At 71.8% G+C, this 55,893-nt stretch carries 55 protein-coding genes (2 of these 55 cut by a window edge); 22 read left to right on the forward strand and 33 right to left on the reverse strand.

Annotated elements, in window-relative coordinates; all coding sequences use genetic code 11:
* Positions 1-301 carry the end of a KamA family radical SAM protein gene (locus tag Acy02nite_RS12955; RefSeq protein ID WP_425548190.1) on the forward strand. The gene continues 1,076 nt to the left of window position 1, outside the view, so only the last 301 of its 1,377 coding nucleotides appear in the window; its start codon lies off the left edge, out of view; its stop codon occupies positions 299-301.
* A gap of 37 nt (positions 302-338) precedes the next feature.
* On the opposite strand, the gene Acy02nite_RS12960 is transcribed toward Acy02nite_RS12955, so the two are convergent.
* Positions 339-530: a CsbD family protein gene (locus tag Acy02nite_RS12960; protein WP_203740250.1), complete on the reverse strand. Its 192-nt coding sequence runs from the start codon at positions 528-530 to the stop codon at positions 339-341.
* A gap of 146 nt (positions 531-676) precedes the next feature.
* On the opposite strand from Acy02nite_RS12960, the gene Acy02nite_RS12965 reads away from it, so the two are divergent.
* Positions 677-1,411: a class I SAM-dependent methyltransferase gene (locus Acy02nite_RS12965; RefSeq protein WP_239174689.1), complete on the forward strand. Its 735-nt coding sequence runs from the start codon at positions 677-679 to the stop codon at positions 1,409-1,411.
* A 40-nt stretch (positions 1,412-1,451) separates the two neighbouring features.
* Here Acy02nite_RS12965 and Acy02nite_RS12970 read toward each other — a convergent pair whose 3' ends face one another.
* Entirely contained in the window at positions 1,452-1,736 is a 285-nt protein-coding gene (locus Acy02nite_RS12970) for a putative quinol monooxygenase (protein WP_203740252.1), read from the reverse strand.
* Between the two features lie 28 nt (positions 1,737-1,764).
* Here Acy02nite_RS12970 and Acy02nite_RS12975 point away from each other — a divergent pair, with 28 nt between their 5' ends.
* Together Acy02nite_RS12975 and Acy02nite_RS12980 are read left to right on the forward strand one after the other, a co-directional pair.
* Positions 1,765-2,622, forward strand: a complete 858-nt coding sequence (locus tag Acy02nite_RS12975) for an arylamine N-acetyltransferase family protein (protein WP_203740254.1) — start codon at positions 1,765-1,767, stop codon at positions 2,620-2,622.
* 266 nt (positions 2,623-2,888) lie between these two features.
* A complete protein-coding gene (locus Acy02nite_RS12980; RefSeq protein WP_203740256.1) occupies positions 2,889-3,584 on the forward strand; it encodes a hemerythrin domain-containing protein in 696 nt (231 codons plus the stop codon).
* A gap of 125 nt (positions 3,585-3,709) precedes the next feature.
* On the opposite strand, the gene Acy02nite_RS12985 is transcribed toward Acy02nite_RS12980, so the two are convergent.
* On the reverse strand, positions 3,710-4,162 hold the full coding sequence (locus tag Acy02nite_RS12985) for a hypothetical protein (protein ID WP_203740258.1): 453 nt from the start codon (positions 4,160-4,162) through the stop codon (positions 3,710-3,712).
* Between the two features lie 130 nt (positions 4,163-4,292).
* Positions 4,293-5,258, reverse strand: a complete 966-nt coding sequence (locus tag Acy02nite_RS12990; RefSeq protein WP_203740260.1) for a quinone oxidoreductase family protein — start codon at positions 5,256-5,258, stop codon at positions 4,293-4,295.
* 84 nt (positions 5,259-5,342) lie between these two features.
* Here Acy02nite_RS12990 and Acy02nite_RS12995 point away from each other — a divergent pair, with 84 nt between their 5' ends.
* Positions 5,343-5,969, forward strand: coding sequence for a TetR/AcrR family transcriptional regulator (locus Acy02nite_RS12995; protein WP_203740262.1), 627 nt, complete (start codon positions 5,343-5,345; stop codon positions 5,967-5,969).
* Positions 5,970-6,062: 93 nt separating this feature from the next.
* Here the strand turns inward: Acy02nite_RS12995 and Acy02nite_RS13000 are convergent, their stop codons facing one another.
* The 5 genes from Acy02nite_RS13000 to Acy02nite_RS13020 all read right to left on the reverse strand — a co-directional run bounded on the left by Acy02nite_RS13000 (position 6,063) and on the right by Acy02nite_RS13020 (position 10,362).
* Positions 6,063-6,848, reverse strand: coding sequence for an alpha/beta hydrolase-fold protein (locus Acy02nite_RS13000; RefSeq protein ID WP_203740264.1), 786 nt, complete (start codon positions 6,846-6,848; stop codon positions 6,063-6,065).
* Positions 6,849-7,074: 226 nt separating this feature from the next.
* Positions 7,075-7,536 carry an Lrp/AsnC family transcriptional regulator gene (locus tag Acy02nite_RS13005; RefSeq protein WP_203740266.1) on the reverse strand — a complete coding sequence of 154 codons (462 nt, stop codon included), beginning with the start codon at positions 7,534-7,536 and terminating at the stop codon, positions 7,075-7,077.
* A gap of 35 nt (positions 7,537-7,571) precedes the next feature.
* Positions 7,572-8,711, reverse strand: a complete 1,140-nt coding sequence (locus tag Acy02nite_RS13010) for an acyl-CoA dehydrogenase family protein (protein ID WP_203740268.1) — start codon at positions 8,709-8,711, stop codon at positions 7,572-7,574.
* 188 nt (positions 8,712-8,899) lie between these two features.
* On the reverse strand, positions 8,900-9,550 hold the full coding sequence (locus Acy02nite_RS13015) for a response regulator (protein ID WP_203740270.1): 651 nt from the start codon (positions 9,548-9,550) through the stop codon (positions 8,900-8,902).
* Positions 9,547-10,362, reverse strand: coding sequence for a sensor histidine kinase (locus tag Acy02nite_RS13020; RefSeq protein ID WP_203740272.1), 816 nt, complete (start codon positions 10,360-10,362; stop codon positions 9,547-9,549). The genes Acy02nite_RS13015 and Acy02nite_RS13020 overlap by 4 nt, the downstream gene beginning before the upstream one ends.
* Positions 10,363-10,500: 138 nt before the next feature.
* On the opposite strand from Acy02nite_RS13020, the gene Acy02nite_RS13025 reads away from it, so the two are divergent.
* From Acy02nite_RS13025 to Acy02nite_RS13045, 5 genes are all read left to right on the forward strand, one after another.
* Positions 10,501-11,190 carry an ABC transporter ATP-binding protein gene (locus Acy02nite_RS13025; RefSeq protein WP_203740274.1) on the forward strand — a complete coding sequence of 230 codons (690 nt, stop codon included), beginning with the start codon at positions 10,501-10,503 and terminating at the stop codon, positions 11,188-11,190.
* Positions 11,187-13,514, forward strand: coding sequence for an ABC transporter permease (locus tag Acy02nite_RS13030; protein WP_203740276.1), 2,328 nt, complete (start codon positions 11,187-11,189; stop codon positions 13,512-13,514). The genes Acy02nite_RS13025 and Acy02nite_RS13030 overlap by 4 nt, the downstream gene beginning before the upstream one ends.
* A gap of 63 nt (positions 13,515-13,577) precedes the next feature.
* Positions 13,578-14,615 (forward strand): aldo/keto reductase family protein, encoded by a 1,038-nt coding sequence (locus Acy02nite_RS13035; RefSeq protein WP_203740278.1) that lies wholly within the window; start codon positions 13,578-13,580, stop codon positions 14,613-14,615.
* A 32-nt stretch (positions 14,616-14,647) separates the two neighbouring features.
* The gene (locus tag Acy02nite_RS13040) at positions 14,648-15,556 is read left to right on the forward strand and encodes a 5'-3' exonuclease (RefSeq protein ID WP_203740280.1); all 909 of its coding nucleotides are present in this window, start codon (positions 14,648-14,650) and stop codon (positions 15,554-15,556) included.
* 165 nt (positions 15,557-15,721) lie between these two features.
* Positions 15,722-16,585 (forward strand): DUF2382 domain-containing protein, encoded by an 864-nt coding sequence (locus Acy02nite_RS13045; RefSeq protein ID WP_203740282.1) that lies wholly within the window; start codon positions 15,722-15,724, stop codon positions 16,583-16,585.
* A 176-nt stretch (positions 16,586-16,761) separates the two neighbouring features.
* On the opposite strand, the gene Acy02nite_RS13050 is transcribed toward Acy02nite_RS13045, so the two are convergent.
* From Acy02nite_RS13050 to Acy02nite_RS13065, 4 genes are all read right to left on the reverse strand, one after another.
* Positions 16,762-17,076: a DUF6401 family natural product biosynthesis protein gene (locus Acy02nite_RS13050; RefSeq protein WP_203740284.1), complete on the reverse strand. Its 315-nt coding sequence runs from the start codon at positions 17,074-17,076 to the stop codon at positions 16,762-16,764.
* 502 nt (positions 17,077-17,578) lie between these two features.
* Positions 17,579-18,520: a TolB-like translocation protein gene (locus tag Acy02nite_RS13055; RefSeq protein ID WP_239174691.1), complete on the reverse strand. Its 942-nt coding sequence runs from the start codon at positions 18,518-18,520 to the stop codon at positions 17,579-17,581.
* Between the two features lie 73 nt (positions 18,521-18,593).
* Positions 18,594-19,823 carry an MFS transporter gene (locus tag Acy02nite_RS13060; protein ID WP_203740288.1) on the reverse strand — a complete coding sequence of 410 codons (1,230 nt, stop codon included), beginning with the start codon at positions 19,821-19,823 and terminating at the stop codon, positions 18,594-18,596.
* A gap of 3 nt (positions 19,824-19,826) precedes the next feature.
* On the reverse strand, positions 19,827-20,669 hold the full coding sequence (locus Acy02nite_RS13065; RefSeq protein WP_239174693.1) for an alkaline phosphatase family protein: 843 nt from the start codon (positions 20,667-20,669) through the stop codon (positions 19,827-19,829).
* A gap of 178 nt (positions 20,670-20,847) precedes the next feature.
* Between Acy02nite_RS13065 and Acy02nite_RS13070 the strand changes: the two genes are divergently transcribed.
* Positions 20,848-23,901, forward strand: coding sequence for a putative bifunctional diguanylate cyclase/phosphodiesterase (locus Acy02nite_RS13070; protein WP_203740290.1), 3,054 nt, complete (start codon positions 20,848-20,850; stop codon positions 23,899-23,901).
* 147 nt (positions 23,902-24,048) lie between these two features.
* Positions 24,049-24,714: a GNAT family N-acetyltransferase gene (locus tag Acy02nite_RS13075; RefSeq protein WP_203740292.1), complete on the forward strand. Its 666-nt coding sequence runs from the start codon at positions 24,049-24,051 to the stop codon at positions 24,712-24,714.
* Between the two features lie 25 nt (positions 24,715-24,739).
* Here the strand turns inward: Acy02nite_RS13075 and Acy02nite_RS13080 are convergent, their stop codons facing one another.
* Together Acy02nite_RS13080 and Acy02nite_RS13085 are read right to left on the reverse strand one after the other, a co-directional pair.
* Positions 24,740-25,117, reverse strand: a complete 378-nt coding sequence (locus tag Acy02nite_RS13080) for a hypothetical protein (protein WP_203740294.1) — start codon at positions 25,115-25,117, stop codon at positions 24,740-24,742.
* A gap of 62 nt (positions 25,118-25,179) precedes the next feature.
* Complete coding sequence (locus Acy02nite_RS13085; RefSeq protein WP_203740296.1) at positions 25,180-26,361, reverse strand: acyl-CoA dehydrogenase family protein; 1,182 nt, start codon at positions 26,359-26,361, stop codon at positions 25,180-25,182.
* Between the two features lie 84 nt (positions 26,362-26,445).
* On the opposite strand from Acy02nite_RS13085, the gene Acy02nite_RS13090 reads away from it, so the two are divergent.
* Complete coding sequence (locus Acy02nite_RS13090) at positions 26,446-27,942, forward strand: GGDEF domain-containing protein (protein WP_203740298.1); 1,497 nt, start codon at positions 26,446-26,448, stop codon at positions 27,940-27,942.
* Between the two features lie 213 nt (positions 27,943-28,155).
* Here the strand turns inward: Acy02nite_RS13090 and Acy02nite_RS13095 are convergent, their stop codons facing one another.
* From Acy02nite_RS13095 to Acy02nite_RS13105, 3 genes are all read right to left on the reverse strand, one after another.
* Positions 28,156-28,890 carry a copper homeostasis protein CutC gene (locus Acy02nite_RS13095; protein WP_203740300.1) on the reverse strand — a complete coding sequence of 245 codons (735 nt, stop codon included), beginning with the start codon at positions 28,888-28,890 and terminating at the stop codon, positions 28,156-28,158.
* A 437-nt stretch (positions 28,891-29,327) separates the two neighbouring features.
* The gene (locus Acy02nite_RS13100) at positions 29,328-30,626 is read right to left on the reverse strand and encodes an MFS transporter (protein ID WP_239174695.1); all 1,299 of its coding nucleotides are present in this window, start codon (positions 30,624-30,626) and stop codon (positions 29,328-29,330) included.
* A gap of 14 nt (positions 30,627-30,640) precedes the next feature.
* On the reverse strand, positions 30,641-31,192 hold the full coding sequence (locus tag Acy02nite_RS13105) for a TetR/AcrR family transcriptional regulator (protein WP_203740302.1): 552 nt from the start codon (positions 31,190-31,192) through the stop codon (positions 30,641-30,643).
* 221 nt (positions 31,193-31,413) lie between these two features.
* On the opposite strand from Acy02nite_RS13105, the gene Acy02nite_RS13110 reads away from it, so the two are divergent.
* On the forward strand, positions 31,414-33,099 hold the full coding sequence (locus Acy02nite_RS13110) for a discoidin domain-containing protein (RefSeq protein WP_239174697.1): 1,686 nt from the start codon (positions 31,414-31,416) through the stop codon (positions 33,097-33,099).
* A gap of 76 nt (positions 33,100-33,175) precedes the next feature.
* On the opposite strand, the gene Acy02nite_RS13115 is transcribed toward Acy02nite_RS13110, so the two are convergent.
* The 4 genes from Acy02nite_RS13115 to Acy02nite_RS13130 are packed head-to-tail and all read right to left on the reverse strand — an operon-like array spanning position 33,176 to position 36,264.
* Positions 33,176-33,475, reverse strand: coding sequence for a hypothetical protein (locus Acy02nite_RS13115; protein ID WP_203740304.1), 300 nt, complete (start codon positions 33,473-33,475; stop codon positions 33,176-33,178).
* 54 nt (positions 33,476-33,529) lie between these two features.
* On the reverse strand, positions 33,530-33,892 hold the full coding sequence (locus Acy02nite_RS13120) for an MmcQ/YjbR family DNA-binding protein (RefSeq protein WP_203740306.1): 363 nt from the start codon (positions 33,890-33,892) through the stop codon (positions 33,530-33,532).
* A 9-nt stretch (positions 33,893-33,901) separates the two neighbouring features.
* Entirely contained in the window at positions 33,902-34,732 is an 831-nt protein-coding gene (locus Acy02nite_RS13125; RefSeq protein WP_203740308.1) for a galactose-binding domain-containing protein, read from the reverse strand.
* Positions 34,729-36,264 (reverse strand): alkaline phosphatase D family protein, encoded by a 1,536-nt coding sequence (locus Acy02nite_RS13130; protein ID WP_203740310.1) that lies wholly within the window; start codon positions 36,262-36,264, stop codon positions 34,729-34,731. The genes Acy02nite_RS13125 and Acy02nite_RS13130 overlap by 4 nt, the downstream gene beginning before the upstream one ends.
* Before the next feature lie 172 nt (positions 36,265-36,436).
* On the opposite strand from Acy02nite_RS13130, the gene Acy02nite_RS13135 reads away from it, so the two are divergent.
* A complete protein-coding gene (locus tag Acy02nite_RS13135) occupies positions 36,437-37,312 on the forward strand; it encodes a CPBP family glutamic-type intramembrane protease (protein WP_264653265.1) in 876 nt (291 codons plus the stop codon).
* 108 nt (positions 37,313-37,420) lie between these two features.
* Here the strand turns inward: Acy02nite_RS13135 and hemC are convergent, their stop codons facing one another.
* From hemC to Acy02nite_RS13175, 8 genes are all read right to left on the reverse strand, one after another.
* On the reverse strand, positions 37,421-38,365 hold the full coding sequence (gene hemC / locus Acy02nite_RS13140) for a hydroxymethylbilane synthase (RefSeq protein ID WP_203740312.1): 945 nt from the start codon (positions 38,363-38,365) through the stop codon (positions 37,421-37,423).
* A gap of 266 nt (positions 38,366-38,631) precedes the next feature.
* Positions 38,632-39,351: an HAD family hydrolase gene (locus tag Acy02nite_RS13145; protein WP_203740314.1), complete on the reverse strand. Its 720-nt coding sequence runs from the start codon at positions 39,349-39,351 to the stop codon at positions 38,632-38,634.
* Positions 39,352-39,628: 277 nt separating this feature from the next.
* A complete protein-coding gene (locus Acy02nite_RS47190; protein ID WP_203740316.1) occupies positions 39,629-42,067 on the reverse strand; it encodes an FtsX-like permease family protein in 2,439 nt (812 codons plus the stop codon).
* Entirely contained in the window at positions 42,067-42,807 is a 741-nt protein-coding gene (locus tag Acy02nite_RS13155) for an ABC transporter ATP-binding protein (protein WP_203740318.1), read from the reverse strand. Before Acy02nite_RS13155 ends, Acy02nite_RS47190 begins: the two co-directional genes overlap by 1 nt.
* 71 nt (positions 42,808-42,878) lie before the next feature.
* Positions 42,879-43,304, reverse strand: a complete 426-nt coding sequence (locus tag Acy02nite_RS13160) for a DUF1810 domain-containing protein (protein WP_203740319.1) — start codon at positions 43,302-43,304, stop codon at positions 42,879-42,881.
* Entirely contained in the window at positions 43,301-44,308 is a 1,008-nt protein-coding gene (locus tag Acy02nite_RS13165) for a glycoside hydrolase family 32 protein (RefSeq protein ID WP_203740321.1), read from the reverse strand. The genes Acy02nite_RS13160 and Acy02nite_RS13165 overlap by 4 nt, the downstream gene beginning before the upstream one ends.
* A gap of 86 nt (positions 44,309-44,394) precedes the next feature.
* Positions 44,395-44,616, reverse strand: coding sequence for a DUF397 domain-containing protein (locus Acy02nite_RS13170; protein WP_203740323.1), 222 nt, complete (start codon positions 44,614-44,616; stop codon positions 44,395-44,397).
* Between the two features lie 145 nt (positions 44,617-44,761).
* Positions 44,762-45,589 carry a DUF72 domain-containing protein gene (locus Acy02nite_RS13175; protein ID WP_498063714.1) on the reverse strand — a complete coding sequence of 276 codons (828 nt, stop codon included), beginning with the start codon at positions 45,587-45,589 and terminating at the stop codon, positions 44,762-44,764.
* Between the two features lie 66 nt (positions 45,590-45,655).
* On the opposite strand from Acy02nite_RS13175, the gene Acy02nite_RS13180 reads away from it, so the two are divergent.
* The 5 genes from Acy02nite_RS13180 (at position 45,656) to Acy02nite_RS13200 (ending at position 50,916) form a co-directional block, all read left to right on the forward strand.
* Positions 45,656-46,042 (forward strand): MerR family transcriptional regulator, encoded by a 387-nt coding sequence (locus Acy02nite_RS13180; RefSeq protein WP_203740325.1) that lies wholly within the window; start codon positions 45,656-45,658, stop codon positions 46,040-46,042.
* On the forward strand, positions 46,039-46,701 hold the full coding sequence (locus Acy02nite_RS13185) for an aggregation-promoting factor C-terminal-like domain-containing protein (RefSeq protein ID WP_203740327.1): 663 nt from the start codon (positions 46,039-46,041) through the stop codon (positions 46,699-46,701). Before Acy02nite_RS13180 ends, Acy02nite_RS13185 begins: the two co-directional genes overlap by 4 nt.
* Before the next feature lie 188 nt (positions 46,702-46,889).
* The gene (locus tag Acy02nite_RS13190; protein WP_203740329.1) at positions 46,890-47,819 is read left to right on the forward strand and encodes a hypothetical protein; all 930 of its coding nucleotides are present in this window, start codon (positions 46,890-46,892) and stop codon (positions 47,817-47,819) included.
* Positions 47,816-50,020, forward strand: coding sequence for a ThiF family adenylyltransferase (locus tag Acy02nite_RS13195; protein ID WP_203740331.1), 2,205 nt, complete (start codon positions 47,816-47,818; stop codon positions 50,018-50,020). Before Acy02nite_RS13190 ends, Acy02nite_RS13195 begins: the two co-directional genes overlap by 4 nt.
* An 11-nt stretch (positions 50,021-50,031) precedes the next feature.
* Positions 50,032-50,916 carry a nucleotidyltransferase domain-containing protein gene (locus Acy02nite_RS13200; RefSeq protein ID WP_203740333.1) on the forward strand — a complete coding sequence of 295 codons (885 nt, stop codon included), beginning with the start codon at positions 50,032-50,034 and terminating at the stop codon, positions 50,914-50,916.
* On the opposite strand, the gene Acy02nite_RS13205 is transcribed toward Acy02nite_RS13200, so the two are convergent.
* A complete protein-coding gene (locus tag Acy02nite_RS13205; RefSeq protein WP_203740335.1) occupies positions 50,906-51,526 on the reverse strand; it encodes a Cap15 family cyclic dinucleotide receptor domain-containing protein in 621 nt (206 codons plus the stop codon). The two genes, Acy02nite_RS13200 and Acy02nite_RS13205, sit on opposite strands and share 11 nt — an antisense overlap.
* A gap of 199 nt (positions 51,527-51,725) precedes the next feature.
* Positions 51,726-53,834 carry a glycogen debranching protein GlgX gene (glgX, locus tag Acy02nite_RS13210; protein WP_203740336.1) on the reverse strand — a complete coding sequence of 703 codons (2,109 nt, stop codon included), beginning with the start codon at positions 53,832-53,834 and terminating at the stop codon, positions 51,726-51,728.
* Between the two features lie 99 nt (positions 53,835-53,933).
* Here glgX and Acy02nite_RS13215 point away from each other — a divergent pair, with 99 nt between their 5' ends.
* Positions 53,934-55,298 carry an MFS transporter gene (locus Acy02nite_RS13215; RefSeq protein ID WP_203740337.1) on the forward strand — a complete coding sequence of 455 codons (1,365 nt, stop codon included), beginning with the start codon at positions 53,934-53,936 and terminating at the stop codon, positions 55,296-55,298.
* Positions 55,295-55,795: a MarR family winged helix-turn-helix transcriptional regulator gene (locus Acy02nite_RS13220; protein ID WP_203740338.1), complete on the forward strand. Its 501-nt coding sequence runs from the start codon at positions 55,295-55,297 to the stop codon at positions 55,793-55,795. The genes Acy02nite_RS13215 and Acy02nite_RS13220 overlap by 4 nt, the downstream gene beginning before the upstream one ends.
* A 3-nt stretch (positions 55,796-55,798) precedes the next feature.
* Here the strand turns inward: Acy02nite_RS13220 and Acy02nite_RS13225 are convergent, their stop codons facing one another.
* On the reverse strand, positions 55,799-55,893 hold the 3' end of the coding sequence (locus Acy02nite_RS13225) for an alpha/beta fold hydrolase (protein ID WP_203740339.1). 1,009 nt of this gene lie beyond the right edge of the window; only the last 95 of its 1,104 coding nucleotides appear in the window; the start codon falls outside the window, past its right edge; its stop codon occupies positions 55,799-55,801.

Here is a 55,893-nt window from a genome sequence, read left to right on the forward strand (position 1 = left end):
GCGGGTGCCGGTGTGGCACGCCCAGCAACTGCAGCACGACCTGATGGGCTACCTGCCGGGCTACGCGACGCCGCGGATCGTGTGCGACGTCCCGTTCGTCGGCAAGCGCTGGGTGCACATGGTCGCCGAGTACGACCGGGAACACGGCATCTCGTACTGGACGAAGAACTACCGCACGTCGATCGAGAAGGACGACAGCGAGGCGTTGTCGAAGCTCTACGCCTACTACGACCCGATCGACACGCTGCCGGACGCCGGCCAGCAGTGGTGGCGCAAACAGCAGGACCTGGTCAGCGCATGAGAAAGGGCCCCCGAACCGGGGGCCCTTTTCACATCGATCAGCTGAAGGCGTCGCGGACGTCGCGGCCCGCGTCCTTCACGTGCTCACCGGCCTGCTTGGTGTGCGCGGCGGCCTCCTGGGCCTCGCCCTCGGCGTACAGCCGCGGGTTGTCGGTCGCCTCGCCGATGCCCTGCTTGGCCTTGCCGGTCAGTTCCTCGGCCTTGTTCTTGGCCTTGTCGGTGAAGCTCATAAGTCAACCCTCCGTGCATCGTGTCCGTAGTGGGGTGCCTCGATCACAGAGGTGCCCGATCGGCGCGAATCCGAAACAGCGCCGCCGGCCTCCCCGCCCCGGCACGCTCCCACCCGAGGTCGGGGCTCCGGAATAGGATCGCGGTCGTGGATGCCTTCGCCGAGCGGGCGTCGTCCTTCGGGACGGCCGCTGATGCCTATGAGCGCGGTCGTCCGCCGTACCCGGAAAGCGCCGTTGACTTCCTGCTCCCGACCGGCTCGCCGCAGGTGCTCGATCTCGGCGCCGGGACCGGCAAACTGACCCGGCAGATCCGGGCGCGCGGGCTCGATGTCGTCGCCGTCGACCCGTCCGAAGGGATGCTCGGCGAGCTGCGCCGGGCGGTGCCCGGGGTCGGCACGCACGTCGGCACCGCGGAAAACATCCCGCTGCCCGACGCGTCCGTCGACGTGGTCCTCGTCGCGCAGGCCTGGCACTGGGTCGACCCGGCCCGGGCCGTGCCGGAGATCGCCCGGGTGCTGACCCCCGGCGGCCGGCTCGGCCTGATCTGGAACCTGCGCGACGAACGCGCCGACTGGGTCCGGCGACTGGGAACGATCATCGGCCGCGAGGAGCGCCGCGAGACGACGATCGGGCCGCCGTTCGGGCCGATCGAGACGGCGACGTTCGGATGGACCCACGACGTGCGGCCGGCCGGACTGCTCGACCTCGTCGCCTCGCGCAGCGGGGTGATCCTGCTGCCCAAGGACGAGCGGGCGGCCCTGCTGGCCCAGGTCCGCCAGCTGATCTCGACCCACCCGGCGCTGCTCGGCCACGACTCCTACGCCCTGCCGTACCTGACACAGTGCGCCTACGCGGACCTGCCCCAGCGCTTCCGTTCGTAAGCCCGTCGAGGACGCCGGGCGCCGGCATCCCTCGCCGATGTCACGGTGCTTCGACACTCGAGACGCGATATCTGCTGACATCGGCTGACAGCAGCGGGGGCAGATCGAGGCCGGGGCCGCCGGCGGCGCGGAAGGCGAGCAGGTCGTCGTCGGACTCCCAGCGCTCATAGACCAGGATCCGGCCCGGCACGATCGGGTCGGCCGACTGGGTGAAGTCGTGGCAGCCTCGTGCCTCCCGGGCGGCCCGGGCCACGCCGGCGACCCCGGCAAGGTAGGGATCGCGATCGTCCGGGGACACCCGGAGCTCGCCAGCGATGATGATCATGTGGCTTCCGATCGATAGGGTTCGCGGTATGGACGTCGACGGATACCTGCGCCGCCTCGGGCTGGCATCACTGGCCGGTCAGGCACCCAGCGTCGCCGGGTTGCACGCGCTGCACACGGCCCACGCCGAGCGGGTGCCCTACGAGTGCCTGGAGATCTGGCTCGGGCGGCCGACCACCATCGAACCACGCGATTCCGTACGCCGGATCGTGGCCGGCCGGGGCGGCTACTGCTACCACCTCAACGGGGCGTTCTCCGCGCTGCTGCGGGCCCTCGGCTATCAGGTCACCCGGCACGTCGGCGGGGTGCAGGGCAACGCCTCGCAGCCGGCCGAGGTCAACGCCAACCACCTCGTGCTCACCGTCTCCGGGCTGCCCTCGGACGACGCCCCCGGCGGGACCTGGCTGGTGGACCTCGGGATGGGTGACGGGTTGCACGCGCCGCTGCCGCTGGTGGCCGGCGAGTACCGGCAGGGCCCGTTCCGGTATGCGCTGCGGCCGTCGGAGGTGGAGCCCGGCGGGTGGCGCTTCGACCACGACCCGGCCGGCTCCTTCCTGGGCATGGACTTCCGCGGCACGGCCACGGAGATGACCGCCTTCCAGGCCCAGCATCAGCACCTGTCGACGTCACCGGAGTCCGGATTCGTGCGGGTCGCGACGGCCGTCCGGCGGGACGCCACCGGCGTGGACCTCGTCCGGACACTGGTCCTGACCCGGATCGGCGCCGACCCGCGACGGGTCGAGCTCACCACCCGCAACGACTACTTCACCGCGATGGCGGACGTCTTCGGCCTGACGTTCACGGACGTCACCGCGGCCGAGCGCGACGCCCTCTGGTCTCGTCTCGCCGCAGCCCACGAGCAGTGGCTGGCCGGGCAGCCCGCCTGAGCCGCCGCCGTGGCCGCTCGCGCCTCATGCCACAACCCAGGAACAGTGGCCGACCCGACAGCCGCCGCCATGGCCGTTCCCGGCCCACGCCACAACCCACGAACAGTGGCCGACCTGACAGCCCGCCCGAGCCGACGCCGAGGCCGTTCGCCTCATGACATCTGGCTTGCCGGCCTTGCGGGCGATGTGGTCGGATTGGCGGAGCATCGCGTGTCGGCGGCGGACTGCGCCGGGCATGGAGGTGCGGAACCGAAGGGACCGCCCACGTGGCCTCCCCTGCCGGCGACCGGGTCGCCGCGCTCAGCAAGCAACTCGCCGAAACCCACCACGAACTGCGCCGCCGCCTCGCCGGCCTGCGCGCCCGAACCACCTCCCCGCCCGCCGCCGCGCCCATCCCGCAGGCCTCATCGGCCCGCGCCGCCGACCCGCAGGGCGCATCGGGCCGCCCAGCGGACCCGCAAGCACCATCGGCCCGCGTCGCCGACCCGCAGGCTCCACCGGCCCGCATGGTCGACCCACAGGCGCCACCGGCTCGGTCGACCGACCCGAACGCACCGGCCGCTCCTGGGACCGGCCCGCACGTGCCGACGGCGCCACCCGACCCGGCCGACGACCTGCGCGCGCACTGCCTTGCCTTTTGCGGCGCGCTGACCACCCACCACCAGGGCGAGGACACCGGCCTGTTCGCCGCGCTGCTGCGCGAACGCCCGGACCTCGAGCCGACGATCGACAAGCTGGTCGAGGACCACGGCCTGATCACCGGAATCCTCCACCGCATCGCCGAGCTCAGCACCGCCGACCCGGCCAAGGTCGGCCCGGAGCTGGACGGCTTGGCCGCGATCATGGAGTCGCACTTCCGCTACGAGGAGCGGGCCCTCGCCGAAGCCCTCGACGCCGGCGTTCCCGACGACGGCTGGTCCACCCCCGTTCTCCGGTTGATATCTCCACGGAACCACCGATAGCGCACCCGGCAGCGGCGGCCCGACGCCAACGTGTCGCCGCTGCCCGACCCGGCCGCCATCCACGCACGGCGAACAGAGCCCCACCCCGCTGCGCCGCGCCGAGCAACAGGATCACGGACCGCGCACTATCCGGGCGTGGACGCCAAGTTGCCGACCGCGTCCGCGTAGTAGGTGTCCGCCAGGTGCTCGACGATCTCGCGAATCGTCCACGCTCCCAGCGTGGCCTGATCCCATTGCTGCTCGGTCAGCGACTCCAGGCGCACGGTCCAGATCTGCGCCAGCCTGGTCAACCGGCTCGTCGCCTCCGCCAGGTCCTCCTTCGTGAACGGTGCCAGGTCGCCCGGCGTGGTGATCGCCGACGCGTGCCAGTGGTCCGGGATTGTCGGCACCCCGGCCAGCCGTGCCTCCACCTCGGCCAGGTGGTCGATCAGGTGGTCCGTGATCCGCCGGATCGCCTTGTGCGGCGTATACACCCGGTCGTCGGCCGGGATCGGCGTCCCGTCCCACCCGGTCCAGCTCTGCGCGAGGCGCAGGGCATGAGAAACAGACTCCTCGATCATGCGGCTCGGTTCTGGCATCGATCATCCCTTCCGCGTACGGCATCAGCCCCGTCACGCTAGAGCCGCAACTGTTCGCCACCCGCCGAACCATCGCGCCCCCTGCTCACACAGAGCGTGCGGTCTGCGCAGTGCTCGGCTCGGACGGCTTTCATGGGCGAAGAAGCAGACGGCCCGTGTGACTGCGCTCCTCCATCAGCTTGTGGGCGGTCGCAGCCTCCTCCAGCGGCAGCTCGGCCGAGACCGCCGTGCGTATCCGCCCCCGCGCGAACAGGGCTGCCACCTCGGACATCTCCTCGCGGGCCGCCTCGGGTGCGAACAGGCGCCACGCCGTCAGGTTGAAGCCGGTGACCGTGCGCAGCGCGAACAACGATGCCACCGGCACCTCATCCGCTCCCCCGGCCGCGGCGCCGTAGACCACCGCCCGCCCGAACGGCGCCAGCAACCCCAGCGCCTGCCGCAGCACGTCGCCGCCGACCGCGTCCAGCACCACGTCGACCCCGGCCGGAGCCGCCTCGCGCACCCGCTGCGGCCAGTCGGGCAACCCATAATCCACGGCCAGGTCGGCGCCGAGCGACCGGACGAACTCCAGCTTGCCGCCCGAGGCCGCACCGGCCACCACTCCCGCTCCCAGCTCCCTGGCGAGCTGGACGATCAGATGTCCGATCCCACCGGCCGCCGCGTGCACCAGCACACTCTCGCCGGGCCGCACCCCGGCTGACCGCAACACCCGCAGCGCCACCGGAGCCGCCATCGGCAGCATCACCGCATCAGCCACGGTCAGCCCGGCCGGCACCTCGGCCAGCCAGCCCGCATCCGCGAGCACGAACTCCGCATAGGCATCCTCCGCCAGCGCTGCCACCCGACGGCCGACGAGCTCCGGGCCCACGCCGGGGCCTACCTCGGTGATGACGCCGACCACGTCACCGGTCGGGCGCCCGGGCAGCGGACGACGGAAGATCCCCTCGCCGCCGCGGCGGAACCAGGTGTCGACGAAGTTGACCCCGACCGCCTCGACCCGGATCAGCACCTGGCCGTCGCCCGGCACCGGGACCGCCGCCTCTTCGACGGTCAGCACCTCCGGGCCGCCAAACTCGTGATACCGCACTCGCCGCACCGACCCCACCCCCCATTAAACTGACCAGCAGTCCAGTTGCTGCGACCTTACTGGACCGACGGTCAACTTGTCGATGGGAATGCCATGCCTCGTTCCGGACGCCTGCGCGCCGACGCCGCCCGCAACCGCACGGCCCTGCTGCGCGCGGTCGAGGAACTGCTCGCCCATCACCACCCGGCACAGATCTCGATGGACCTGGTGGCGACCACCGCCGGCGTCGGCAAGGGCACCGTGTTCCACCGCTTCGGCAGCCGTGACGGGCTGATGCTCGCCCTCGTCCAGGAGCGCGCTCACGACCTCGGCGTTGCGATCGCCGACGGGCCGCCCCCGCTCGGGCCCGGCGCACCCCCGCGAGCCCGGCTGCTCGCCTTCCTCAGCGCGGTGGTCGACCTCGTCTCGCGCAACAAGGGCCTGCTCGCCGCCCTCGGGCCGGCCATCGCCGCGCCGTCCGATCAGGGGCCGCGGGAGGCCCACCCCGTCTACCGCACCTGGCACGGCCACATCGCCGGGCTGGCCGGGCAGGAACGCCCCGACCTGGACACCGACATGCTCGCCCACGTGCTGCTCGCCTCCGTGCACAGCGAACCCATCCTGGAAGCGCTCGCCCGCGGTGAGGGCGAACGCCTCGACCGGACCCTGCGCGACCTGGTCACCGCCCTCCTCCCGGACGGCGCAGCCAGCCACACGAAAGCAGAATCCCGGCACCCGTGACGCTGAGCGTCACCGCGGGCAGGCTTCCGCGACATCCGGCGGTCAACGGCCGCGCCGGCATGAAGACCGGGTATCGGCGCCGGTAGTGGACGATCACGCCGGGCCGCTCAGCCGGGCGGCGACGAAGGCGAAAGCCGGCGGAATGACCGTGCTCCAATACGTGAAGTTGTGCTTTCCCGGCCCGAAAGTGCCGGCCACCGGCTCGGCCGGCAACTCCCGGCGCAGCGCGTGGACATTCGCGAACAACGGATCGCCGCGTCCGCACCACAGGCCGACCGGGGTGCCCGCCAGCCGCTGCACGCCGCGGAACACCGCGTCGCCGGGCACGACCGCCGGGGAGAACGCGGCGACCGCCCGAACGAACAGCGGGAACGTCTCGGCCAGGAGCAACGACCCATACCCGCCCATCGACCAGCCCCACGCCGCCAGCCGCCTGGTGTCGTAGCCGCGCGCGGCGCACCACCCCGGCAGTTCCTCGTGCAGCATGCGCTGCGGGTCGTCGCCCTCCCCCGGCTGCCACGCCAGCCGGTCACCGGTCGCGCCGGCCAGCACGAACGGCGGCGCGCCGCGGTTCACGGCGTCGGTCAGGAATCGGCCGATGCCCAGCGACTTGAAGTCCGCCGGACGTTTGGAGCCGCCGTGCAGGATGAGGCAGACCGGCAGGCCCGAGCCGTCCCCGTGCCCGGCCGGCACCGCCGTGTAGAAGTCGACGGTCGTCCGGCGCGCCTTCGAATACCGCAGCTCACAGCGCTCGGGGCCGGGCGGGACCGAGGGTACGGCCAGTGGGGCGACGGCGGCGCGGCCGGATTCGTACGCCCACGCGCCGACCGCCGTCGACGCCGCCACCAGGGAGGCGGCCAGCAGGGTGCGTCGTCGCATGGTCCTCCGCCCTTCGCTCGTGTCGTGGGGACAACGCGCGCCCGGCGGACCCCGTCACGGGTCGCTGATCAGTCCACGAGGTGCGGTCAGGCGTGCCGCTCGTACACCGGAGAGAGCTTCAGCTTGCCAGCGCCGTGGGCTCCCACACGTGCCATAGTGCGTCCTAGGAGGCTAGGTCAAAGGCAAGGCACTTCGACGCCCGTACGGGCAAAGCTTCTTGAAGGTCTTATTCTTCGCCGGCGGGCGGTGCGATCCGGGGCGGACGATTCTCGTACGGCGTGGACAGCACCACCGTCGTCCGCGTCGTCACGTTCGCCGCCGTGCGGATGTCCTGCAGCAGTCGCTCCAGGTCAGCGGGGCTCTTCACCCGCACGAGGAGCATGTAGAAGTCCTCCCCCGCCACCGAGTAGCAGGAGTCGATCTCGGTGAGATGCGCCAGCCGCTCGGGCGCGTCGTCCGGCTGGGACGGGTCGAACGGGCGGATCGCGACGAACGCGGTCAGCGGCAGATTCAGCGCCTCGTAGGAAACCTTCGCCGTGTAACCGGAGATCACGCCGCGCTGCTCGAGCCGGCGGACACGCTGGTGCACGGCGGAGACACTGAGGCCCACCCGCTCGGCCAGGTCGGTGTAGGACAACCGCCCGTCCGCGGTCAGGGCCGACACGATCGCCCGGTCGATCTCTTCCACGCGGGTAAGAGTAACGACCGGGCGAACCAAGGGCGTCAGCCGGTCAGCGAGCGGGCGATCACCATGCGTTGGATCTGGTTGGTGCCCTCGACGATCTGCAGCACCTTGGCCTCGCGGAACCAGCGCTCGACCGGATGATCGGCGACATAGCCATACCCCCCGAGCACCTGCACGGCGTCGGTCGTCACGCGCATCGCGGCGTCGGTGGCGAAGAGTTTCGCCTTCGCCGCCTCGGTCGAGAAGGGGCGGCCGGCATCCTTGAGGCGGGCGGCGGAGAGCAGCAGCGCACGCGCCGCGGAGACCTGGGTGGCCATGTCGGCGAGCATGAAGCCGACCCCTTGGAAACGACCGATCGGCTGGCCGAACTGTTCGCGTTCCCGCGCGTAGGACACCGCGTAGCTCAACGCCGCCTGCGCCAGGCCGACCGCGCACGCGGCGATCCCGAGACGGCCCGCGTCCAGGGCTTTCATCGCGATGGCGAAGCCCTGGCCCTCCTCGCCGACGATCCGGTCGTGCGGGATCCGCGCGTTGTCCAGGACGATCTGCGCCGGCGCCGACGACCGCAGGCCCATCAGCCGCTCGCGTGCCTGCGGGAGCAGCCCGGGGGTGTTCGCGTCCGCCAGAAGGCAGGAGATTCCCTTCGCGCCCGGACCGCCCGTACGGCAGAAGATGTTGTAGAAATCGGCGGAGCCGCCGTGCGTGATCCACGCTTTCGTGCCGTTGACCAGCCAATCCTCGCCGTCGGGCACGGCTCGGGTGGTGAGGTTCGCCGCGTCCGAACCACCCTGCGGCTCGGAGAGACAGTAGGCGCCGAGCAGCTCGCCGCCGAGCATCTCCGGCAGCGCCTTGCGTTGCCGCTCACTGCCGAACGCGGCCACCGGGAAACACGACAGCGTGTGGACGCTGACGGCTTCGGCGATGCCGAGCCAGGTCCCGGCGAGGATCTCCAGAACCTGAAGATAGATCTCGTACGGCTGACCGGCGCCGCCGACACTTTCGTCATACGGCAAGCCGAGCAGGCCGGAGCGGCCTATCGTTCGCAGGACCTCCCGCGGGAACTCGCCGCGCGCCTCGTAGTCGTCGACCTTGCCGGCCAGCTCACGGGTGGCGAGCTCACGGGTGAGGTCGAGCAGGTCGTGTGCCTCAGGGGTGGGAAGCAGTCGATCCACGGTCACCCGCTCAGCTTAACGTTCGTTCAACTCCCGGAACAGGCGGTACGGCCGCCGGCTGCTTTGTGGCACGGCGGAGGATCAGCGGGCAGCGGCGGGCGGGCGGCGGCGAGCGGGGGGCGGGCGGCGAACGATCGGCGGGCAGCGAACCCACACGGCCGCGGAGGTGGCGGCCCCGGCTGCGCCACCGAGTCTCAGGCGCCCGGGGTGACCAGGCCCGTCTCGTACGCGAGGACGACCGCCTGAGCACGGTCACGCAGCTCCAACTTGGCGAAGATGCGGGCCACGTGGGTCTTGACGGTCGCCTCGCTGAGGGTCAGCGTCGCGGCGAGCTCGGTGTTCGACAGGCCCCGGCCGAGCAGCGTGAGCACCTCCATCTCGCGCGGGGTGAGCGGGGACAGGTCGCGGTGCACGGCCGGCCGGGCGCCGGCGAAGCGCTGCACCAGGCGGCGGGTGATCGTCGGCGAGAGCAGCGCGTCACCCGTGCCGACCAGGCGGACCGCTGCCGCGAGGTGGTCGGCGGTGACGTCCTTGAGCAGGAAGCCGCTGGCACCGAGGGCGAGCGCCGAGTAGACGTACCTGTCCAGATCGAAGGTGGTGAGCATCAGCACCCGGCAGTGCGGGCTGTGCGCGAGGATCCGCCGGGTGGCCTCCAGCCCGTCCATGACCGGCATGCGGATGTCCATCAGCACGACGTCGGGCCGCAGGCGGCGTTCCGCCTCGACGGCCTCGGCACCGTCGCCCGCCTCGCCGGCCACGTCGATGCCCCGGGCGGTCAGGATGAGCCGGAACCCGGCACGGATCAACTCCTGGTCGTCGGCGATCAGGACCCGCGGTGAGGTCATGGCCCCTCCACCGGGATGCGCGCCCGGACCCGGAAGCCCCCGCCGAGCCGGCGACGGGCGTCGAGGTCACCGCCGTACACCGAGACTCTCTGCCGCAGGCCGAGCAGACCGCGACCGGTGCCGCTCTCCTCCGGGGGTGCGGCCGGGGATGAGGATCCTCCGGTCAGGACGCTGGGACCGCTGGTCAGCACCTCCACCCGCAGGGCGCGCTCGGCGTAGCGGACGGTCACCTCGGCCTTGCCACCGGCGCCGTGCTTCAGCGCGTTGGTCAGGGCCTCCTGGACGATCCGGTAAGCGGTCACGTCGATGCCCGAGGGCAGTGGCCGGGGCTGCCCCGAGATGCGCACCTCGACCGGCAGCCCGGCGAACGCGATCCGGTCGACGAGCGCGCCGAGGGCCCGCAACGTCGGCTGCGGCGTGAGATCGGCATCGGCCTCGTCGTCGGCGGACGGTGCGAGCAGGCCCAGCAGGTGCCGCAGCTCCGTCATCGTGGTGCGGCCCGCCTTCTCCACCTCGGCCAGCGCGGAGTCCGCCGTCGCCGGCATCGTGGTGAGCACCTCGCGGGCCGCGGCGGTCTGCACGATCATCACGCTCACGTTGTGGCTGACGATGTCGTGCAGCTCGCGGGCGATGCGCGCCCGTTCCGCGCCGACGGCGGCCTGCGTGGCGCTCTCCCGTTCCCGCTCCAGCAGCCAGCCGCGCTCCCCCAGGTCACGGGCGTGCCGGCGGCGGGTGCGGACCAGCACGGCCCCGAGAGCGGCGACGATCGCGCAGGCTGCCGCCAGCGCGCCGGCGAGCCACAGTGTTCTCACGCGTCACACCTTGGCAGACGGCGGCCGCGGGCACATCATCCCGTGCTCCTACCCGGCATACATCCCCAGGACTACGGCGGGGCGATGTCACACCAGGGTCCGATGCCCTTGCCGTACGGCGTCCGTAGCGTTCCGCCCATGACAAGGGAGACGGTGGTGCGCCTCGATGGAGTGCGCAAGGAGTACGGGGAGACCGTCGCGCTGGACGGGGTGTCACTGGAGATCCGTCCCGGCGAGGCGGTGGCCGTGATGGGGCCGTCCGGCTGCGGGAAGTCCACGCTGCTCAACATGGTCGCGGGCCTGGACCGGCCGACCGCCGGCACGATCGAGGTGCACGGCGAGCGCATCGACGAGATGAACGAGACCCGGCTGGCGATGTTCCGCCGCCACCACCTCGGGATGATCTTCCAGTTCTTCAACCTGCTGGACGATCTGCCGGCGCTCGACAACGTGGCCCTGGCCGCGCAGCTGACCGGCAGCAAGGCCGGCCCGGCCCGGCGCCGCGCCCTGGAGCTGCTCGACGAGCTGGGCATCGCCGACCGGCGCAACATCTACCCGGCGGCGCTCAGCGGTGGCGAGCGGCAGCGGGTCGCGGTGGCCCGCGCGCTGATGAACCGGCCGGCGCTGCTGCTGGCCGACGAGCCGACCGGCGCGCTCGACTCGAAGGCCGGCGAGCAGGTGATGGACCTGCTGCTGGATCTGAACCAGATCGGTCAGACGTTGCTGATCGTCACGCACGACGAGCGGCTGGCGCATCGCTGCGCGAGCCGCCTGATCGAGATGAGCGACGGCCGGATCGCGCGCGAGTCCGTCCTGGAGAAGTTGTGAGAGCCGTGTGGCGGGCCGCCCGGGCCGCGGTGCGGCGGCGGAAGCTGCAGACGTTCCTCATCGGCCTGGTCGTGCTGCTCTGCAGCGCCACCACTGTGGTCTCGCTCGCCCTGCTCGACGCGTCGTCGGCGCCGTTCGACCGGGCGTTCGCGGCGAAACACGGCGCGCACGCGGTCGCGGCGTTCGATCCGGCCCGGGTCACCGAGACCCAGCTGACGTCCGCGACGGCCGGGGTGACCGCGACGGCCGGGCCGTTCGGGCAGGTCGTGGTGAAACCGGAGACCGACTCCGGCGTGATCCGGGGCACGCCACTCACCGTGGTCGGCCGCGCCGATCCGGGCGGCCCGGTCGACCAGCTCGACGTCTGGCACGGGCGCTGGCCGTCCGGTCCGGGCGAGATCGTGCTGGCCTTCACCCCCGACCCGGACTTCGAGCTGGGCCCGCTCGCGTCGACCACCGAGGTCGTCACCGGCGGGGTAACGCTGAAAGTGGTCGGTTTCGCGGAGTCGATCAACAACTCGGCGGACGGCTGGGTGACTCCCGCGCAGGTGGCGGCGCTGCACCCGACCGGGCTCCAGATGCTGTACCGGTTCGCCGGGGACGTGTCGACGCGGGACGCGGTGAACGCCCGCCTGGCCGGGGTGACCACGGGGCTCCCCGGCGAGGCGCTGATCGCCGGCGAGCCGTACCTGACGGTCAAGGAGAAAGCGGCCGAGGACCTCGGCGTCTACCTCCCGCTGCTCGGCACGTTCGGCGTGCTCGGGCTGCTGGTCGCGGTGCTGATCGTGGGCAATGTGGTGAGCGGCGCGGTGATCTCCGGGTTCCGGCACATCGGCGTGCTCAAGGCCGTCGGCTTCACGCCGCGCCAGGTGGTCGCGGTGTACCTGTTGATGGTCTCGGTGCCGGCCGTGGCCGGGGCGGTCCCGGGCGCGGTGATCGGTGCGCTCGGCGGCCAGTCCCTGATCGGCGAGGCGTTCCGCGGGTTCGGCTTCGGCGACACCCAGGTGCGCTGGTGGGTGTGGCTGACGGCGCTGCTCGGCGTCCCCGCGATCGTCCTGATCGCGGCGATGCTGCCGGCCCGGCGGGCACACCGGCTCTCGGCCGCGGAGGCGATCAGCGCCGGCAGCGCCCAGCGGCGCGGGCGGGCGCTGCGCATCCAGCGGGCGCTGAGCGGGTCCCGGCTGCCGCGGCCGGTCAGTCTCGGCCTGGGGCTGCCGTTCGCCCGCCCCGGCCGGACCGCGCTGACCATGGCGGCGCTGGTGCTCGGGGTCGTCACGGTGACGTTCTCGGCCGGGCTGGGCACCACGCTCACCCGGGTCGGCGTCATCGACAACCAGGTCAGCGGGGACATCGGGGTCCGGGGGCTCAGCCCGATCTTCGGGACGCCGACGACGCGCACCGACACGCAGGTCGAGGAACTGCTGCGTGGCCTGCCCGGCACCGCCCGCGTCGGGGTGTTCGCCACCACCGAGCTGTCGGTCGTGGGCAGCAGTGAGCCGTTGCTGGTCAACTTCACCCGCGGGGACGTGGCGGAGCTCGGATACCGGGCGCAGCTGCTCGGTGGGCACTGGATGTCCGCGCCGGACGAGGTCGTCGCGCCGTCGAAGGTGCTGCTCGAACGCGGCTTGAAGGTGGGCGACCGGATCACCGTCGACGCGGGCGGCCGGCACACCACGTTCCGGGTCGTCGGCGAGACCGTTCGCGGGCCGTCCGGGGCGCCGGGCCTGATCGCCCAGTGGCCGGCGCTGACCACCACCGTTGCGGACCCTCACCTGCAGCCGAGCGACTACTTCTACCAGGTGCAGCTCCAGCCTGGGAACGATCTGGACAACTATGCCGAGGCCGTGAAAGCGGCGGACAGCGGGCTGATGGCCTGGAACAACACCGGCACCGACAGTTTCTCGATCATCGTCGCCGGCTTCTCGGCCACGCTCGGTGTCCTGCTCGCTCTCGTGGCTGCCCTGGGCGTGCTGAACACGGTCGCGCTCAACGTCCTCGAGCGCCGCCGCGACCTGGGCATGCTCAAGTCGATCGGGATGACGCCACGGCAGGTGGTGGCGATGATGGTCACCTCGATGGGCGCGCTCGGGCTGCTCGGCGGGCTCCTCGGCCTGCCGCTCGGGATCCTGACGCACCGGGTGGTGATTCCCATGGTGTCGGACGCCGCGCACACCAGGCTGCCCGAGTCGGTGATCGCCGTCTGGACGCCGGCCGTGGTGGTGCTGCTCATCCTGAGCGGAGTGGCGATCGCGGTGCTGGGGGCGCTGCTGCCGGCCCGCTCGGCGGCCCGGCTGACCATCGCCCAGGTCCTGCACAACGAGTGACGCACCGTCCCGCTGATCGTGCCGGGCGGCACGATCGGCGGGCTCACCCTAGGATCGGCGGTCATGGATCATCGGCGTCTGGGTCGCAGCGGCCTGAACATCAGCGAGATCACCTTCGGCAACTGGCTGACGCACGGCGAACTGGTGGGCCGCGAGCCCGCACTCGCCTGCATCCGGGCCGCGCTGGACGCGGGGATCACGACCTTCGACACGGCCGACGTCTACGCGCAGGGGGCCGCCGAGGAGGTGCTCGGTGAGGCGCTGCGCCCGGTGCGCCGGTCCTCCGTCGAGATCGCGACGAAGGTGTGCCTCCCGACCGGGGACGGGCCGAACGACCGGGGCCTGTCCCGCAAGCACATCATGGAGTCCTGCCATGCCTCGCTGCGGCGGCTCGGCACCGACTACGTCGACCTCTACCAGGCGCACCGCTTCGACGAGAACACCCCGCTGGACGAGACGCTGATCGCCTTCGACGACCTGATCCGCCAGGGCAAGGTGCTCTACCTGGGCGTCTCGGAATGGACCGCGCCGCAGATCCGGGCCGCGCTCGACCTCGGCGGCGAGTTGGGGCTGCGCAGCCGGATCATCGCCAACCAGCCGCAGTACAACATGCTGTGGCGGGTCATCGAGCCCGAGGTGCTGCCGCTGTGCCGCGACGAGGGCATCGGCCAGGTGGTGTTCCAGCCCCTCGCCCAGGGCGTGCTGACCGGTAAGTACCTGCCCGGCCAGCCGCTGCCGGAGGGGTCACGCGCCACCGGCGGCGGGCGGGCGCCGCGGTTCATCAGCCGGGTGCTCGGCGACGAGCTGCTGGACCGTGTCCAGTCGCTGCGCCCGCTGGCCGACGCGGCAGGGGTGTCGATGGCGCAGCTCGCGGTGGCCTGGACGCTGTCCCAGCCCGGGGTCAGCTCGGCGATCATCGGGGCGACCAGGCCTGAGCAGGTCACCGAGAACGCCGGTGCGGCCGGGGTCCAACTGCCGGCCGACGTGCTCGCGAAGATCGACGAGGTGCTCGGGGACCTCGTCGACCGGGATCCCTCGAAGACCGCTCGGATGATGGCGGTCAAGGACTCCTGGAACCGGGCGGTGCCGGACGGTCGGTGACGTTGTCGTACCGGTGTGGCAGGGTCTAGGCCGTGACTCGACCACTGCTGGCCGTCGACGCCCCTAGCCTGTATTTCCGGGCGTTCCACGGCATTCCGGAGAAGGCCGCGCAGACCGAGGGCGGGGAGCCCGTCAACGCGATCCGCGGGTTCCTCGACATGATCGCGCAGCTCGTGCGGACCAGGCGGCCCGACCGGCTGGTCTGCGCGCTCGACGCGGACTGGCGGCCGGCGTGGCGGGTCGAGCTCGTCCCGTCGTACAAGGCGCATCGGGTCGCGCACGGCGCGGTCGAGGAGGTGCCGGCCTCGCTGGAGCGGCAGGTACCGGTGCTGCTGGAGGTGCTCGCCGCGGTGGGCATCCCGGCGTTCGGCGTGCCCGGCTACGAGGCGGACGACGTGCTCGGCACGCTCGCGGCGACGCAGGCCGCGCCGGTCGAGGTGGTCTCCGGCGACCGTGACCTGTTCCAGCTGGTCGACGATGCCCGCGGGACCCGGCTGCTCTACTGCGGGCGCGGCGTGGCCAAGCTGGAGGACGCCGACGAGGCTCTGGTCCAGGCGAAGTACGGGGTGCCGGCGCGGTTCTACGCGGATTTCGCGGCGATGCGCGGCGATGCGAGCGACGGTCTGCCGGGCGTGGCCGGGGTCGGCGAGAAGACCGCCGCGCGCCTGATCGAGCGCTATGGCGGGATCGCCGAGATCCTGGCGGCGCTCGACGACCCGGCGTCGGGGTTCGCGCCGGGCGTGCGCACCAAGCTCGACGCCGGCCGGGAGTATCTGTCGAGGGCCCTGCCGGTGTGCCTGGTCGCGCTGGACGTGAAGCTGCCCGACTTCGAGCCGGCCCTGCCGCGGGAGCCGCGGGACCCGGAGGCGCTGCTGGCGCTGGCCGAGCGGTGGAATCTCGCGGGGTCGGCCCGGCGGCTGGTCGATGCCCTGGCCGGCTGATCGCCGGGGCGGTGTCCCCGAAAGTGTCCGAAGCGTGAATGAGTGGGCCTGACCCGTTAGAAGCGGCCACGACAGGGCATCACACAGAGCGGGTACTCAAAACCCCACGCACCGCCCCAAACGGTGCGAAAGACGTAGAGAACCCCGACTGATGGGAGACCCCCCGTGATCACGCAGGAGCACATTCACACGCTGCACGGCCGCGACGTCTACGACAACGACGGCGACAAGATCGGCACGGCGGGCCAGGTGTGGACCGACGCCGCCGGGCTGCCCACCTGGGTGAGCGTGCGCACCGGCCTGTTCGGGCTGAACGAGTCGCTGGTCCCGCTGCAGGACGCGGATCTCGCCGGTGACCGGCTGGTGGTGCCGTTCGACAAGGCGACGGTGAAGGACGCGCCGAACGTGGACGCCGACCACGACGAGCCGCTGTCGCAGGACGAGGTGGACCGGCTCTACTCCTACTACGGTGTGAACCCACACGCGAGCTACCAGTCGTACCAGGCCGGCGCGGCGGCGAGCAACGAGCACTACGCGGGCGGCGACTCCGGCTTCGGCGGCGACGTCGACCAGAGCCGCAGCGCCGACTACGCCCGGGAGACCGACTACCACCAGGGCGCCGGCCAGGGCACCGGGTTCGGCGACGACGCGATGACCCGCTCCGAGGAGCGGCTGAACGTCGGCACGGAGCGTGAGCGGACCGGCCGGGCTCGCCTGCGCAAGTACGTGACGACCGAGCAGCAGCAGGTGAACGTGCCGGTCACCCGCGAGGAGGTCCGGCTGGAGCGCGAGCCGATCACGGACGCGAACCGTGACGACGCGTTCCGCGGCCCGGACCTGACCGAGTCGGAGCACGAGGTCACCCTGCACGAGGAGCGCCCGGTGGTGCAGACCGAAACGGTGCCGGTCGAGCGGGTCCACCTCGGCAAGGAGACCGTGACCGAGGAGCGCACGGTCAGCGGCGAGGTCCGCAAGGAGCAGATCGAGGCGGAGCTGCCCGGCGACGACCGCCGTCGCCGGCTCGGCTGATTCCCACGCCGTGAAAGCCCTGGTCGTCACGGACGGCCGGGGCTTTCCACCCCTTCAGAGGCCACTTCCTGCCGTACGGCGGGAGCAGGCTCTCAGAAAGTGGACCGCGCCAGCACACACCCCGCGAGCAGATGCTCAGGAAGCAGACCGCGCCAGCACACACCCCGAGCAGGTGCTCAGGAAACAGACCGCGCCAGCACACACACCGCGAGCAGGTGCACCGCCACCCATGACGCTTGTCGCCAGTCCCGCACCGGCGAAGGCGTCCACCCGCGGGAGGTGGCAGCGTCGGCCACGCCGTCCGCATACGCCGCCAGGTTGACCGGCGTCAGCGACCCGACCGCCGTCGCGATCCGCGCCATGTGCTGATCGAGCACGGCGAGCAGCCCGGGCGCCGGGTCGGCCGGGGCGCCGAGCCGCGTGGCCCACTGGCCGAGGGCCAGGTGCGCACTCGCGGTGACGGTCCGGCTGTCGCGTTGATCCAACTCCATGGCGCTCTACCGTACAAAGCGCCGGAAGCGGCCACAACGATGACGGACCGCCGGTGGCCGTTCGTCCCACCTGTTCCGTGCATCCGGCCGACCCCGTCCGGCAACCCTGCGGCGCCCGCCGACGCTCACCCGGCATCCGTCCGGCCCCGACCGACGCCTCCTGCGGCGCCCGCCCCGCGCCCGCGCCCGGCGGCCCGGGGACGCAAGGCCGTGGTGCGTTCCTGCTGCGGCCGCGGGCCGCGGGCCCGGCTGGTTCTCATGGTCGTTATTCGTGCCTCATAACGACCATGAGAGCCAGCCGGGAGCGGGAGGCGCCTCGCGACCGTGCCCCGAGCGGACCTCGCGTAGCCCGTGCCCGGAGCGCTGCCGCCCGAAGGCGACGCCACGCCACAACGCCGCACCGCACTACGTCACGTCGCGCCACGCGACGCCACGCCACGCCGCGCAACGCCACGCCGCGCAAGGCCGCGCCGCGCCACGCCACGCCACGCCGCGCGACGGGTTAGTTCCAGAGGGCGGCTGGGGACTCGGCGTCCGGGATCAGCAGGTGCGGGGTGCCGGAGCCGTCGGCGGGCACGGCCCACACGTCGGAGTCGCGGGCGCCACGGCGTACGGCGTACATGATCGTGTCGTTGCCGTACCAGGCCGCCTGATCGTCGACGCTGCGTGACTCAGCGAGGTGCGTCCGTCGCATGGTGGTCAGATCAAGAACGGTCAGCCGCCATCCCTTGGCCGGGTCCCCGCCGATCGCCTCCTTGAACGCGATCCGGTCCCCCGACGGCGACAGCGAGGGGCACTCCACGTTCTCGGCGACGGTCCGCACGGTCTGCGCCCCGATGTCCCCGCTGATTAGGTACCGCTTCCCGCCGGTCGACATCGTCGCGTAGAAGTGCTGGTCGTCGACGAACGTGACGCCCCAGAAGTTGATGTCGACGGTCTTCTCGGCGCCGATCACGGAGAACAGTTCGAGCGAGTCGACCGTCTCCCCCGTCGCAAAGTCGATCATGCCGGCCCGGGTGGAGAACCTCCCGCCGTTGTACGAGTCGCCGGTCACGAAGATCGTCCACGCGAGCACGTTCCCGCTCGGCGACACGCGTGCCCTGTTCGGCACCCCGACCACGGGATACGTCTCCTCGACCCGCAGCGACGAGTCGAGCACCGTCAGCTGGTACGTGGCGAGCGGCCCGTCCGGGCGCAGGCAGATCCCCCGCCCGGCGGCCGCGTAGACCCGTACGCAGTCAAGATCGGACAACCGTCGCGCGCCGCCCTCGGAGCCCCGCGCGACGGTGCCGACCCGCCCGTACCCGGAGGCGGCGGTGCTCCGGAACAGCACCCGGTCCCCCGGCCCGGCGTCCACCACGGCGGCGGCAGCGGCCGGGGCGTCCCCGCGGTGTCCGGCGATCACCACGTATGCCGCGGCGCCGCCCAGCAGCACCACGCTCACCAGCGCCACCACGAGAATCCGGCGGCGCAACGAAAGGCGTGACGAAGAGCGTGACGAAAGGCGTGACGAATGGTCAGTGGACACGAGCAGCCCTCAGAAGAACGGCGGAGACCGGCAGCATCACGACGGCGAGCAGCGCGAACGCGTGGATCGCCCCGTCCGCGTCCCACCACTGCCAGGCGAGACCGAACAGCACGGAGGAGACCAGGTACGCCAGCGCCTGACCGGTCTGCACCAGCGCGAGCCCGGTCGTCCTGAGCTCGGCGGGCAGCAGCGGACCGGCGAGCGCCATCAGCACCCCGTCGGTGCAGGCGTAGTACACGCCGTACAGGACAAGAATGACGACAACCGTGAGCGAACCGCCGAACCCGGACCCGAGCAGGAGATAGACGGCCAGGAGCGCGGCATAGCCACCGAGGACCACCGGGGTGCGCCCGATGCGATCGGCGAGTTTGCCCAGCGGCACGGCGAGCAGGAGGTACGCGAGGCTGGTGCCCACCGCCAGCAGCGGGAACCAGCCGGTGGCGATCGCCTCGTGCTTTCCGATGATCAGGTAGACGAACCCGTCCCCGATCGTGCTCAGGCCCAGCAGCACCGCCCCGATCAGCAGCATCCGGATCGGCCGGCGCCGCAGGAGCGCGAACGCGGCGCCGGGGCTGACCGTGTTCGTCGCCGGCCGTGGCGCCCGGTGATCGCGGACGAAGAGCACCAGGACGAGTACGCCGATCAGGGCGACGCAGCCGCTGACCACGAACACCGAGTCGTAGGCCTGGCCGGACGCGGCGAGCACACCGAGCGCGACGAGCGGCCCGGCGAACGCGCCCGCGGTGTCCATCGCCCGATGCACCCCGAAAGCGCGCCCGAGCTGGGAGTCCGGGGTGGCGAGGGTGATCAGGGCGTCGCGGGGCGCGGTGCGCAGGCCCTTGCCGGCCCGGTCGGCGACGATCGCGGCGGAGATCCACGGCACCGAGGTCCCGGCCGCGAGCAGGCCGAACTTCATCAACGCGGAGAGTCCGTAGCCGATCCCGGCGACGGTCTTGCGGCGCCGCGCCCGGTCGGCGACGTACCCGCCGACCAGGCGCAGCAGTGCGGTGGCCCCGGTGTAGAGGCCGTCGACCAGCCCGTAGACGGCGGGGCTGAGCCCCAGCCCGGCGATCAGGTAGAGCGGCAGGATCGCCGAGACCATCTCGCTGGACACGTCGGTGATCAGGCTGACCGTGCCGAGGGCGAGGACCGTGCCGGCGAGGCGCGTGGTGCGGTCGGCCCGCCCGGCGGCAGGTCGTTCCACCGAGGCCAGATACATGCGTTACTGCCAGACGTCGGTGATCGGCGAGACGTTCGCGGCGCCGCCCAGGGCGGGCAGGCCGTACGCGGCTTCGATGGTCCGCAGCACGGTGTAGTGCGTGATCTTCTCCGAGTAGGAGCCGGCCTTGACGTTCGCGCCGACGAACGTGGTCCAGATGTGGTTGAGCGAGAGCGAGTTGTCCTCGTCGAACGTCACGATGAGCAGGCTGTTGTGGGTCTTGGCCCACTGGGCGTACGCGTCGAGGTTGTTCTTGAGCCAGGTGTTCCCGGTGCCGATCGAGCAGTCGTGCATGTCGTTGCACATGTCCGGCGTCACGAACGAGACCGTCGGGAGCTTGGTGTAGTCCGCCGGGAACGTCGAGTACCGGACGTTGCTCGCGGCGGGCACGGTGCTGAAGTCGACCCAGCTGTTGTGCTTGCGCCGGTAGGTGCCGCTGGAGCAGCCCGTGTAGCCGTCCGACGGCATCGCCTCGGAGTAACCCTTGAACGTCTTGCCGGCCGCGATCAGCTGCGCGCCGAGGTTGCCGGTGGTGAACGTCTTCGGGCAGCTGTCGCTGGTGACGCCCTGGGTCGAGCCGGAGAACAGGGCGATGTAGTTGGGCTGGCTGGGGTGGGTGATCGCGTAGGACTGCGTGAACTTCGCGCCCTGTGCCGCCAGGGAGGTGAAGTAGGACGCCGAGGACGCGGTGATCTGCGAGGACGCTTTGTTCTCGAACATCACCAGGACGATGTGATCGAAGGCCGGGACGCCGGTGGCGGCCTGGGCCCGCGGGGCGGCGGCGGTGACGCCGGCGCCGAGGAGAGCGAGGGACGCGAGAGCGATCCCGATACGCCGTAAGGACATGCGACGCATCCTCGCCAAGATCATCGACGCATTCGGACACGATACGTGGCGCAAAGGTTAAGAAATGACGTCCGTCTATTGATTGCCAACCGGGTGCGACTCCGGCGACCGGTCTCAGATCCGGCCCGGAACCTCCGATAACGCGATAGTCGGAACCACCGTCGCGAACGGAGTATGCATGACGACGCGGACCGCTCGCGTGGGGTTCAGTGCCTGGTGGCTCGCGCAGATCGCGCTGTACTACGCCTTCCCCGGCGCGCACCTGTACACGTGGGCGCTGCTCGGCTACTCGTCGGCCGTCGCGGTCCTCGTCGGAGTGCGGCTCTACCGGCCGGCCCAGCGCCTGCCCTGGTATCTCACCAGCGCCGCGCTGGCGTTCTTCACCACCGGCGACAGTTGGTACAACCTGCTCCTCGCTCTCGGGCGCGAACCGGGGTTCCCCGGCCTCGCCGACCTTTTCTACCTGCTCTTCTACCCACTGCTGACCGCCGCTTTCCTGCTGTTCATCAGGGCCCGGTCGGGCAGCGGGGACAACCGGGCGGCGCTGCTGGACGCCCTCGTCCCGACCGTCGGGCTCGGGCTGGTGGCCTGGGTCTACTGGATCGCGCCGTTCACCCGGGCGCAGGACCTCTCGCTGCTGGAGAAGGTCGTCTCGATCGGCTACCCGCTCGGTGACGTGCTCGTCCTCGCCATGATCCTGCGGATGGTGGCCACCACCGGCCGCCGCCCGAAGGCGCTCTCCGGCCTCGGCGTGGCCATGGTCGGCCTGCTGCTCTCGGACATCTTCTACGGCCAGTCCCAGCTGCGCAGCGACTGGACGCTCGGCGGCCCGGTCGACCTCGGCTGGATCGTGTTCTACACCGCGATGGGCTACACCGCGCTGCGGCCGGCGATGAGCGAGCTCACCGAGCCCGGCGAGCGGTCCCGTCCGGTCATCGGCCGGCACCGGCTGATCTGGCTGACCGCGGCCGCGCTGATCGCACCCGCCGTGCTGTGCCTGGAGGACCTGCAGGGCCACCCCGTCGAGGTGGCGCGCGGCGGCATCGTCGACGCGCCGGTGATAGCGGCCGCCGCGGCGATCATGTTCGTGCTGGTGCTGGCCCGCGTCTCGGACCTGGCCGTGGCGCAGCGGCAGGCCGGAGCCCGGGAGCGGGCGCTGCGCGAGGCCGGCACGCTGCTCTTCTCCGCCACCACCGAGGAGGAGGTCAAGGAGGCGGTCGAGCGGGCCATCGTGCGTCTGCTGCCGCCCGGCACCCCGTACTTCCTGGACCTGAGCGCCGCGATGCCGGGCGCCGCGGAGGTGACCGTGCACTGGCGCTCCGCGGCGGACCTGCCGCCGGGAAGCCACGCCGGCGGGTTCGCCGACGCCCTGTTCGCCAGCCAGCCGCTGCCCGGCGGCGACCGGCACGGCCAGATCGTCCTGGGCGCCGCCGGGGACGTGCTGCACACCGTCCGGCCGTCGCTGCAGACGCTGTGCGCGCAGGTCGCGGTGGTGCTCGAGCGGATCGCGCTGACCGCGGAGGTCAACCAGCGGGCCAGCGAGGCGTACTTCCGCGCCCTGATCCAGAGCACCGCCGACGTCATCCTGATCGTGGGCGACGACGACACCGTCCGGTACGTCAGCCCGTCCGCCACCAAGCTGTTCGGCGCCCCGATCGCGGTGGACACCCCGATGTCCCTGCTGATCGCCGCCGAGGGTCAGGACGCGCTCCGGGACACCCTGGCCCGGGTCCGGCACACGCAGGGCGAGCTCGACGGGGTCGAGCTGACCGCGCGGGGCGCCGGCCGCCGCACCATGCTGGTCGAGTGCGACCTGCGCGATCTGCGCGACGACCCGTCGGTTGCCGGGCTGGTCGTCACCATGCGTGACGTCACCGAGCAGCGCCGCCTCGAGGACGACCTCACCCACCAGGCGTTCCACGACTCGCTCACCGGCCTGGCCAACCGGGTGCTGTTCCGCAACCGCCTGGAGCAGGCGTTCATGGTCGCCGAGCGGGACGCCGCCACGCTGGGTGTGCTCTTCGTCGACCTGGACGACTTCAAGGAGGTCAACGACACGCTCGGGCACGCCGTCGGCGACCAGCTGCTGCTCGCCGTGGCGCACCGGATCTCCGCGATCATCGGGGCCGGCAGCACCGCGGCCCGGATGGGCGGCGACGAGTTCGCCATCCTGATCGAGCAGAGCAACAGCGCCGACGCCACCGAGGAGGTCGCCGCCCGGATCGTCGCGGAGCTCGCGGCGCCCCTGGAGGTGCGCGACGGCGAGGGCGGCCTGCACCTGGTCAGCGGCAAGGTCAGCGTCGGCGTCGCCCTGAACCGGGACGCCGACAACGCCACCGAGCTGCTGCGCCACGCCGACCTGGCGCTCTACCTGGCCAAGGGCATGGGCAAGGGCGGCTGGCAGCGGTACCAGAGCGACCTGGCGCACTCCATGGTGCAGCGCCTGGAGCTGCGCACCCAGCTGCACGAGGCGATCGAGGACGAGCAGTTCATGCTGCAGTTCCAGCCGATCGTCGAGCTCGCCGACCAGCGGGTCACCGGCGTCGAGGCGCTGGTGCGCTGGCAGCACCCGACCCGCGGGCTGCTCGGCCCGTTCCACTTCGTGGAGGCGGCCGAGGAGAACGGCGCGATCGTCGGCATCGGCAGCTGGGTGCTGCGCGAGGCGCTGCGGCAGATCGCCGTGTGGAAGGCCGAGGACCCGCAGACCACGCTGCGCTACGTCAGCGTGAACGTGTCACCGCTGCAGTTCCGCGCCGCGGACTTCGTCCAGCAGGTCCGCGAGGCCCTGACGGAGGCCGGGGCACGGCCCGAGTGGCTCCTGCTGGAGATCACCGAGAGCCTGGTCCTCAAGGACGCCGACAAGGTGGTCCAGGACCTGCGCGCCTTGCGCGCCATTGGAGTCCGGGTCGCCATCGACGATTTCGGTACGGGATACAGCTCCCTCAGCTATCTGCGACAGATGCCCGTGGACGTGCTCAAGCTGGACAAGTCGTTCATCGACGACATCCTGACGAGCCGGCAGCAGCACGCTCTCGTGGACGCGATCGTCACGCTGGCCGGGAACCTGGATCTCGCCGTGGTGGCGGAGGGCATCGAGGAGGCGGGACAGCGGATCGCGCTGGACACCATGGGTTGTCACTACGGACAGGGTTACCACTTCGCCAAGCCGCTGTGGCCGGCGGAGATCCCGGCGCTGACCACGGTGGCGGTGCCGGCGGCACTGAGCGCGTGAGCTGAGCGTGCCGACCACGCAACGATCCACCTTACGTACGGGAAATCCGTTATGTTGTCGGCTGTCGGTAACCGAACACTCACTAACAGGGTGGGATCGCCGGTTATCGACTGGCGCGACCGGCCGGTAGAGGGCAGGGTCACAGGGGTGCTGAACAACCCCGTGTGGGCCGCCCTCTCCGGGCCGCAGGCCGGCTATGCCGAGGCCGCTGGAGACGCCGCCCGATACCTGCCCGAGATCGCCCCGTTCTGCGCCGTCAGCGACCCGTCCGACCCGGCCGCCTGGCGCGACCTCGCCACCCTCACCGACCACGCCCTGCTCACCGGGCCGGCGCTCAGCCCGCCGGCCGGCTGGGTCGAGGAGTCCCGGATGAAGGGCGTGCAGATGGTCGGCACCGCGATGTCCGCGGTCGACGACCCGGAAGCGGTCCCGCTGACCGAGCACGATGTGCCCGAGATGCTGGAGCTGGTCGCCCGGGCGCAACCCGGCCCGTTCCGCAAGCGCACCCTCGACCTGGGCCGCTACCTGGGCATCCGCGCCGAGGACGGCCGGCTGATCTCGATGGCCGGCGAGCGGTTCCGGATGCCGGGGTGGACCGAGGTGTCGGCGGTCTGCACCGACCCGGAGTTCCGCGGCCAGGGGCTCGGCGCCCGGCTGACGCTCGCCGTGGCCTCCGGCATCCTGGCCCGCGGTGAGCTGCCGTTCCTGCACGCCGTGCACGACAACGAGGACGCGATCCGGCTTTACGGCCGGCTCGGCTTCTCGCACAACGCGGACGTGTGGTTCGCGTCCTTCCGCCACGTCGGCTCCTGACGCCGGCTCCTGACCGCAGCGCCGGTCAGGTGGCCAGGCGATAAGCGGCCCAGCTCACCACGGGCACGACGTAGAGGGCGAACCCCGGCCAGGCGACCGCCGTGCCCAGCCGCCAGCCGGAGTCGGCGTCCGGCGCCCGCGCCACGACCAGCGCGGCGCTCACGCCCAGGCCGGCGAGCGCCACCGGCAGGCCGAGACAGGTGGCCAGCCCCAGGAGCACGTCCTGCTCGCCGTAAGCGAGCGGGTTGTCGTCGGCCGGGCCGGGCCGCGAGGCGCCGAGCAGCACGGCTGACGCCTCGCCGCCCAGCCACCACAGCGACACGGTGAACAGCGCCCGCCGTCGCACCTGGGCGACGAACCACGGATCCACCAGGTCCTCGCGACGCCGCCCCATGCCGATCATGGGATCAGCCTAGGAACCGGTTGTGCGCGAACGGTGCCGGCCGTGTGCAGGTTCCGGGCGGGTCAGAGCTGGCCGTGGTTCGGGGGCAGGACGCCGGCCAGCTCGTAGGCCGCGATGTGGTGGTACTTCCAGTCGTAGGGGTCGTGCACGCTGTGCGTGCGCGCGTTGCGCCAGTGCCGGTCCAGGTCGTACTTCGCGGCGGCCGAGCTGGTCCCGCACATCTGGAACAGCTCCGAGCCGGCCTCGACCGCCACCTCGCTGCCGAACGCCTTCGCGGCCGCCACCGCCAGCGAGCCCCGTGCCGCGGCGTCGGCGTCCACCGGGGTCAGGGTCGTCTCCTCGAGGGTCCGGGCGGCGGAGTCGAGCAGCGCCTCGGCCGCGCGCACCCGGGTGGCGAGCCGGCCGTACCGGTGCCGCACGTGCGGATCGTCGGTGGCGGCCGACGCACCGGCCCGGACCGCCTCGGTCGATGGCCGGGCCTTCGTCCGCAGGTAGGTCCGGGCGTCGGCCAGCGCGGCGCCGGCGATGCCGACCTCGATCGCGGTGTGGTAGAGCTGCGCGCGGGCGCCGAGCTGCTGCGGCTGCTCGTACGCGCTCGCGTAGTCGATCCGCATCCCGGGCTCGACCGGCACGTCGGTGAACGTCGCGGTGCCGCTGATCGTGGCGCGCTGCCCGATCACGTCCCAGTCGCTGTCGACGGACACGCCGTGGGCGTCCCGGGCCACGAACGCGAGCACCAGCCGGCCGTCCTCGTCGAGGGCGCTCACGGCGATCCAGGCGCTGGTCAGGGCCCCGGTCGTGTAGTACTTGACGCCGTTCAGCCGGCCGCCGGAGATCCTCGTACGCAAATCCTGGGCGTGTTGTCCGCCGCGTTCGGCGAGAGCGTTGCCGAACCGGCGGCCGGCCAGGACCTCGCCGAAGAGGCGCTTGCGGGTTTCCGGGCCACCGTGCACGGCCAGCACGTCGACCAGCAGGAAGTGCGCCTGCGGGACCTGGGCGATGGACGGGTCGGCGGCCGCGACGACCCGGGCGACCTCGGCGAGCGTGCGCGGGCCGAGACCGGGGCCGCCGTCGACGGCCGGCACCGTGATGGCGAGAAGGCCGGAGGCGTCGAGAGCGGCGAGCGCCTCGGACGGGATCACCGTCGCGCCGTCACGGTCACGCTGGATCGCGCCGGGGGCGAGCTCCGCGGCGAGCCGGTGGGCGGCCGCGACGGCCTCGTCGTGCGTCTGTGGGACAGGCATCCACCGATCGTAGGGTTCCGCGGTTCCTCAAGTGGACCCCGGGCCGACCGATCAAACGCAGGTCAGCGCGGCGGAGGAGGGATCATGCACATCTGGAACAGGCGCGTGCCGGCGATCCATCTCGTGCTCGGCCTCCTCTACGTCGCGGTGCTGCTGCTCTCCACCGCGGCACTGCGTGCCGGTCTCGCGCCGTACGAGCAGGTCGCCGAGGGCGCCCGCGTGGTCTTCGGCGTGATCGGCATGGTCGCCGCGATCCGGGCGTCCCGCGCGCCGGCGCTGCTGCCCCGGTTGCGGCAGGCGTGGCGGGCCGTCACCGTCAGCCTCGCCGTGCTGATCGCCTCCCCGCTGCTGGTCGCCGGCCTGAAAGCGGCCGGGATCACCGCCGCCGACGACGTCACGCACGTCGCGTTCGTGATCGCCCTGCTGGTCGCGCTGCAGCGGTTCCCGCTCGCCCCGATGAACCGCCGGGACCGGCTGAAGGCCGCGCTCGACGCCGGAACGGTGCTCGCCGGCGGCGGCGTGCTGCTCTGGTACGTGTCGTTCGGCCCCTACGTCGACGCGCACGGCCTGTCCCTCGCGGTCGTCGTCGCCGCCGGCGTCTACCCGCTCGTCGACCTGGCCCTGCTGTTCATCGTGGCGCGCGCCCTGCTGCGCGGCTCCGACCCGTCCGCGACGCGTCCTCTGCGACTGCTCGCGGCCGGGACGCTGATCCTGTTCGCCGGCGACGGCGTCCACGGATACCTGCGCGGGCACGACCGGATCGAGATGCACTCACCCTGGCAGTTCGTCTGCTGGATCACCACCGACGCGCTGCTCGCGGCGGCCGCCGCCGAACAGTGCCGGGCCATCGCCGCCGGTCGGCGCGCATCGCGTGGCGATCTGCGCGGCAGCCGTCGCCTGCCGTTCGCGGCGGTCGCCATGGCGCATCTGCTGATGCTGATCGCCGCCCTGCGGGAGGACACCCTCTACCCCTGGGGCGGCCTGGCGATCGGCGCAACCGTGCTCAGCGCGCTCGTCCTGTTCCGCCAGACGCTGGTGCAGCGGGAGAGCGACGAGCGGGCCGGCACCGACAGCCTGACCGGTCTTGCCAACCGGGCGCGGTTCCGGGCCACGTCGTACCGGAACCTGGCCCGCAACGCCCGGGCCGGCCGCCACTCGGCGGTCCTGGTGATCGACATGAACGGCTTCAAAGAGGTCAACGACACCCTGGGCCACAAGTCGGGAGACCTGGTGCTGGTCGAGTTCGCCGAGGTTCTCAAGCGCTGCGTGCCCGCCCCCGGGCTGCCGTGCCGGATGGGCGGAGACGAGTTCTCCGTCGTGCTGACCGATCTTGATTACCCGGAGCAGGCCTACGAGGTGGCCGGGCGGATCGCCGCGGCGATGGGCCCCGTCGCGATCGGCAACCGGCTCATCCCGCTCGCGGCGAGCATCGGCGTGGCCGTCTCCGCGCCGGGCGAGCTGACCCACGACGAGATCGTGCACCGGGCCGACCTGGCGATGTACCGCGCGAAGGCGCTCGGGCCGGAGACCCGGTGGGCGGTCTGGCAGGAATCCCTGGAACCCCAGGCCGCTGCCGCCTGACAAACCATTCCGCTGGTACGGGCGGTCCGGCGCGAGCCTCGCGGCGGACCAGTCCCCTGGATGACAGCCCCCCGCGGTCCTCAACCCCTCCGGAGTGACGTCCATCCCGAGCCCGGCACCTCCGGGCCGGGTGTCCCCTTCACCCCGTCCGCCCCCGGCCGCCCCCGGCCGCGGGCCGCCGACGAGCGCGAGCCGTCGGCGCGAGGCTCGCGGTCAGGGGCGGGCGCCGGCGGTCCGCAAGGCGGCCAGCATCCGATCCACCTCGCGCTCGTCGGTGGTCTCGCGGCCCGTGGAGCTCGGGGCTGCGGTGCCGAGCGTCAAGGCGGCGGCGTCGGGAACGGTGTGCTTCGCGGAGGCGTGCACGGCCTGCACCCCGAGCCGGACGAGTGACTCGATCAGTTCGGTGCGCACCCCGCCACCAGCCATGACCTCCACCCGGCCGGCGGCCGCCGTGACCAGGCGGGACAGGGCCGGCAGGCCGTCACCCACGGTGGTCGTCCCACCCGCGGTCAGGACCCGCCGCACCCCGAGCCCGTGCAGCGCCTCGATCGCCTTCTCCGGGTCGGGCAGCAGGTCGAACGCCCGGTGGAACGTGACGTCCGCACCGGCCGCGGCCTCGACGACACGCTCCACCAGAGCCTCGTCGATCCGTCCGTCGCGAACGCCACCGATCACGACACCGGCGGCGCCCTCGGCCACGGCGTGCCGGACGTCCCGGACGATGACAGCGGTCTCCGCCGCGGAGTAGTCGAAGTCGCCGGTCCGCGGCCTGACCAGCACGTGCGCGGGCCGCGCGCTCGGCATCGAGACGGCCGCCTCGATCAGGCCGAACGACGGGGTGACGCCGCCGAGCGCCAGCGCCGAGCACAACTCCACCCGATCCACCCCGCATCGGGTGGCGATGGAGAGGCCGTGCGCGTCCTGAACCGCAAGCTCGAAGGCGATCATTAAACAATCATTGCAGTAACGGGGACGGCCGCGGCAGCCACACCTCCGGCAACAAAGATCACAACCCCGCCCCGCCCACGCGAGCCGTCTCCACGATCAGCCGGCTGGCACTCACGGCTGCCTCACGGCCCCGCAACAGCCCCCAGCACCAGCCCACCCCCCGCGGCTGGCACTCACGGCTGCCCAACCGCCCCGCAACAGCCCCCAGCACCAGCCCACCCCCGGCGGCTGGCACTCACGGCTGCCCAACCGCCCCGCGACAACCCCCAGCACCAGCCCACCCCCGGCGGCTGGTACTCACGGCTCTCCCGCGCGCTCGAGAGAACCGTGTGCACCAGCCCGGATCGCGAGTCGCGGCAGAACCCACGGGTCGCCGACCTCGCGCGACGCCGTCGGCACTTCGGATCGCCGTGCGGCTCGCCGGCCGAGGAGGGTGGTCAGCGGTTGTGGTTGGCGAGGACCCTGGCCAGGACGGCGGTGATCAGGCCGGCCGCGACCACGGTCAGCAGGCCCACGCGCAGGCTGGTCCGGTCGGCGAGGAGCCCGACGATCGGCGGGGAGAGCAGGGAACCACCCCGGAGCAGCCAGCTCACGATGGTCAGGCCGGTGCCGCGCGGCAGCCCGGGCAACTCGTCGGCGGTGTGCATCGCGGCCGGGACCAGCGTGGCCACGCCGAGACCGGCCAGCGCGAAACCGGCCAGCGCGGCGGGCACGGACGGGAACGCCAGCGCCGCTCCCATCCCGATCGCGGCGACCACGCCGCCCGCTCGGACGACAGTGCGCTGGCCGAAGCGGTCGACGACCCGGTCACCGCTCAGCCGGCCCAGCGTCATGGCGACCTGGAGGGCCACCACGGCGAGACCGGCGGTGGCGGCGGTGGCGTGCAGGTCGGTGAGGTAGAGCGCGCCCCAGGACGCTCCGGCGTCCTCGACCAGCGCGCCGCAGGCCGCGAGGATGCCGAGGACGACGAGCATCCGGACGGCGGGCCCCCGGAACGACCGCCACCCGGCGGCGACAGCAGTCCCGGCGGCCGGAGCAGGCGCCGGTTCGGGATCGGCGGCGCGGCCGGCGTCCTCCCCGCCGGGAAGCGGATCGGCAGCGCGTTCCGCGTCCTCCCCGCAAGGAAGCGGATCGGCGGCGCGTTCGGCGTCTTCCCCGCCGGGGAGCAGGAAGCGGTAGGAGACCAGCGCGACCACGCTGAACAGCGTCGCCGAGATCGCCAGGTGCACGGCGAGCGGCAGGTCGAGCCCGGCCGCGGCGGAGCCCATCAACCCGCCCAGCACGGCGCCGACGCTCCAGACGCCGTGCAGCGAGTTGACGATCGAGCGGCCGTACAACCGCTGGACGCGCAGGCCGTGCGCGTTCTGCGCGACGTCGACGATCGAGTCGAGGGCGCCGACCACGAAGAGCACTGCCGCGAGCACGAGCCAGTGCGGCGCGAACGGGATCCCGAGCGTCGCGACGGCGGTCAGCACGATGCCGGCCGACGCCACGCGCGCCGATCCCCACCTGCGGATGGCCGCGCCGGCGAGCAGCCCGGCGAGCAGCGCCCCGACCGGGAACGCGGCGAGCGACGTGCCGAGCAGCGCGTTGCTCAGCCCGAGGTCGGCTTTGATCTGCGGGTATCGGGGGACGACGTTGAAGAACACGGCCCCATTGGTGAGGAACAGGGCGGCGACGGCGGCTCGGGCGCGACGGGCGTCCCGGGCCGGCCTGGCCATGACAGAGCTGGACACAACGATCTCCGAGGTCAGCGAAGGAAACGCTCGACGGCGTGCCGGATCTGGTCCGGGGTCATGGGGTCGGTGGAGAGGACGCTGTGTAGCACCAGGCCCTCGATGAGCGCGTCGAGCTCACGCGCCGTGGTCGGGTCGAAGTGGCGTTGCAGCGCGTCGCGGCTGCGCTGCATCCAGGCCTGGGTGACCGCCCGCAGTGCCGGGTTGCGGGCCGCGGCGACATACAGCTCGACGGCCATGACCAGCTCGTTCGGCGACCCGATCAGGTCGTCGCGGATGAGCGTGACGACCGCCTCGACGGCGCTCGCCCGGTCGGTGGCCGCGCCGAGCCGCTCGTCGAAGATGTCGGCGGCGGCGTTGGCGTGCCTGGTGAACGCCTCGGCGAGCACCTCGTCCAGCGATGCGAAGTGGTAGGTCATCGACCCGAGCGGCACGTCGGCGGCGCGGGCGATCTCACGGTGCGTGGTCGCGGCGACGCCACGCTCCGCGATGACGTGCAGGGCCGCGTCGATCAGCCGGTCACGCCGCCCGGGGTCGTGCCGCCGGGGCCTTCGCTCACCACTCATGCGTACGACCGTACACATGATGCGTACTCATGTACACAACAGTTTCGGAACCGTGCGACCAAGTCGGCGCTGACCTGCGTCAATGACGAAACCGGTGTCGGAACCGGTTCCGGCACCCATTGACACCGGTTGACGGCGGCGACACAGTGTCCGGCAAGAGAGCGTTTTCACAGGTTGTTCCCCAGCTGGAAACGACTTCGACACATCCTCCAGGAGTCCCCATGTCGATGACCCCTGCCCCAAGACGCCGACGAGGCTGGCTGTTCGCGGCCATCCTGCTCGGCTCCCTCTTCACGGTGCCGACCGGCGCGAACGCCGCCGAGACGCTCGTGTCGCAGAACAAGCCCGTCACCGCGTCGTCCTCCGAATGGGCCGGCACCCCGGCCGGCGCCGCAGTCGACGGCGACAACGGAACCCGCTGGTCCAGCGCCTTCACGGCCACGGGGTGGTTCCAGGTCGACCTCGGCGCCGCGACCTCGGTCAGCCGGATCGCGATCAACTGGGAGGGCGCCTACGCGAAGGCGTTCACGATTCAGTTCTCGGCCGACGGCACCAACTACACACAGGCCTACGCGACCAGCACGGGCACGGGCGGCCAGCAGAGCATCGCCGTCTCCGGCACCACGCGCTACGTCCGGGTCAACCTCACTCAACGCGCTCTGGAAGCCTACGGATACTCGTTCTGGGAGTTCCAGGTGTTCTCCGGCAGCGTCGTCACCAACCCCACCAACACCCTGCTCTCGTACGCGAAACCGGCGCGCGCCTCGTCCGAGCAGAACGACGTGAACTGCAACCCGTGCACGGCCGACAAGGCGTTCGACAACGACCCGGCGAGCCGCTGGGCCACCAGTTCCACCACCGGCTGGGTCGACCCGGGCTGGATCTACGTCGACCTGGGCGCCACCGCGAACGTCACCCAGGTGGTGCTGCAGTGGGACCCGGCGTACGCGAGGAGTTACCAGCTCCAGGTGTCGAACGACGCCACGAACTGGACGTCGATCTACTCGACGACCACCGGTGACGGGCTCAAGGACGTCATCAACGCCACCGGCTCCGGACGCTACGTGCGGATGTACGGCACGGCCCGCAGCGGCGCCTACGGCTACTCACTGTGGGAGTTCAGCGTGTACGGCACCGGCGGCAACCCGGTCACCCCGCCCGCGAAGCCGGCCGACCCGGTGTTCCCGGCGAGCCGCCTGGTCTTCTCCGACGAGTTCAACGGCGCCTCCGGAGCCAAGCCGGACACCGCGAAGTGGACCTACGACCCGGGCGTCCCGCAGAACGGCGAGGTCCAGTACTACACGCCGAACAGCGAGAACGCGTCGATGAACGGCGCCGGCCAGCTCGTCCTCGAGGCTCGCAAGCAGGACTACGAGGGCCGCCAGTACACCTCGGCCCGGATGAACACCAGCAACAAGTTCAGCGTCCAGTACGGTCGCGTCGAGGCCCGGATCAAGGTGCCCAAGGGCAACGGCCTGTGGCCGGCGTTCTGGATGATGGGCTCCGACTTCCTGCAGGGACGGCCGTGGCCGTACAACGGGGAGATCGACATCATGGAGATCCTCGGCCGCAACACCAACGAGCTGTACACGACGCTGCACGCGCCGGCGTACAACGGGGCCGGCGGTTACGGCCAGAAGTACACCTCGGCGGTGGACCTCTCGCAGGACTACCACGTCTACGCGGTCGAGTGGGACAGCAAGGGGATGCGGTTCTACCTCGACAACACGCTCGTCTTCAACGCGGTCAAGGACACCGTGGAGAACACCCGCGGGCCGTGGATCTACGACCACCCGTTCTACCTCATCCTCAACCTCGCGGTCGGCGGTGACTTCCCCGGCCCGATCGACGCCAGCACGCCGTTCCCCAGCCGGATGCTGGTCGACTACGTGCACGTCTACCAGTGACAGGTTCCGCGGCAGGGCCCTCCCCCAGGCCCTGCCGCGGTCACTGTCCACAAGAACCGAGGCCGGAACGAGCCGATCAGGACCTCCGGTCGGCCACCAGGTAGGAGGCCGCCGCGGTGACGGCCGAGACGACGAGCACCGCCGGCCACGAACCGATCTTCTTCGCCAGGGGATGCGAGAGACCGAAGGCTCCGACATACGTCGCGGCCAGCGCACCGGTCACCGCCGGGCTCGTCCGCCGGGCCCATTCACGACCCGCCGCCACTCCCCCGGCTGCCAGGACGACACCGCCGAGCGGCCGGATCCCGGTCCGCCGGGCGATCTGCCAGCCGCCGATGAGCGACCCGGCCGTGATCACTGCTGTGGGAACACGCATGCCCCGACCCTACCGCCGCCGATCACCCGGCCGGAGTTGCCCGGGGCCGCCTGGTCACGCGAGCAAGCTCTCGATCTCCTCCGGCGCCCGCATGCGCCAGGCGTCGGTGATCAGCTCGGTGAGGCGGGCCACCGAGACGCGCGGCAGGTGCAGCATGACCAGCGGGAACCCCTCGTAGCCGGGCGTCGTGAAGAACAGCTCCGGCTCGCCGAGGACCAGCGCCTGTTTCTCCGCCTCGTCGCCGACGTAGAGCACCGCGATGTCGGTGCGGATGACCCGCGGCTTCCCGGGCTGCCGCTCCGGATAGGACCAGACGAACCCCTTGTTCGCCACCCGGAAGTCGAACCCGTCGCTGTCGATCTCGACAACCTCGGGCAGTGCCAGCGCGAGCCGGCGTACGTCGTCCGCGTCAGCCATGCCGTGAGACTAACGATCCCCTACGACAACCTCGACGAGGCGGGACTGGTCGTTCACGGCATTACCGGCGAGCGTGACGATCCGCACGGCGCCGGTTCGCCGGGGCGCGAAGCGGGACACCCGGGAAACAGCGACGTTCCCGCGTACGGACGCCACCGTCGCCCAGCCGCCGGCAACCGCGACCAGCACGTCCCAGTCCCGCAGGCCCCACTCCGCCGTCGTGGTCACCGCCACGCTGCCGACCTGGTGTGACGTGGGCCAGTCGAGTTGCCACCAGTCCGGCCACCGCTTGCCGGTGGTGTCGTTCCACATCGTGTCGGCGCGACCGTCGATCGCGGCGCAGGCCGGCCCGGTCGCGCGCGCCGAGGAGGCGGTGACCCGGGAGGCGAGCGTCGTCAGGCCGGCGTCCGCGGGTGGCGCGGTGACCTCGACCGGCACGTCCACCACGCGCTTTCCGCTGGTCACCTGCACGTGATAGGTGCCCGGGCCGGTTCCGGTGGCGGCGCTGACCGCGACCGGCACGCTCGTCGTGTATCCGGGCGGCAGCCAGCTGGAGATCACGCTCCGGGGCAGGTGCAGCGCGACCGGGGCGGCGAGCGCCGCGTCGGCGTAGATCGGCTCCGTCCCGTCGTTGGTGAGCCGCACCGTCAGGTCCCGCCCGTTGCACTGCCCCGTCATGATCGGCAGCGTCCCCGGCTCGACCGTCAGCCCGCCCGTCGACGCCGGGCCACTCGTCGCCGCAAGCCCGCCCGGAACCGTCGGCCCGCCCGGCACTGTCAGCCCGCCCGGCACTGTCAGCCCGCTCGGCACCGTCAGTAGCAGGGCCGCCAGCCGGATCACGCCGTCACCAGCCCGGGACGTACCCGCTCCGACACGAACGACGCCCGCGTGGAGATCGTCCCGCCGCGCCGGGTCACCTCGGACATCACCCGGTAGTCTGCCCGCATCGTGTCCCGCCCCAGCTCGCACCGCACGTAGCCGCGCTGCCCGTTGGCCAGCCGCAGGTGCGGGTTGTAGGTTCGCTGCGTGTCGAGCTGAGCCGTGGTGTCGCTGCCGTCCCCGCCGCTGGTGATCGACGTGCCGACCAGTTCCACCGCCACCGCGGCCGTCTCCGGGCGCGCGAAATCCACCCGCAGGTCGGCCGCGTAATTGTTGTGGATGTCGCCGGAGATCACCACGGTTCCTGGCGTGTGCGCGGCGGTTTCCAGAATGCGCCGCCGATCGGCCGCATAGCCGTCCCACTTGTCCATGTCGAGGCGGCCCGCGGTTCCGCCGTACCGGCATTCCGCCATCATGATCTGCTGCGCCAAAATGTTCCACCGCGCCGGCGAGCGCCCGATCCTGTCGAGCAGCCAATCCCTTTGCTGCACGCCGAGAAGCGTCCGGGGCGGGTCGTCCCGGTCGTCGCATCCGGCTCGCAGATTGTCCCCGCACGCCTGGTCGCCGCGATACTGCCGGGTGTCGAGCACATAGGCGTGCGCGAGGTCCCCGAACCGGAACCGCCGATAGAGCGACATGTCCGGGCCGGCCGGCTGCCGCGGCCATCGCAGGGGCTGGTTCTCCCAATAGGCGCGATAGGCGTTCGCCCGCCGTACCAGGAAATCCTTTGCCGGAACGGTCGTGAATCGCGAGGCGTCGTTCGCATAGTTGTCCTGGACCTCGTGGTCGTCCCAGGTCAGAATCCACGGAAGGGCGGCGTGGGCGGCCTGCAGGTCCGGGTCGGTACGGTAAAGCGCGTACCGCATCCGATACAGGTCGAGGGTGTCCGTCTCGAGTTCGAAGGTGTCCGGCAGTCCCAGCGTGGAATCCATCCGGTTGCCGCCGACGCTGTTGATCGCGCCCTCGTAGATGTAGTCGCCGAGAAAGAACACGACGTCGAGCTCCTCGGCCGCCAGGTGCCGCCACGCGTCGTAATAACCGTCGGTGTACGCCTGGCAGGAGGCGACCGCGAAACGCAGCGACCGGGGTGCGGCGGCCTTGGCAGGAGCGGTCCGGGTCCGCCCGACCGGGCTCAGGTGTCCCTGACTGCGGAACCGGTAGTAATACTGCCGGCCGGGTCGCAATCCCCGGACGTCGACGTGCACCGAATGGCCGTACGCGGGAAATGCTGTCGCCGTGCCCTCACGGATCACTCTCGTGAATCGCTCGTCCTCCGAGACCTGCCATTCCACCGGATATCCCACCGGTGGCAGGCCGCCCGCGGGGTGGAGGGGTTCCGGCGCGAGCCGCGTCCAGAGCAGCACGCCGTCGGGCAGCGGGTCGCCGGACGCGACGCCCAGGGTGAACGGGTCGGCGATTCTCGGCGCCGGCAGTGTCCCGATCAGTGCCGCTCCGCCGAGAGTGAGGAGGCGGCGGCGGGGCATTCGCAGCATCAGCGTCTCCCGTATCCGGATATGTCAGCATTATGCTGGCTGACTGCCGTCATGGACGTCGCGACTCGAAACCCTTCGCGCGTACGGCGTGAGCCGCCCGCCCCGCGGTAATCCGATCGGGCAAGGTCGTCTTTGGCCGGGCGCATCCCGTGCGAGTAGCCTTCGCCGCGCCATGCCAGAGCACTCCTCCCACACCTCGTCCCCGGCCCCCGCCACCCCGCAGTCCGTTACCGCCACCCCGCGGTTCGTCACCGCCACCACGCACGCCGCTGCGGCCACCCCGTTGCTCGATGCCGCCGCCCCGCAGGCCGCCGGTGACGCCGCCCGGCCGGGTCATCCGTCGCGCCGGCGACTGGCGGTGATCTTCGGGGCCGTGGTCGCGATCCTCGCTGCCGTCAACGTGGCCGACAAGTTCGGGCCGCACCACACCGGCCTGGTCGCCGGGCCGATCGTCGCGCTGGCCCTGGTGCTGATCGCCCGCCGCGCCGGACTGTCCTGGCACGACCTCGGCATGTCCCGGCGCACGCTGGTCCCCGGCCTTCGCTACGCCGTGGGCGCCGTCGGCGTCGTCGCCGTGATCTACACGATCGGCGCGGCCGTCCCGGCGACCCGGGTCGCCTTCCACGACGTGCGCTACCACCTGCATCCCGGCGCCGCGCTGCTCACCGCGTTCGTGATCGTCCCGCTCGGCACGGTGCTGCTCGAAGAGGTCGCCTTCCGGGGTGTGCTGCTCGGCCTGGTCCATCGGTACCGGGGCGCGACGTGGGCCAGCATCACCTCGTCGGTCCTCTTCGGCCTCTGGCACGTGCTGCCGTCCCTGCGGCTGGCGCAGGTCAACCAGGCGGTCGGCGCGACGCTCGGGGTCGGGGCGACCGGTCGCGTGCTCGCCATCCTCGGCGCTGTCGCCTTCACGGCGGTGGCCGGGCTGCTGCTCTGCGAGCTGCGCCGCCGATCGGGCAGTCTGCTGGCGGCTGCCGCACTGCACTGGGCCACGAACGGGCTCGGGCTGCTGATCACGGCGGCGCTCGCCACGGTCCGCTTCAGCTGACGTCTCCGTCAGGCCGGCTTTCCAAGCGTCTCGTCAGATCGGCTGCGGGCGGCATCAAGCGTCTTCGGCAGGCCGCTCACTTCGGACGACCTGCTCCGGGCCGACTTCTCAGGCCGTCGAACTTGCGCGCTCCGCCTCGGCGAGGATCTCGCGGGCACCCTGGCGCATCAGCGAGACCGCCACCGCCGTACCCAGAAGGACCGGATCTCTTTCCCACTCGTGCGCGTCGGCGACCGTCTTGCCGTCCGGCGAGATCACCCGGGCCCGCAGCCCGATCCGGCCGTCCGGCTCCGTGCGGGCCAGCGCCGCGATCGGGGAATGACAGGAACCCTGCAGGATGTGCAACATCGTGCGTTCCGCGGTGGTCTCCGCCCACGCCCGCGCGTCGCCGAGGCTCGCCGCCAGCTCCCGGACCGCGACATCGTCCTCACGGCACTGCAACACCAGCGTGCCCGCGCCGACCGCCGGGACCATCGTGTCGACGTCCAGCGGGTGGGTGATCCGATCGGCCTCCCCGATCCGGTCCAGGCCCGACACGGCCAGCAGCAGCGCGTCATACTCCCCCGCGTCGAGTTTCGCCAGGCGGCGGTTCGCGTTCCCGCGGATCGGCTTGACGTTCAGATGCGGCCAGTGCAGGCCGATCTGCGCGATGCGACGGACCGCTGACGTGCCGACCACCGTGCCCGGCGGCACCTGATCGATCGGGACGCCGGCCGGATGCAGCCACGCGTCGCGGACGTCGTCGCGGGCCAGGTACCCGGCCATCACCGTGCCGGCCGGCGCGGGCCGATCCCCCGGGACGTCCTTCACGCAGTGGACGACCAGGTCCACCTCCCCGGCGAGCAGAGCGGCGTCGACCTCCTTGGTGAACGCCCCCTTGCCGCCGAGCGCGGACAGGCTCCCCTGCCAGCGGTCGCCGCTGGTCGTCATCGACAGCACCTCGGCCCGCACCCCGGGGTGGCCGGCGGCCAGCATCGCCTTGACCCGGTCGACCTGGGCGAGGGCCATCGGGGAGTTCCGGGTGCCGATGCGCACCGTACGCGATTCGGGCATACGGGCAGGGTACGCCCATCGCCACCGGCCCCGGCCGCCCACCCGGCCTCGCAGCGGCCGACCTCCGGGCACCGCCATGGTCCACCGACTCCGCCCGCGCCGGGCCCAACCTGCTGCCGGCACCAGCCGACGAACCGGCACCCCGCCGCAAGCTCAGCCCGCCCTCCGCACCAGCCGGCGATCAGTCACCGCGCCGAGGGCTCCCCGCCCCAAGAAGAGTCGCGGACCCGTCAGCGGCCGGCTCACCCTCACCAGCCGCGAGCCGGTCAGCGGCTGGAGGGGCTGAGCCGGGATGCCGGGCGGGCGGTCAGCAGCGCCGGCAGGTCGGCCATCGCGGTGAAGATGTGGGTGGCCCCGGCGTCCAGGAGCACCTGAGGAGCCTGGTGAGCCGGGCTGTCCGGCGGGCAGAAGCCGAAGACCACCGCGCCGGCCGCCACCCCCGCACGGACTCCGGTGGCGGTGTCCTCGACGACCGCGGCGCGGGACGGGTCGACGCCCAGCGCGGCCGCGGCGGCGAGGTAGACGTCCGGGGCGGGCTTGCTGCGGGGCATCTCCATGCCACTGAAGATCTTGCCGGCGAAGACCTGGTCGAGGCCGACCTTGCGGAGTTGCAGCTCGATCTTCGGGCGGTCGGCGCCGCTGGCGCAGGCCACGTTGCCGCGGAAGAGCCGGGAGATCTCGTGGGCCGCGGCCACCGCGCCCGGGATCGCCTCCAGCCCGGCGACCAGGGCATCGTTGCGTCGCCGGCGGAACTCGGCGATCCATTCGCCGGTGACCGTGAACCCGGTGTGGGCGGTGATGACGCCGACCTCGTCCACCAGCGCCCGCCCGACGAACAGCCGGAAGCAGTCCGCCTCGCTGACCGCCCACCCGAGCTCGTGCAGCATCGTGCGGAGGACTGAGTTCGTGATCCGCTCCGAGTCGACGAGCACCCCGTCGCAGTCGAACAGCACGGCCTCGAAGGAACGATCAACGGCATCCGGCATGGCGCCGACCCTATCCGCCCCCACCGCCCCACCGCCGTGGCCGCCTTCACACCGAGCGCGACCGAGCGGACCGATGCGGCTGAGCCCACAAGTCGCGTCGCGGGCCCGCGAGCGCCCGGTGGTGGGCGAGCACGACCGAGCAGTACGCGCCACAGCGGAACTCCGGTCCACGACCGCGCGAGCCCCGGCCCACGGATCCGGGCGCCTGGCCACGACAACCACCGGCTACTCGCTCGCGAAGGGCGGCCGGCGCGTTACTCGCGGAGCGGCCAGCGCGTCACTCGCGGAGGGCGGCCAGCGCCGTGGGCGGGGTCCGGAGGAGCAGCGCGGCCGGGATCAGGCTCGCCGCGAAGGCGACCAGCACGCAGACCCCGGTGACCGCGGCGATCACCGCCCACGGCGCGGCGATCTCCGCGGTGGTGACCAGCTCGGCCAGCCGGGAGCGGAGCCCCGCGAGCATGGCGGCGGTGACCGCGGCGGCGAGCAGGACGCCGAGCGTGACCACCGTGCCGGTCTCGGCGGCGATCACCGTCAGGACCTGGCGTGGGGTGGCGCCGCCGAGGCGCAGGACGGCGATGTCGCGGGCGCGGTCCGCCGTCGACATGACCAGGGTGTTCGCGATGGCGATGGCGGTGTAGAGCAGGGTCAGGCCGAGCAGCGCCACCATGGCGAGGTTGTTCATCCGGTTGGCCTCGGCGGCTTGGCCGGCGAAGTACGCGTCCGGGGTCGCGACCTGACCCGCCGGGCCTGCGGCGGCCGCGATCAGTCCCGGATCGCCGGCTCCGGCCAGGTAGACGGCATCGGCGCCGACAGCTGAGGGGCCGGCCGGCGAAGCGGCGGACGGATAGGGCAGGAGCACGGTGAGGCCGAGGTCCAGGGCGGGCGGGAGGACGGCGACGACGCGGGGACGCAGCGGTGTCGTGTCGGCCTGCCACAGCTGGATCTCGTCGCCGACGTGCCAGTTGCGGGCGCGGGCCAGGTCGGCGCTGATCACGACCGTTCCCGGGGTACGCAGGTCGCGGACCTCAGGTGGCAGCTGCCAGACCTGCTCGATGCCGGCCCCGACATACTCCGCGGTGATCAGCTCGACGCTGTCCCCGGTCGGCATGAACGCGGACCTGGAGCGGACCGGGACGGCCGCGGTCACGCCGGGGACGCGGCTCAGGGTGTCGACCGCCGGGACCGGCACCCCGACCGGGTCGATGGCGCTGACCAGCGACGACGCGGTGATGCGGGTGCGTGCGGCGGACTGCTCGGCCCGCTGGGCGGTCGTGGTCGCGGACAGGAGGGTCGCGGCCAGCCCGACCGTGAGGAGCACCGGTGCGACCGTCGACGCGGTGCGGCGAACGGCGGTCAGCGCGTTGCTCCGGGCGATCTGCACCGTCACCCCGGGGATCGGGCCGGTCAGCGCCCGGATCAGCAGCGGCGCGAGCAGGGGCGCGAAGAGGACGACAGCGATCAGCGCCAGGTAGGACGAGAAGAACGTCAGCGCGATCCCGTCCTCCCCGGCAACGGACCCGCCGGCGGCCACCGTCGCGATCGCGCCGCCGGTGAGGAGCAGCCCGAAGATCCACCGCGGGACGGTCATCACCCGCCGGTCGAGGGCCGCCTCGCGCAGCGCCTCGATGGGGCGCACCTTCCCGGCCCGCCGCGCCGCCGCCCACGTGCCGATCATGGCGATGACCAGGCCCGCACCGGCCGAGCACAGCACCGCCCACCCGTTGAACGCGACGTCGAAGCCGGCCGGCGCGAGCCCGTGGCCGATGAGCCAGCCCCCGCACCACGGCGCGGCCACGATCCCGAGGGCGCTCCCGGCGGCCGCGGCGACCACGGCCACGATAGCCGCCTCGCCGAGCACCAGCCGCCGCACCTGCCGGGGTGTCGCGCCGGCGGCCCGCAGCAGCGCCATCTCCCGCCGCCGCTGGCTGACCGCGAACGCGAACGTCCCCGCCACCACGAAGATCGACACCAGGACGGCGAGCCCGGAGAACGTCCCGAGCAGCGCGATCGTGTCGGTCAGCGCGTCACGGTCGGGGTCCGGCTCGGCCAGGGCACGACGGTCACCGGTCAGCGATTCGAGACCACTCCGCCGTACGGCCTCGGCCGCCCCGCCGTCCCGGAACGCCACCGCGTCCACGCGACCCCCGGCGAGCGCGACAGCCGAGGCGTCGGTCACGTAGACGGCGGCCGGCCCGGTCACCACGCCGGTGACCTTCCAGGTGGCGGTGGCCCCAGCAGTCCGGACCTCCAGGAGGTCACCGACCTGCTGCCCGGAAGCGACGGTGACCACCGCCTCGCCCTCCGCCGCGGGCGGGCGCCCGGCTGTCAGCGAGGCCGGATGCAGCGTGGTGCTCGCCCACGGGTGCACGTCGGCCGGGCTGTCCCCGATCATCACGGGGATCCGCCGGTCCACCACCGCGCCCGGCAGCGCGGACAACCGCGTCACGGCCTCCGCGGGGATCGGCGGCCGCTCACCGGCGGTGTTGGTGGCGTCGAACGCCCCGTCGCCCGACCCGAACCGCACGGTGACGGTGTCCGGCGGGACGGCGACCAGCGCCGCGCCGGAGAACCACACCGGGGCGCGATGGCGGCCGATCGTCGCGGCGATCGCCAGCCCGGTCACGGTGAGCAGGCAGACGCCGAGCGCGAGCGCCACGAGCACCCCGGCGAGGCCGGCCCACCGGGCCCGCAGCGTCTGCACGGCCAGGCCCAGCATCAGCGCACCGCCGGAGCGGACTCGAGGCCGGTCATCAGGTCGGCGACGGCGGGCGCGGGCATCGCCGGGTGGTCGGCGGCGACCCGGCCGTCGACCAGGAAGACCACCCGGTCGGCGCGGGAGGCGGCGACCGGGTCGTGGGTGACCATCACGATGGTCTGGCCGTGCCGGTCGACCATGTCGCGCATCAGGTCGAGCACGCCGCGCCCGGTCGACGAGTCGAGGGCGCCGGTCGGCTCGTCCGCGAAGAGCACCGCGGGCCGGGTGATCAGCGCCCGCGCGATCGCGATGCGCTGCTGCTGCCCGCCGGAGAGCTGGGCGGGGCGGTGGCCGCCGCGCTCGGCGAGGCCGACGGCGGCGAGCATGTCGCGCACCTGGCGGCGGCCCGGCCGGCGGCCGCCGAGGCGCAGCGGGAGCGCGACGTTCTGTTCCGCGGTCAGCGACGGCAGCAGGTTGAAGGACTGGAACACGAAGCCGATCCGGTCCCTCCGGAGCAGAGTCAGCTCGGTCTCGGAGAGGGTGGTCAGCTCGACACCGTCCAGCGTGATCGTGCCGGCATCCGGTTTGTCCAGGCCGGCGGCGCACTGCAGCAGCGTGCTCTTGCCGGAGCCGGACGGGCCCATCACGGCGGTGAACGTGCCCGCCCCGAAGCCAAGGGTGAGCGCGTCGAGGGCGGTGACCGCCGCGGCGCCCCGGCCGTGCCGGCGACGGACCCCACGCAGGTCGAGCAGAGGTTCCATGCCGAAGAGCCTGGCCGATCCGCCGCGCCTTCTCACTACCGCTCACGTGAGTCTTCGAGGTAGGGCCAGCACTACCCCGGACCGGAAACCCCCAGGATCTCCCGCGTACGGGGATCCGGCCCGTCGTAGTACCGCTCCAGCACCTGCCGGAACACGCCGGGTTCGGCCGCCGCCTCGGCGAACAGCGTCATCGACGAGCGCAGCTTCAGATCGTCCGGATACCCGAAGATCTGTGCCGCCGTCCGCCCCTCGACCCCGAGCAGCGTCCGCGCGCACTCGACCAGCCGCGGCCCGAGCACCGGATGCGCCAGGTAGTCGCGTGCCTCGGCCAGGTCCCGGATGGCGTAGGTCTGCGCCGTCGGACTCGACCCCAGCCCCGCCACCTGCGGGAACACGAACCACATCCAGTGCGAGCGTTTGCTGCCCGCGGCCAGCTCGGCGAGCGCCCGCTCAAACACCCCGTCCTGGGCGCTGACGAACCGGTCCAGATCACTCATTCCGCGAGCCTAGCGATGTGCGCGCCGGGGTCACCGGGGAACACCCGCCGCGCCGCGCCGAGCCCGCTGACCCCCTCCACGGTGACCTCGACGAGGTCGGCGTCGGCCAGCACCGTGGTCTCGCCGCCGGCCGGCATCCGCAGGATCACGTCGCCGTGGTCCCGCACCGTCCCGTCCGAGGCGGTCAGCCCGGCGACGCCGTTGACCAGGAACTTGTCCAGGTGCGGGTGCGGGGTGGCGATCAGCCGCTCGTCGCGCAGCGTCAGGATCCACGGCACGCTGCACGACGACTCGCTGACCCGCGCCACGAAGCAGCGCCGGCCGGCCGCGTCCAGGAACGGCGTGACCGGGCCGAGACTGCCGTGCTCGAACACTCCCCAGACCCGGGGGACGAAATCAAGACCGTCATAGGAGCCGATGGCGTACGCCGGAGCCACGCCCGCCACGAACAGCACCCACGCGCCGTCCAGCTCGAACAGCCGCGGGCATCGCCACCCGGCGGTCTCCCCGGTGGTCAGCACGCCGTCGTGGTCCCAGGTGAGCAGGTCGGCCGACCGGTACTGCAGGACCGCGGACCCGCCCGTGGCCGGTGACGCCACGACCAGCATCCGCCAGCCGCCGTCGACCGCCCAGACGAACGGGTCCCGCAGGCCGGCGAACCCCGCCGGGTCGGCGCCGAGCACCGGTCGCGCCGGCTCGGCCCGCCAGCCGTCCAGTTCCGGACCGGAGGTGGCCCGCCAGACGCCCTCGCCGGCCCGGGAGTGGAACATGACCGGCCCGGCCGGCCCGTCCACGACCGAGCCGCACCGCGGGTCACCCGGCGCGCCCGGCGCCGCCGAGGTCCCGCGCTCCCGCCAGATCACCAGGTCGTCCGAGACGGCGGAGCCCCAGCCCGCGGCCCGCTCGTCAGTGGTCCGGTGCTCGTAGAACAGCTGGTATCGCCCGTCCACCCGGAGCACCCCGAAGAGGTCGCCGACCCGGCCGTCGCGCGGGGTGAAGTGCATCCGGGGCCGTAGCCCTGCAGCCGGTCCAACGTCCATGCCTCTGCGTAACACCACGGGGACGCGGGCGCCAGACCGCACGGTGCCAATCAGTTGTCGAATTCACCGTCCTTGGCGCCGCCGACGAACGCCGCCCACTCGGACGGGGTGAAGAACAGAATCGGCCCGTCCGGGTTCTTCGAGTCGCGGACCGCCCGGCCGCCGTCGGGCAGGTCGGCCACCTCGACACAGTTGTCGGAGTAACTCCGGCTGCTCCGGCGCCAGGCCACCGTGCTCCGGTCGAACGTCGCGGCATAGGTCTTCTCTGCCATCTCGCACCTCCGGGGCACATTCTCCGCACCCGGCCGAGGGCGAAACTGTCCGTGATCCGACTTATCCTGAGATAGGCACGTTATTGCACGTGCGGCGGAACGTGCGCTCACAAGAGCAACCTGCCCTCAGATCAGCAACGTGCGCTCAGAAGAGCGTCGTCGGCTCCGGCGGGACCGGCACGGGCAGCGCCGGCAGGCCGGGCACCTTCGCGCGCACCTCGTCGTGGAACAGGCGGGCCAGCGCCGGCGCGTCGGCGTTGTCCGGGGTGTGCACGAACACCGTCGGCGAGCGCCCCTCGCGCAGCCAGCCGGCGACCGTCTCCACCCACGGCTGCCAGCCGGCCACGGTCCGCGCCGGGTCGTCACGGCCCAGATATCGGACGATCGGACGGTCGGTGAGCGCGGTGTCGCGGCGCGGCATGCGGGGCTTCTTCATCCACGCGTCGCGTTCGGCGTCACTGGTCGGGGGCGTGGCGAAGAACGCGGTGGTGTCGAACGGAACCCACTCGGCGCGGTGCTGGGCGAGCAGTTCCTCCAACCGGCGCGGATCGGTGAAGAAGTCGGGATGGCGGACTTCCACGGCGTACCGGAAATCGGTCGGCAGATCACGCAGGAAGCGTGCGAGAACAGCGAGGTCGGCGGGGCCGAAGGACCCGGGAAGCTGAATCCAGAGGGCGGCGGCACGCGGGCCGAGCGGCTCGATCGCGTCGAGGAAGACGCGCAGATCCTCGTCGGTGCCGGTCAGTCGCAGCTCGTGCGTGATGCGTTTCGGAATCTTCGGGAGCAGCCGGAAATCCGGGCCGGTCTGCTCGGCCCAGGTGGTGACGGTCGCGCGCGACGGAACGGCGTAGAAGGTGGTGTTGCCCTCGACCGCGTTGCACCATTCCGCGTACGCCCGGAGTTTGTCGCCGGGAGCGAAACGGCTCTGCCATGCCTTCAGGGACCACATCGCGCAGCCCACGTGCAGGGCCATGACTCCGGATCGCACCGGTGAACCGTATCCGGTACCGTCGCCCTTTCGGACGGGGAGGGATGATCGATGCCTTATTCACCGGGCGAGGTCGCGGGGAAACTCGGGGTGAGCATCGACACGCTGCGCTACTACGAGCGGATCGGGTTGCTGCACGGCATCGAGCGCACCACCGGCGGCCAGCGGGTGTTCTCCGACGACGACCTGGGGCGGATCGGGCTGCTGCGCTGCCTGCGCGACTCGGGCATGCCGATCGCCCGGCTGCGGCGCTTCGCCGAGCTGCTGCACGACGGGGACGAGGCCGCTGAGCAGCGCGTTCAGCTGCTCGCCGAGCACGACCGGGAGATCGACGAGAAGGTCGCCCAGCTGCGCGGGGAACAGGAGCGCGTGCGCGAGAAGATCGCCTGGTACCGTGCCGAGACCGTTCGCCAGGCCGGCTTGAAGGAGGCCCAGTGACCCGGCACGTGATCCGTGGCGCGTCCGTCCTTGTCCTGCTCGCCGGCATCACCGGCGGTGCCTATCTGGGTGAGCAGCGGCCGCCGCAGACCGGGTTCGTGCTCGACGCGGAGCAGGCCGAGACGAACGAGATGCTGTTCCTCAAGAATCGTCAGAACGCGCACGCCGCGGCCCGCTCCCGGGTGACCGTCGCCGAGGGCGTCGCCACGGAGAAAGCCGAGTCGGTCGCGAAGGCCGCCTCGGGATATGCGGAGAACCTCGACAAGAGTGTCGCCGCGGCGAAGAAAGCCGCGCAGCAGAAGGCGAACAGCGGACCGGTCGCCTTCGCCGGCCCGATTCCCAGTTCCTGCAGCGAATTCAGCGGCAGCCGCGCGGTCGGTTGCGCGCTGACCGTGCAGGCCGGTTTCGGTCTCGATCAGTTCGCCTGCCTGAACAAGCTGTGGAACAAGGAGAGCGGCTGGAACTACCGCGCCGAGAACCGCAGTTCCGGCGCCTACGGCATTCCGCAGTCGCTGCCCGGGTCGAAGATGGCCAGTTTCGGCTCCGACTGGAAGACCAATCCGGCGACCCAGATCAAATGGGGCCTGGACTACATCAAGAAGCGTTACAAGACGCCGTGCGGCGCCTGGAGCCATTCCGAGCAGTACAACAACTATTAGGTACGTCGTGAGCCGCGTCCCGCACCGTCGCGACGCGGCCTGATCCGCAGCCCCGGGCCGCGGACGCGCCGCCGGGTTTCCGGCTGGTGCTCCGCCGAGCACAAGCGTCGATCAACGTGGCATAGCCACCCGCCGATCCCTTCGATACGGTGGGTAGCCGGAGCGTCACAGCATGATCGGCGGGTCCCATGACTGTCACCTATCGCACCGCGCGGCCGCAAAGCTTCTCCGGCAGATGTCCCGACTGTGCAACGAGCTGCGACGTCGAGGTCGAGGGCGGCGCGACGATCGTCATCCGGGTCACCGGCCGCACGTGTCCCCACTGCAACCCCGGCGGAGGCGGCACCGGCGGATCTGACCCCGTCCCTCAGCGGACGATCACCATCGGGCAGAGCCGGGAACCCGGCGCACGGCCCCGGGTCCGGACCCTGGTCACCGACTCCACCGGCCGGGCCGAACGGGTCCTCGCCGAGCGGGACCACCCTGCCCCCGTGCTCGTCAGCGGACCGGAGGCGGAGAGCACCGCCGCCGCGTGGCGAACGGTCGCCGAGCCACTCGTGGCCGAACGGCTCGGCGCCGGCAACTGGGAGCTGATCAGCAAGAGCTGGCGGCCGTCCGACTGCGCGAGCATGGACACGGTGGCCGCGGCGCTCGACGAGGCCTGGGCGACCGCGGTACCCGGAGCCGGCGGCACCACCCTGATCGTCGACCTCGGCGGAATCCCGGCCGTGCCGGCCCAGATGATGGCCGCCACGGTCACCGGGTGGCTGTCCACCAGGCATGGAGGGTCGATCGCCGCGCTCGGTGAACGGTTGCGGGCGCTGGGCACGCTCTGCTGCGCCGGTAGCGGTATCGCGGCGTGGTGCGCGCCGCTGCCGGATGTCCTGGGGCACGGCGCCCTCGACCCGCCGGCCCCGGCTGAGCTGGCCGCGATCGTGCGGGCCGTCCCGGAGATGACCTCCGTGGACCTGCCGGCCCGAGTCCTCCGGGCGCGCCCGGCCGTCCCGGATCCGCCGCCGGATCCCCCGGTCGGTCCGGTTGCGCTGGTGACGACTACGGGGCTCCTGGACAGGACACAGCAAACCCCGGCGGTGTCCACCACGTTCGGCTGCCGATGAGCGAACTGTCCGAAGGTCAGTGGCAGGCACTGCGGCAACTCCAGCACATCGAGGTGGTCACCGAGGGCCGGGTGCGCCTGCAGGACGTCGGCGCCTCCGCGCGGGGCGAGCTCGCCGTCCGGGTGAGCGTCGACTGCACCGGCGGCGCGAGGGAGAACGCGCTGGCCGACCTCCATGACCGGGAGTCGTTCGACCTGCTGATCCCCGAGTTGTTCCCGTTCCGGAAACCGGACGTCGGTATTCCGCACCGGCGCTTCGCGGGCCGGCCGAACGTCATGTGGGGGCGAGCGCTCTGCCTCTACCTGGCGGCGAACGAGTGGCATCCCAGCCAGGGCATGCACGGGCTGATCAGCCGGCTCGTCCGGTGGCTGGGCGCGCTGGCCGACGGCAGCCTCGCGGGGCCGCAGGTCAATTGGCATCCGCCGCTGACCAACAAGCGCATCTCCCCCGGCCACCTGATCGTTCGCCCGGACCTTCCCGACGACGGCGCGGATCAATGGGCGGCCGTCGAGGCGGTCGGCGGGAACCGGTACGAGGTCCGGCGGTGGTTCCCGGAACTGCCCGCACGGCCGCCGCGGGATCTGCCCGCGGGACGCTGTTTCCTGGCACCGATGCTGGTGCTGCCGCGGCCGGTCGGATTCGACTATCCCACCGAACTCGGCGAGTTGGTGAGCCTGCTGAGGGAGCAAGGTGTCTCCGGCGATCGGTTCCGCAAGGCGTGGGTGGAGAACGACCGGTCGTGGTGGATCGGGCCGCCGCCCGGGACGGACGCCCGGCCACTGAACCTGATCATTCTCGGCAGTCCCGCGCCGCACCGGTCGGCGTCCCGGGCCACCGTGGCGCACCTCGCTGTCTGGGAGGTGCAATCCGGAAAAGAGCTGGCGTGGATGGAGGTCTTCGACCAGCGTCCCCGGATCGCGACCCGGCGGGACACCGAACGGCCGGTCGCCTGGCTGAGGGGCAAGCGGGTGCTGCTGCTCGGTTGCGGCGGGCTGGGCGCGCCGGTCGCCGAGTTCTGCGCCCGGGCCGGCGCGACGACCGTACGGCTGGTCGACACCGGTGGCGTGACTCCCGGGATCCTCGTCCGGCAGCCGTACTCGTACGCCGAGATCGGCTGGCCGAAGGTCGTGGCTCTCGGCGAGCGGCTGCGCACGATCGCTCCGGAAATGACGGTCGAGGCCGCGGTCACCGACGCCGTGACGCTGGCGGCGGCCGACCTGACCGATGCCGACCTGATCATCGACGCGACCGCGAGCCCCTCGGTCGCCGCGAGTCTCGAGCGCACCTGGTCGATGGCCGGTGCGAGCCTGCCACCGCTGCTCTCGATGGGTGTCGGGCACCGATGCGACAGCGGATTCGTGACGCTGGCCCGGCCCGGCGCCAGTGGTGCGGGCGCGGATCTGCTGCGCCGGCTGGGACTGGCCGCGGCCGCCGACGACGATCTCGCCGACGTGCTCGACGACTTCTTCCCCGACCCGCCTCGCGCCGACGTGTTCCAGCCGGAGCCCGGCTGTTCCGATCCCACCTACCTCGGATCGGCCGCCGACCTGGCGATCTTCGCCGGGGGCCTGCTCAACGAGGGTCTCGCCGCTCTGGGCGCCGCCGAGCGGGACGACGATCCGCAGACCGTGACACCGCGGCGGTTCGCGAGTGTGATGCGGTTACCGGGCGAGTTCGAGACCGTGCCCGGGCGACGCCGCTTCCTCTGGCTCGACGACCTCGTCCAGCACGAGAACGGGCACGGTTACCAGGTCCGGTTCACGCCGGAGTCGCTGGCCGCCATGCGGATCGAGACGCTGCGGATGGCCGACGAGCGCGGGCCCCTCTGCGAGACCGGTGGGGTCCTGCTCGGCCAGATCGATCACGGTGCCCGGGTCGTCTGGGTCACCGAGGCCGACAGCCTGCCGCCGGACAGCCGGGCGGAGGCGCACCAGCTGACCATGAACCCGCGCTCGGTGGACGGCTATGTCCAGGCGCGGCGCCGGCGGACGCACGGACTCGTCGGCTACGTCGGCGCCTGGCACACCCACCCGATGGAGGCCGCCGGGCCGAGCAAGGCCGATGGGAAAGCCGCCAAGCTGCTCGTCTCCACGGGAGCGCCGTCGCTGATGGTGATCGCCGGCGGGACCGTGGAGGTCTGGCGGCAGTGGCTCCGCGGCCGCGGGCGGCCCGACATCTTCGCCGAGCTGACCCTTCCCTGATCGGAGACCCCGTGGCGATCCCCGACGACATCCTGCGCACCTGGGCCGAGCGGGGTGGCCGATTCCAGCCCGACTGGACGACCACCGTGATCAGGGAGGCGCTGGACGCCGGCGAGCGGCTGACCGGCCTGACCTACCGGATCATCGAGCAGGGCTCCTACCCCAACCACACCAACATCCGCGGCAGCAGCGACATCGACCTGGTGATCCAGCTGCGGATGCCGTTCGAGGAGCGGATCGACGCGCTCGGGGACGCCGCACGCGAGCGGTTCTGGGAGAAGTACGGTGACACCTCGTACCGCCTGCCCGAGTTCCGGGCCGCCGTACTGGCCACCCTGCAGAACCGGTACTTCGCCACGCAGGGCGCGAAGTGCATCGACATCAAGGACTGGGACTCGCTGCTGCGGGTGCCGGCCGACGTCGTCGCCGCTCTGGAATACCGGCAGTACCGCGACTTCCCCGCGATCGGGCCGGAGGAGTACGAGGAGGGCGTCTACTTCCAGGACGGCCACGGCCGGCCGATCGTCAACTTCCCGGAGCAGCACCTGGCCAACGGCAAGCGCAAGGATCGCGCGTGCGGTGGCCGGTTCAAGCCCATGGTCAGGCTGGTCAAGAACGCGCGGTCGCACGCCGGGAAGGACGCCGGGCGGGTGCCGTCCTACTTCGTCGAGTGCCTGATCTCCAACGTCGAGGACCAGGTGCTCGCACAGCCGCTCGCCGTGGCGTTCCCGGCCTGTCTCGACTGGCTGGAGCGGCACGCCGGGGACCTGTCCGGGTTCCTCTGCGTCAACGGGATCATGAAGCTGTTCGGGGACCATCACCCGTGGACGGTGGACGACGCCGCCGCGTTCGTCAGGGCACTGCGCAGGACCTGGGACGAGTGGTCTACGGCGTGAAGTAGCCCTTCGCCTCGTCGTAGTCGTCGGCCAGCTCGTGATGCCGGCGTTCGAACACGAGTTGGCCCTTGCTGTCGCGATCCGTCCAGTACCGCCCCGTCAGCCGGGACGGCGGGTGGCCGGAGACGTCCAGCACCGTCGTGCCGTGGTGCATCGGGCTCTCCTTCGCATACTCCAGGTGAGGCCGGGAGAGGTAGACGTAGGACAGCACTGACGAACCGTGGACGACGGAGAGGTCGGCGATGGACGACGACGACCGCGACTGGTCGGTGTAAAGCTTGACCGAGATCAGGGTCGCGGTCTGGTGCACGATGAGGTAAACCGTCCTGGGGGGCAGCAGGGTTCCGGTCGCCGGATCGATCCAGAACGAGGTGAGCGTCCCCTGCCAGGTGCCGCGCAGCCGCCGCGGCACGCCCGGGATCCGCTGGACGACCGGGAGCCGCCAGAGCCACAGATCCCAGGCGCCGAGCAGCAGCGTGGCGGCCAGGACGGCGGTCGAGAAGAAGCGGACCCAGCCGAGATCGAGCCGGCCGTTCGTCAGCCAGGCGCCCGCGACGAAGACCGCGAGCACCACGGCGGCAACCACCCGGATGATGACCGCCCGCTTCATTCCCGCATTGTCCTGGATGGATCGCCCAACTGCCAGAAACCCGATTTCCCGGTACGGCGGTGAGCACGCACCAGCCGGGAAGCGGGACGCGCGCCGCCTCCGTGGGGGAGGCGGCGTCGCGCGGGCACTCACGGGGCTTGGTCGTGTCGCCTGGCCACGGGCGCCCTATCCTCGTACCGCAAGATGTTCTTGATGGGTGTCAGTAACGACAGCGCAGGACCACCATGGCGTGCCGGATGACGTCGACGCGGCTGCCGAACGGGGTGGTCTTACGTTTGCGGGCCAGCAGCGGGTCCGCGGTGTGGGCGACGATCTCCCAGGTCGGACCGTAGGCCTCGGGCGGCAGCGTGAACGACACGTCGTCGTTCAGCGGGTTGAACAGCAGCAGGAACGAGTCGTCGGTGATCTCCTCACCGAGGGCGTCACGTTCCGGGATACCGTGGCCGTTGAGGAAGACCGTCATGGTCATGCCGCTGCGCGTGTTCCAGTCGGCATCGGTCATCACCTCGCCATCGCGGCGCAGCCAGGCGATGTCGGGGAGCTTGTTGCCGTCGGCGACCTCGCCGGTGAAGAAGCGGCGGCGGCGGAAGATCGGGTGCTCGGCGCGGAGCTGGGTGAGCGCGCGGACGAAGTGCGTGAGCACGTCCTCCTCGCGCGCGTTCTCCCAGTCCACCCAGCTCAGCTCGTTGTCCTGGCAGTAGACGTTGTTGTTGCCCTGCTGCGTGCGACCCAGCTCGTCGCCGTGCAGGAGCATCGGCACGCCCTGGCTGAGCAGCATGGTGGCCAGGAAGTTCCGCTTCTGGCGCTCGCGCAGGACGATGATCTCGGCGTCCTCCGTCTCGCCCTCGGCGCCGCAGTTCCACGAGCGGTTGTGGCTCTCGCCGTCGCGGTTGCCCTCACCGTTCGCGTCGTTGTGCTTCTCGTTGTACGACACCAGGTCGTGCATGGTGAAGCCGTCGTGCGCGGTCACGAAGTTGATCGAGGCGATGGGGCGGCGGCCGTCGATCTCGTACAGGTCGGAGCTGCCGGTGAAGCGGGACGCGAACTCGCCGAGGCTGGACGGCTCGCCGCGCCAGAAGTCGCGGACCGAGTCCCGGTACTTCCCGTTCCACTCGGTCCAGTTCGGCGGGAAGCCGCCGACCTGGTAACCGCCGTCGCCCACGTCCCACGGCTCGGCGATCAGCTTCACCTGCGAGACCACCGGGTCCTGGTTGACCAGGTCGAAGAACGCGGCCAGGCGGTCCACCTCGTGGAACTCGCGGGCCAGGGACGCGGCCAGGTCGAAGCGGAAACCGTCGACGTGCATCTCGGTCACCCAGTACCGCAACGAGTCCATCAGCAGGCGCAACGACTCGTGGTGCCGGACGTTCAGGCTGTTGCCGGTGCCCGTGGTGTCGTAGTAGTACTGCCTGTCGGTGTCGACGAGCCGGTAGTACGCCGGGTTGTCGATGCCGCGGAAGCTCAGCGTGGGCCCCAGGTGGTTGCCCTCGGCGGTGTGGTTGTAGACCACGTCCAGGATGACCTCGATGCCGGCCTGGTGCAGGGCCTTGACCATCGACTTGAACTCCTGCACCTGGCCACCGCCGCCACCGAACGACGAGTAACCGTTGTGCGGGGCGAAGAAGCCGATGGTGTTGTAACCCCAGTAGTTGCGCAGGCCGCGCTCGACCAGGCCGCTGTCGTGCACGAACTGGTGCACCGGCATCAGCTCGACGGCGGTGATGCCGAGCTTCTTGAAGTACTTGATCATCTCCGGGTGGGCGAGGCCGGAGTACGTGCCCCGTACGTCGTCGGGGATCTTGGGGTGGCTGTTGGTCATGCCCTTGACGTGCGCCTCGTAGATCACCGTCTGGTGGAACGGGACCTTCAGCGGGCGGTCGTTGCCCCAGTCGAAGAACGGGTTGATCACGACGGACTTCGGCGCGAACGGGGCCGAGTCGGCATCGTTGTAGGACGTCGGGTCGCCGAAGTTGTAGGAGAACAGCGCCTGGTCCCACTGGTAGTCGCCGTCGATCGCCTTCGCGTACGGATCGAGGAGCAACTTGCTCGGGTTGCACCGCAGCCCCTGGGACGGGTCGTACGGGCCGTGCACGCGGAAACCGTACCGCTGACCGGGAGTGACCCGGGGCAGGTAGCCGTGCCAGACGAGAGCCTCCCGCTCGGGGAGGTCGACGCGGGTCTCGTTGCCCTCGTCGTCGAACAGGCACAGCTCGACCCGGTCCGCCACCTCGCTGAAGATGGCGAAGTTCGTGCCGCCGCCGTCATAGGTCGCACCCAGCGGATACGGATTGCCCGGCCAGATTTTCATGCCGCCCACCATGCCCACATCGTGTCCGCTCGAAAACCCCGTGTCGATGTGACCAGGATCCCGCGCGTCATCTGTTAGTTGTACGGGTACAACCAACTGGTGCCACGCCGCTACCTGATCCTGGCGATCTGCTGCCTGAGTCTGCTCATCATCAGCCTTGACGTCACCATCATGAACATCGCCCTGCCGGCCGTACGGCAGGATCTCGGTTCCTCGGTCTCCGGGCTGCAGTGGACCATCGACGCGTTCGCCGTGGTCATCGCCAGCCTCCTGGTGCTGTCCGGGTCGATCGCCGACCGGGTGGGCCGCCGCCGCGTCTTCCAGAGCGGCCTGGCCGTCTTCACCGTCGCGTCCCTGCTGTGCAGCATCGCGCCGGGCCTGGGCTGGCTCATCGCGTTCCGGGTGCTCCAGGCGATCGGCGCGTCGATGATGAACCCGGTCGCCATGTCGATCATCACGAACACCTTCACCGAGCCGCGCGAACGGGCCCGGGCGATCGGCGCGTGGGGCGCGGTGAACGGGTTCGGCCTGGCGCTCGGCCCGGTCGTCGGCGGCGTCCTGGTGCACAGCCTCGGCTGGCGCTCGATCTTCTGGATCAACGTGCCGATCGGCGTCGCGGCGCTGATCCTCACCGCGCTGTTCGTCCCCGAGTCCCGGGCGCCGAAAGCCCGCCGGCTCGACCCGGCCGGCCAGATCCTCGTCTTCCTGCTGCTCGCCGGGGTCACGTTCGGGATCATCGAGGGGCCCGGCGCGGGCTGGTCCTCGCCGGAGATCCTGGGCTGCTTCGCCGTCGCCCTCGCCGCGCTCGGCGGCCTGCTGTGGTGGGAGCCGCGCCGCGCGGAACCGTTGATCGATCTCGGCCTGTTCCGCAGCCCGCCGTTCTCCGGGGCGGTGGTGATCGCGATCTGCGCGTTCTCCGCGCTCAGCGGGTTCCTCTTCCTGAACACGCTCTACCTGCAGGAGACGCGGGGCCTGTCGGCGCTGACCGCCGGCCTCTACACGCTGCCGCTGGCCGTCGCGAACATCGCGTTCTCCCCGCTGAGCGGCCGTCTCGTCGGCGCCCGCGGCACCAGGCTGCCCCTGCAGATCGCCGGCCTCGCGATGGCGCTCGGCATGCTGCCGCTGACCTGGGCCGGGCCGGACACCCCGGTCTGGCAGTTGCTCGCCGGCTACCTGCTGTTCGGGGTCGGCTTCGGGATGGTGAATACGCCGATCACCAACACGGCGGTCTCCGGCATGCCCCGCGAACGCGCCGGCGTGGCGGCGGCCATCGCCTCGACCAGCCGGCAGGTCGGCAGCGCTCTCGGCGTCGCCGTCATCGGGGCGGTGCTGGCCTCCGGGAACGCGCACGCGGGCTGGTGGATCCTGGTCGGGCTGGGCGTGGCAGTGTTCCTGCTCGGCCAGGTCAGCACGGGAGCCTGGGCGCGCAGCCGCGCCCGCGATCCGGAAAGCGTCCCGGCATGACCGCCGCTGCGGAACCACCCTCGGACGCCGAGCGGGCGTGGCGGGCCATGCGGGCGCTCGTCACCGAGCAGCACGACGCGAAGACGCGGGTCTGCGAGACGCTGGGCCTGAGCTTCGTCCGGGTCAAGGCCCTCGGCCTGCTCGCCACCGGTCCGCTGACGCTGCGCGGGCTGGCCGCCATGCTGGCCTGCGACCCGCCCTACGCCACGGTGATCACCGGGGACCTGGAGGCACGCGGCCTCGTCCTGCGCGAACCGAACCCGGCCGACGGGCGGTCCCGGCTGGTCACCCTGACCCCGGCCGGGCACGACGCCGCCCGCCGGGCCGGTCGCATCCTCGGGACTCCCCCGCCGGAACTGCTCGCCCTGCCCGCCGGCGACCTGGCCACGCTCGCCCGGATCCTCGCCGCGGTGACCGGTTCGCCGTCCGCCGACGAGGGACGGGACTGTGGCCCGGCGAGGGCGGCCGCCGGGCCACAGCACCCATTTCGGGAGTAAGGCCTAGGAAAAGCGGGCGGTGATCCAGTCCGCGACCAGGTCCGCCGACTGGATGACGGCGGAGTCGTGCGTGGCCCCCTGGATCGGCTCGAACTGGA

The organism is Actinoplanes cyaneus (assembly GCF_016862095.1).
In the GTDB taxonomy this organism is placed as follows: Bacteria; Actinomycetota; Actinomycetes; order Mycobacteriales; family Micromonosporaceae; genus Actinoplanes; species Actinoplanes cyaneus.

Bases quoted from the DNA above. Each gene is read 5' to 3' on its own strand.
- Acy02nite_RS13070 (WP_203740290.1), top strand. From the start codon at position 20,848: ATGACGACGCGGACCGCTCGCGTGGGGTTCAGTGCCTGGTGGCTCGCG.
- Acy02nite_RS13025 (WP_203740274.1), top strand. From the start codon at position 10,501: ATGACAAGGGAGACGGTGGTGCGCCTCGATGGAGTGCGCAAGGAGTAC.
- Acy02nite_RS13000 (WP_203740264.1), bottom strand. From the start codon at position 6,848: ATGCGACGACGCACCCTGCTGGCCGCCTCCCTGGTGGCGGCGTCGACG.
- Acy02nite_RS13195 (WP_203740331.1), top strand. From the start codon at position 47,816: ATGAGCGAACTGTCCGAAGGTCAGTGGCAGGCACTGCGGCAACTCCAG.
- Acy02nite_RS12975 (WP_203740254.1), top strand. From the start codon at position 1,765: ATGGACGTCGACGGATACCTGCGCCGCCTCGGGCTGGCATCACTGGCC.
- Acy02nite_RS13145 (WP_203740314.1), bottom strand. From the start codon at position 39,351: ATGCCGGATGCCGTTGATCGTTCCTTCGAGGCCGTGCTGTTCGACTGC.
- Acy02nite_RS12985 (WP_203740258.1), bottom strand. From the start codon at position 4,162: ATGCCAGAACCGAGCCGCATGATCGAGGAGTCTGTTTCTCATGCCCTG.
- Acy02nite_RS13080 (WP_203740294.1), bottom strand. From the start codon at position 25,117: ATGATCGGCATGGGGCGGCGTCGCGAGGACCTGGTGGATCCGTGGTTC.
- Acy02nite_RS13105 (WP_203740302.1), bottom strand. From the start codon at position 31,192: ATGAGTGGTGAGCGAAGGCCCCGGCGGCACGACCCCGGGCGGCGTGAC.
- glgX (WP_203740336.1), bottom strand. From the start codon at position 53,834: ATGAAAATCTGGCCGGGCAATCCGTATCCGCTGGGTGCGACCTATGAC.
- Acy02nite_RS13015 (WP_203740270.1), bottom strand. From the start codon at position 9,550: ATGACCTCACCGCGGGTCCTGATCGCCGACGACCAGGAGTTGATCCGT.
- Acy02nite_RS13165 (WP_203740321.1), bottom strand. From the start codon at position 44,308: ATGCACTTCACCCCGCGCGACGGCCGGGTCGGCGACCTCTTCGGGGTG.
- Acy02nite_RS13035 (WP_203740278.1), top strand. From the start codon at position 13,578: ATGGATCATCGGCGTCTGGGTCGCAGCGGCCTGAACATCAGCGAGATC.
- hemC (WP_203740312.1), bottom strand. From the start codon at position 38,365: ATGCCCGAATCGCGTACGGTGCGCATCGGCACCCGGAACTCCCCGATG.
- Acy02nite_RS13115 (WP_203740304.1), bottom strand. From the start codon at position 33,475: ATGCGTGTTCCCACAGCAGTGATCACGGCCGGGTCGCTCATCGGCGGC.
- Acy02nite_RS13120 (WP_203740306.1), bottom strand. From the start codon at position 33,892: ATGGCTGACGCGGACGACGTACGCCGGCTCGCGCTGGCACTGCCCGAG.
- Acy02nite_RS13175 (WP_498063714.1), bottom strand. From the start codon at position 45,589: ATGGCCCTGCACGTGGGCTGCGCGATGTGGTCCCTGAAGGCATGGCAG.
- Acy02nite_RS12995 (WP_203740262.1), top strand. From the start codon at position 5,343: ATGCCTCGTTCCGGACGCCTGCGCGCCGACGCCGCCCGCAACCGCACG.
- Acy02nite_RS12960 (WP_203740250.1), bottom strand. From the start codon at position 530: ATGAGCTTCACCGACAAGGCCAAGAACAAGGCCGAGGAACTGACCGGC.
- Acy02nite_RS13060 (WP_203740288.1), bottom strand. From the start codon at position 19,823: ATGTATCTGGCCTCGGTGGAACGACCTGCCGCCGGGCGGGCCGACCGC.
- Acy02nite_RS47190 (WP_203740316.1), bottom strand. From the start codon at position 42,067: ATGCTGGGCCTGGCCGTGCAGACGCTGCGGGCCCGGTGGGCCGGCCTC.
- Acy02nite_RS13065 (WP_239174693.1), bottom strand. From the start codon at position 20,669: ATGTCCTTACGGCGTATCGGGATCGCTCTCGCGTCCCTCGCTCTCCTC.
- Acy02nite_RS13090 (WP_203740298.1), top strand. From the start codon at position 26,446: ATGCACATCTGGAACAGGCGCGTGCCGGCGATCCATCTCGTGCTCGGC.
- Acy02nite_RS13190 (WP_203740329.1), top strand. From the start codon at position 46,890: ATGACTGTCACCTATCGCACCGCGCGGCCGCAAAGCTTCTCCGGCAGA.
- Acy02nite_RS13110 (WP_239174697.1), top strand. From the start codon at position 31,414: ATGTCGATGACCCCTGCCCCAAGACGCCGACGAGGCTGGCTGTTCGCG.
- Acy02nite_RS13205 (WP_203740335.1), bottom strand. From the start codon at position 51,526: ATGAAGCGGGCGGTCATCATCCGGGTGGTTGCCGCCGTGGTGCTCGCG.
- Acy02nite_RS13130 (WP_203740310.1), bottom strand. From the start codon at position 36,264: ATGCTGCGAATGCCCCGCCGCCGCCTCCTCACTCTCGGCGGAGCGGCA.
- Acy02nite_RS13160 (WP_203740319.1), bottom strand. From the start codon at position 43,304: ATGAGTGATCTGGACCGGTTCGTCAGCGCCCAGGACGGGGTGTTTGAG.
- Acy02nite_RS13220 (WP_203740338.1), top strand. From the start codon at position 55,295: ATGACCGCCGCTGCGGAACCACCCTCGGACGCCGAGCGGGCGTGGCGG.
- Acy02nite_RS12970 (WP_203740252.1), bottom strand. From the start codon at position 1,736: ATGATCATCATCGCTGGCGAGCTCCGGGTGTCCCCGGACGATCGCGAT.
- Acy02nite_RS13180 (WP_203740325.1), top strand. From the start codon at position 45,656: ATGCCTTATTCACCGGGCGAGGTCGCGGGGAAACTCGGGGTGAGCATC.
- Acy02nite_RS13155 (WP_203740318.1), bottom strand. From the start codon at position 42,807: ATGGAACCTCTGCTCGACCTGCGTGGGGTCCGTCGCCGGCACGGCCGG.
- Acy02nite_RS13095 (WP_203740300.1), bottom strand. From the start codon at position 28,890: ATGATCGCCTTCGAGCTTGCGGTTCAGGACGCGCACGGCCTCTCCATC.
- Acy02nite_RS13135 (WP_264653265.1), top strand. From the start codon at position 36,437: ATGCCAGAGCACTCCTCCCACACCTCGTCCCCGGCCCCCGCCACCCCG.
- Acy02nite_RS13085 (WP_203740296.1), bottom strand. From the start codon at position 26,361: ATGCCTGTCCCACAGACGCACGACGAGGCCGTCGCGGCCGCCCACCGG.
- Acy02nite_RS13050 (WP_203740284.1), bottom strand. From the start codon at position 17,076: ATGGAGTTGGATCAACGCGACAGCCGGACCGTCACCGCGAGTGCGCAC.
- Acy02nite_RS13170 (WP_203740323.1), bottom strand. From the start codon at position 44,616: ATGGCAGAGAAGACCTATGCCGCGACGTTCGACCGGAGCACGGTGGCC.